The sequence below is a fragment of the Roseateles microcysteis genome, assembly GCF_036880965.1.
Taxonomy (GTDB): domain Bacteria; phylum Pseudomonadota; class Gammaproteobacteria; order Burkholderiales; family Burkholderiaceae_C; genus JAUASW01.
Genome location: NZ_JBAJMV010000006.1, coordinates 1 through 56,801, shown reverse-complemented (window position 1 = coordinate 56,801; position 56,801 = coordinate 1). Strand labels below are relative to the sequence as shown.

The following is a 56,801-nucleotide window of genomic DNA, read 5'->3' as shown; positions in this document are numbered from 1 at the left end:
GCGCGCGCCGCTGGGTGCCGCTAGGCCTGATGAACTTCCAGCCTTCCGAGCTGGCCAAGCTGGCCATCGCGATGTACGCGGCCAGCTACATGGTGCGCAAGATGGACGTAAAGGAGAACTTCGTCCAGGCTGTCTGGCCGATGATTGTCTCTCTCGGCGTGATCGGCGTGCTCCTGCTGGCCGAGCCCGACATGGGCGCCTTCATGGTGATCGCGGCCATCGCCATGGGCATCCTGTTCCTGGGCGGTGTCAACGGCCGCATGTTCTTCCTGGTGGTGGCGGTGCTGGTCGGTGCGTTCGTGCTAATGATCACCTTCAGCGAATTCCGTCGCGAGCGCATCTTTGCCTACCTGAACCCCTGGGACGAAAAGTACGCGCAGGGCAAGGCCTACCAGCTGACGCATTCGCTGATTGCCTTCGGCCGTGGCGAATGGTTCGGCCAGGGTTTGGGCTCCAGCGTCGAGAAGCTGCATTACCTGCCCGAGGCCCACACCGACTTCCTGCTCGCAGTGATCGGCGAGGAGCTGGGCTTTGTCGGCGTGGCCGTGGTAATCCTGGCCTTCTTCTGGCTGTCGCGCCGGCTCTTCCACATCGGCCGCCAGGCCGTGGCGCTGGACCGCGTGTTCGCCGGTCTCTATGCGCAAGGCATCGGCATCTGGATGGCGGGGCAGGGCTTCATCAACATGGGCGTGAACCTGGGGGCGCTGCCGACCAAGGGGCTGACGCTGCCGCTGCTGTCGTTTGGTGGTTCGGCGATCTTGATGAACTGCGTGGCGCTGGCGATCGTGGTGCGCATCGATCTTGAGAATCGCCAACTCATGCGCGGAGGTCGCGCATGACCAAGCATTTGGTGGTCATGGCGGCCGGCACCGGCGGTCACATCATCCCGGGCCTCGCTGTCGCCGAGGAAATGAAGCGCCGCGGCTGGAGCGTGTCCTGGATGGGCACCGAGCAGGGCATGGAAAACAAGCTCGTGCCGCCCACCAGCATCCCGCTAGATCGCCTGGCCTTTGCCGGCCTGCGCGGCAAGGGGCTGAAGCATTCGATCACCGGCCTGTTCAAGCTGGTGCAGGCCTTTGTGCAGAGCCGCCAGGTCTTCGTGACGCGCAGTGCCGATGCGGTGCTGGGCATGGGCGGCTATGTCTGCCTGCCTGGCGGGCTGATGGCCTGGTTGATGCGCAAGCCCTTGCTGCTCGTGAATGCCGATGCATCGCTGTTGCTGTCGAACAAGGGCCTGAAGCCGTTTGCCTCGCGCATCGCCTTCGGTTTCGACGGCAAGGCGGCGGCCGACACGAAGAATGCCATCGTCACCGGCAACCCGGTGCGTGCCGAGATCGAAGCGATTGCGCCGCCGGATGTCCGGTTTGCCGAGCGCACCGGCCCGCTGCGTCTGCTCGTCGTTGGTGGCTCGCTCGGTGCGAAAGCGATCAACGCTGCGCTGCCGCCAGCGCTGGCGCTGTGGCCGGCCGATGAGCGCCCCATCGTCACGCATCAGACCGGTCAGGCCAATCTGGTCGAGGTGCAGCAGGCCTATCGTGCCGCCGGTGTCGAGGCCGAGGTGCTGCCCTTCATCGACAACATGGCCGAGCGCCTGGCTGCCGCCGACCTGGCGATCTGCCGCGCGGGTGCCGTCACGGTCAGCGAGCTCTGCGCGGCTGGCGTGCCTTCCATCCTTGTGCCGCTGGTCGTTTCCACCACAGCGCATCAACGCGACAACGCGCAATTCATGACCCAACACGGCGCGGCCATTCATCTGCCGCAGCAGGAGCTGACGGCCGCAGGCCTGCACGAAATGATTCGGGGCCTGGACCGCGCACGCCTGCTCGAGATGGCCAGCAAGGCCCGCAATCTGTCTCGCCCGCGTGCAGCCGCCCGTGTGGCCGATGAACTCGAGGGCCTTGTCCTGTGAAACACGCCGTCAAGCACATCCATTTCGTCGGCATCGGCGGTGCCGGCATGAGCGGCATCGCCGAGATCCTGCACAACCTGGGCTATCTGGTCTCGGGCTCGGACCAGAGCGACAGCCCGACCTTGCAGCGGCTGGCAACGCTCGGCCTGCGCACGCATGTCGGCCACGCCGCCGGCAATATTGCTGGCGCGCAAGCTGTCGTGGTCTCCACCGCGATCCGCGCAGACAACCCCGAGTTGCTCGCCGCCCGTGCCGCTGCCATCCCCATGGTGCAGCGGGCCGTGATGCTGGCCGAGCTGATGCGCCTGCGCAAAGGCATAGCGATTGCGGGCACGCATGGCAAGACAACGACCACCTCGCTGGTGACCAGCGTGCTGGCCGAAGCCGGCGTGGACCCCACCTTCGTGATCGGCGGCAAGCTGAACGCCGCCGGCGCCAACTCGCGCCTGGGCCAGGGCGAGTACATCGTGGTCGAGGCGGACGAGAGCGACGCCTCCTTCCTGAACCTGCTGCCCATGATGGCCGTCGTCACCAATATCGACGCCGACCACATGGAGACCTATGGGCACGACTTCGAGCGCCTGAAGCAGGCCTTCGTCGACTTCCTGCACAAGATGCCCTTCTACGGCGCGGCCGTGGTCTGCGGTGACGATGCCGGCGTGCAGGCCATCCTGCCGATGCTGCAGCGCCCGGTGATCACTTACGGTTTCGGCGAACACAATGAAGTGCGCGCGGTCGATGTGCACGCGCTGCCCGGCGGTCAGATGAGCTTCACGGCGCAGCGTGCCGGCCAGGCCGACTTGAAAATCACTCTGAATCTTGCAGGCCGCCATAACGTCTTGAATGCGCTGGCCGCGATTGCGGTGGCGAGCGAAATCGAGCTGCCCGATGGCCCCATCGTGGCCGCACTGGAAAAGTTCGATGGCGTGGGCCGCCGCTTCCAGCGCCATGGCGAGCTGCGCGCCGCGGACGGTGGCCGCTTCACGCTGATCGACGATTACGGCCATCACCCAGTCGAGATGGCCGCTGTCCTGGCCGCGGCGCGCGGCGCGTTCCCGGGCCAGCGCCTGCTGCTGGCGTTCCAGCCGCACCGCTTCACCCGCACGCGCGACTGCTTCGAAGATTTTGTGCGCGTGCTGAAGCAGGCCGATTGTGTGCTGCTGGCTGATGTGTATTCGGCCGGCGAGGCAGCCATTGCCGGGGCCGATGCCGCGTCGCTCGCCGCGGCAAGTGATGCAACCCTGGTGGGTCAGGTGACCGCAATGCCGGCGGCCATTGCCGCCACGGCACGCGACGGTGATGTGGTGATCGTGATGGGCGCCGGATCCATCGGCGCCGTTCCTTCGCAGACGGTGGAGCTGCTGAAATGAAATTGAATCTGAACATTGACCCGAAGGCACTGGGCAAGACGGCCGTGCTGATGGGCGGCTCCTCGGCCGAACGCGAGGTCTCGCTGACCATGTCGGGCCCTGGCGTGCTGGCAGCCTTGCGCAGCCAGGGCGTGGACGCCCATGGATTCGACCCGTCCGAGCGCGGCCTGCATGAACTGAAGAGCGAAGGCTTCGCCCGCTGCTTTGTTGCGCTGCATGGTCGGCATGGCGAAGACGGCACGGTGCAGGGCGCGCTGGAGCTGCTGGGCATTCCCTACACCGGCTCCGGCGTGATGGCCTCCAGCATTGCCATGGACAAGATCATGACCAAGCGGCTGTGGCGTGCCGATGGCCTGTCCACGCCTCGCTGGCTGAGTCTCAAGAAGACCGAGCTGCAGCGCGAGCGCGTGATCAAGGTGCCCGACGAACTGGGCCTGCCGCTCTTCGTCAAGCCGCCGCACGAGGGCTCGAGCATCGGCATCAGCAAGGTCAATGGCTATTCGGAGATGCAGGCGGCCGTCGAGGCAGCCGCCAAGTACGACGACGAGGTGCTCTGCGAGGAATTCATCGCAGGCCCCGAGCTGACCTGCCCGGTGCTGGGGGAGGGCGCTTCGGCCTTCGCGCTGCCGGTGATCCAGATCGAAGCCGATCAGGGCAACTACGACTACCAGAACAAGTACTTCACGAACTCGACGCGCTACCTGATGGGCCATCTGGACGCTGCGCTGGAGCGCGAGATCCAGGCCCTGACGGTGGCCGCCTACCGCAGCCTGGGCTGCCGCGGCTGGGGTCGCGCCGACCTGATGCTGCGCAAGAGCGACGGCAAGCCCTTCCTGCTGGAGATGAACACTTCGCCCGGCATGACCTCGCATTCGCTGGTGCCCAAGTCGGCCGGCCATGCGGGCATCACCTACGAGCAGCTGTGTCTGTGGCTGCTGTCCCAGGCCCGACTCGACGCAGGCAGGGCCTGACCCCAAGCAAAGCCATGGCCGCCAACTCCGCCACCCTTCAACAGCAGTTGCCGCCGGACGTCCGCGTGATGAACGGCGTGGCGGCGCTGTTGCTGGTCGGCCTGGCGTTGACAATCCTTGCCTACGGCGCGAACTGGCTGGCCCGCCGGCCGGTGTTTGCGATCCGTGCGGTGCAGGTCGAGGGCGACGTGGATCGCAACAGCACCGCCACGCTGCGGGCGAATGCGCTGCCGCGCTTGAGTGGCACCTTTCTCACGATGAATCTGCAGCAGGCACGCCAGGCATTTGAAGGCGTGCCCTGGGTACGCAAGGCGACGGTGCAGCGCGTCTGGCCGGCCAGGCTCAAGGTGAAGCTGGAGGAGCATCAGCCTTCCGCGTATTGGGAACTAAAGGCCGAAGGCGCCGACGCGCAGAGCGATGCGGCGGTCGAGCGTCAGTTGGTCAACAGCTTCGGCGAAGTCTTCCAGGCCAATCTGGGCGATGTGGAAGACGAGAACCTGCCGACGCTCTCTGGTCCGGCGGGCAGCGCGGGTCACATGCTGATGTTGTGGAAGCAATTGCAGCCTTTGACTCAGACGCTGTCGGACAGCGCCGAGCGCCTGGACCTCTCGGGTCGCGGCTCCTGGCGCTTGAAGCTTGAGAAGGGCGCCGAGATCGAACTCGGCCGTGGCAGCGATGCCGAAGTGCTGGCTCGCTACCAGCAGTTTGTCTTGACGCTGACCCAGATGACTTCGCGCTACCAGTCTGAACTGCTGGCAGCCGACCTGCGCCACCGCGATGGCTATGCCTTGCGGCTGCGCGGCGTTTCGACGACGACGACTCCGGCCACCGGCCGGGGCAAGAACAAGTAAAGACCACAAGGAAAGAAGAGATGGCCAAGGAATACAAGGATCTCGTCGTGGGTCTGGACATCGGCACCGCCAAGATCATGGCGGTGGTGGCCGAGGTGATGGGCAATGGCGAGCTGCGCATTGCCGGTCTCGGCGTGGCGCCTTCGCATGGGCTCAAGCGTGGCGTGGTGGTGAACATCGACGCAACGGTGCAGTCGATCCAGCAGGCCTTGAAGGAGGCCGAGATGATGGCCGACTGCAAGATCAGCCGGGTCTTCACCGGCATCACCGGCAGCCACATCCGCGGCCAGAACTCCACCGGCATGGTGATCGTGCGCGACAAGGAAGTGACGCCGGTGGACGTAGCCCGCGTGGTCGAGACGGCCAAGGCGATCAACATCCCGAACGACCAGCGGCTGCTGCTGGTCGAGCCGCAGGAATTCGTGATCGACGGTCATGAAGTGAAAGAGCCGATCGGCATGAGCGGCGGCCGCCTCGAGGTCAAGGTCCACATCGTGACAGGCGCCCAAAGCGCGGCCGAGAACATCGTCAAGTGCGTGCGCCGCTGCGGGCTGGAAGTGGACCAGCTGGTGCTGAACCTCAGCGCCTCGAGCGCCGCCGCGCTGACCGCCGACGAGCGTGACCTGGGCGTGGCCTTGGTGGATATCGGCGCGGGCACGACCGACGTGGCGATCTTCACCGGCGGCTCGATCCGCCATACCGCGGTAATCCCGATTGCCGGGGATTTGATCACCAGCGATATCGCCATGGCCCTGCGCACCCCGACCAAGGATGCCGAGGAAATCAAGGTCGAACACGGGGTTGCCAAACAACTCCTGGCCGACCCGGCCGACCAGGTTGAGGTACCCGGATTGGGCGATCGGGCGCCGCGCATGCTTTCAAAACAAGCACTTGCCGGTGTTATCGAACCCAGAGTCGAGGAAATATTCTCGTTGGTGCACCAGGTGATTCGCGAGAGCGGGTATGAGGAATTGCTGTCCTCGGGGATTGTCCTGAGCGGCGGTTCGGCCGTCATGCCGGGCATGGTGGAACTCGCCGAGGACATTTTCCTGAAACCCGTTCGGCGCGGAAACCCGACCTACGACGGCGCGCTGTTCGACATGGTTGCCAACCCAAGGTCGGCCACTGTGATGGGTTTGCTGGAAGAAGCGCGCGTTTCGCGTACACGGGGTTTGAAGGCGGCGCAGCAGGCGGGGTCGATGAAAACCCTGTTCGGACGCGCCAAGGATTGGTTTTTGGGGAATTTCTGAGTACTGGGTAGCACCGGGCACGGGAATCTTTTCCTTGCCACCAAAGCGTATGTCGGGCCACAACGACAAGGGCAATAAAAGGGTTCTTCCCGGTATTTTTTTACGCATGGCAACTGCATAATTGCTGAAGGAGGTTTCTTATGGCGATCGAAATGATCGAAGAGTTTGACCAGGGCACCCAAATCAAGGTGATTGGTGTAGGTGGCGGCGGCGGCAACGCGGTCGAGCACATGATTGCCCAGGGCGTTCAGGGCGTGGAATTCATCTGCGCCAATACTGATGCCCAAGCACTGAATCGTTCCAAGGCCGACCAGCTGCTGCAGCTGGGTCAATCGGGCCTGGGCGCTGGTGCCAAACCCGAAATCGGCCGTCAGGCCGCCGAAGAGGCCGAAGCGCGTATTCGCGAATCGATCCAGGGCGCCAACATGCTGTTCATCACCGCCGGCATGGGCGGTGGTACCGGCACGGGTGCGGCCCCTGTGATCGCTCGCGTGGCCAAGGAGATGGGCATCCTCACCGTCGGTGTGGTGACCAAGCCCTTCGACTTCGAAGGCACGCGCCGCACCAAGGCCGCCGACTCCGGCCTCGCCGAGCTCGAAGCCAATGTCGACTCGCTGATCGTCGTGCTGAATGACAAGCTGCTCGACGTGCTGGGCGACGACGTGACGCAAGACCAGGCCTTCGCGCATGCCAATGACGTGCTGAAGAACGCTGTTGGCGGCATCTCCGACATCATTCACATCCCGGGCCTGGTGAACGTCGACTTCGAGGACGTCAAGACCGTGATGAGCGAGCCTGGCAAGGCCATGATGGGCACGGCGCAAGCCGGCGGCCCGGACCGCGCTGCCAAGGCTGCCGAAGCTGCTGTCGCCTGCCCGCTGCTCGAAGGCATCGATCTGTCCGGCGCGCGTGGCGTGCTGGTGCTGATCGCCGCCAGCCGCAGCAACTTCAAGCTGGCCGAGTCGCGCAATGCGATGAATACCATCCGTCGCTATGCGGCTGAAGACGCGCATGTCATCTACGGCACCGCTTATGACGAAACGCTGGGCGACCAGTTGCGCGTCACGGTGATCGCCACCGGCCTCAACCAGGGCAAGGCCAAGCAGCAGCAGCAACCGCCGCTGCAAGTGGTGCAGCCTGAAGTGATGCGCCGCACCGGTACCGACAACATGCCCGTGCTCACGCAGCCGGTGAACATGTCGGCCACGCTGGGTGCGCAGGGCGGCACGACGATGGGCGCTGGCGGCGATTTCTCCGGCATGACCGTGCCGAGCGTCTGGCGCCATGGCCGCACGGCCGCCGCGACCAAGGTCGAAGCCCTGTCCAGCAACGGCATGGACGAGATCGAGATCCCGGCCTTCCTGCGCAAGCAGGCTGACTGAGCTTCTTCGCTCCGAGCAAGACCCGGCACCCGCCGGGTCTTTTCATTTGGTACGACGCCACGCTCGGCATCACGGTGCTAGGCAGGCTGGGCATCTGAGGGCAGACTCCGGCTTCCGTTCTGCCATTCGCCCAGATCCGATTCGATGCGCGCCCTGTTCCTTGCCCTGATGTTCCTGTGCTGTTTGCCGGCATCGGCGCAGCGCATGCCGATTCCGGAATCGGTGCCGACCCATTCGGGTGAACGCGCGAGTACGGCGCAATTGGCCGTCTCGAGCTGGACCCGCGAGGAGCTGAAGGAGTGGTGGGCTGCCCTGCGTTCGCTGGATGGCACGCCAGGCCAGTTGCCCGCCCGCCTGCAGCCGCCCGCCGATCCTGCCGCGTGGCATCTGGTCACGCTGCCCGATGTACGCACCCGAAGCCCGGCGGCCGCCATGGCAGACACGGGCCCGCATTTCCAGATGCGCTGGTACCGCCTGCGCTATGCCGCGCCGCAAGGCCGCTGGCCCACCAGCGTGGCGCTCTACATGCCGCGCCTGGTGACATTGGCCGCAGCGGTGCTGGTGCGAACCGATGAAGGCTGGCGACCGGTGTTCGACAACCAGTCGGGCGCGCGCGAGCAATGGGTGCGGCCGCTATGGGCCGTGGTGCCGGCGGCGCTGACCGAGCACAGGCAGGACCAGATGATCGAGATGGTCGTCGCGGTGCCGGTACTGCGCGACAGCTTCTACTCCGTCTCCAGCGTCTGGCTCGGCGCGCGTGAAGACCTCGAGCCCCGCTACGAGGCGCGCTGGGCCTTGCAGATCGGCGTGCCGCAAGCCACCGGACTGACCCTCGTGGTCCTGGGCCTGTTTGCCATCTCGCTGTGGGTGCGCCGTCGCGAGGAGCCGGCCTATCTGCTGTTTGCCCTGGCCACGGTGGCCTGGCTGGTGCGCAACCTGCATTACCACCTCGACCTGCCGCGTACCCATGTCGGGCTCGAATGGTTCTGGTGGGCCACCCATGCCTCAATGTCGTGGGTGATGCTGCTGACCTTCCTGTTCGCACTGCGCTTTGCCAAGCAGCAATACCCGAAGTTCGAACGCACCGTGGGCGGCTTCGTGCTCGTCTCCAGCTTGCTGACCATGCCGTTCCTGTCGCTGTTCAGCGACCCGGTGGTGCTGCAACACATCGTCAACGCGGTGGTGGGCGGCCTGGGCACGCTCTTCGTTGGCGGCGTGGCCATGAAAGGCGGCAGCCGCGAATTGCGGCTGATCGCGCTTACGCTGCTGCTCGGCCTGATCCTCGGGCTGCATGACCTGGCCCTGCTGGCCGGCTGGGCCTGGCCCGAGCACATCTATCTGATGCCCTTTGCCACGCTGATCATCGTGGTCTGCTTCCTCTATGCAGTGCAGCGTCGCTACGTCAGCGCCTTGATGAAGGTCGAAGAGGTCAATGCCCAGCTGGGCCAGCGCCTGGCCGACCAAGGCGCCGAGCTGCAAGCCCAACATGGCCGTCTGCGCGAGGCGGAGCGTCAGCAGGCCTTGCTGGTCGAGCGCCAGCGTCTGATGCAGGACATGCACGATGGCCTGGGTTCGTCGCTGCTCTCGGCCATGGTGGCGGTGGAGCAGGGCAGCATGGACCAGGACAAGGTGGTCGAGGTGCTGCGCGAATGCGTGGACGACCTGCGCCTGGTGATCGATTCGCTGGAGCCGGTGGGGCACGACCTGGTCTCGCTGCTGGCCACCATGCGCTATCGCCTGGGCAAGCGCCTGCAGGCCGGCGGCCTGGTGATGGAATGGGACGTGCAAGACCTGCCTCCGCTCGAATGGCTGGAGCCGCCCGACGCGCTGCATGTGCTGCGCCTGATGCAGGAATCGCTGGCCAATGTGCTCAAGCATGCGCGGGCCACGCGGGTGCGCATCTCCACCCGCCACCTGGGCCATTCGGTCGAGATCCGCGTCGAGGACGACGGCGAGGGTTTCGATATCGAAACCGCCCGCCGCGGCCGCGGCCTGAAGAGCCAGCAGCGCCGCGCGCAGCGCCTGGGCGGCCGGGTCACTTTCGAGAGCAGCCTGGGCCACGGCACCCGCATGTGCCTGCGCCTGCCGGTGCAGCGCGTGGAGCCGGGCCCGAATCTCAACAACACGCAGGGTCAAGGCTGATCGCCGACAATGGCGACCATGCTGAAGCAACGCACCCTGAAGTCGCTGACCCGTGCCGTCGGCGTGGGCATCCACAGCGGCCAGAAGGTCGAAATGACATTGCGCCCGGCGGCGCCGGACACCGGCATCGTGTTCCGCCGCGTGGACCTGAGCCAGCCGGTCGACATCCCGGTCCGCTCTGACACCGTCTGCGACACCCGCATGGCCACCACGATCAGCCCCAACGGCGACCCGAACGGCCCCAAGGTCCAGACCATCGAGCACCTGCTGTCGGCTTGCGCGGGCCTGGGCCTGGACAACCTGTATGTGGACATCAATGCTGACGAAGTGCCAGTGCTCGACGGTTCGGCGGCCAGCTTCGTCTTTCTCTTGCAGAGTGCCGGCATCGAGCTGCAGAACGCGCCCAAGAAGTTCCTGAAGGTCAAGAAGCCGGTGGAAGTGCGGCAGGGCGAGGGCAAGCGCCTGATGTGGGCCAGGCTCGAGCCGCACCATGGCTACACCCTGAACTTCCAGATCGAGTTCGACAACCCGGCCGTCTCGGCCACGGGCCAGCAGTACACCTTCGACATGGGCTCGGGCCAGTACAAGCGCGAAATCGCGCGGGCGCGCACCTTCGGCATGACCAGCGACATCGAAGTGATGCGCAGCCGCGGCCTGACCCTGGGCGGCGCAATGGACAACGCCATCGTCGTGGACGACTACCGGGTGCTGAACACGGATGGCCTGCGCTATGACGACGAATTCGTCAAACACAAGATCCTCGACGCCATCGGCGACATGCAGGTGGCCGGCTATCCGCTGCTGGCCGCCTACACCTCGTTCAAGGGCGGTCACGCCCTGAACAACAAGTTGTTGCGCGCCTTGCTCGCCGACCAGGAAGCCTGGGAGTTGGTGAGCTTCGAGGACGAAAAGCAGGCGCCGGCAGGCTTTGCTGAGCTGGCGCCGGCCTGGTGATTACCCGTAACTGACCCATGGCCCTCGCCCGCCTCCTCATGGGCCTGCTGCTCGTTGCGGCGGTCCTCTGTTTCGCCCTGTTCATCGCCACCGGCCAGCGCCGCTGGCGTCAGCGCGGCATCGTGATCGTCAAGTGGACGGTGATTGCAGCCCTTGGCTTCTTTGCGGTGCTCATCCTCGAGCGTCTCGCCATCCTGCTTTGAGCCCGGCAGCCGCCGGCGCCTGCCGGTGGGGTGGGGGTGTCAGGTCTTGCGTGCGAAATTCGCACAATCTCTTGCTCCTGGTGCGAATTGCGCTGCACTCTGTATCAGGGACATGATCTGGCCGGCAAACGGCTGCCAACTCGTGAATTTGTGCGCGGTTTCACCCCCCTAAACTGGCCTTCCTTGATGAGGGATGACCTGACATGAACAAGCCGGGCGATGGGATGGGCCGTGAAACTGCAGTGGAGCGTTTGCCGTTCCAGGTGAGGATTGCCACGCGTGCAGAGCTGGAAGACGTGGTACGCCTTCGCTCCACGGCCTATGGCCGGCATCTGCCCGAAATGGGTCAGCGCCTGGCGCAACCGGAGGCCGCGGACTTTGAGCTTGGCTGCGAAGTCTTCGTCGCCGTCTCCAAGCTGGACGGCAGCCTGCTCGGCACGCTGCGCACCCATGCCAATGCCCTGGAACCGCTGCCGCTGGAAGCCTCACTGGCCCTGCCGGAGCGCTTCGCCAACCACCGCCTGGTCGAGGCCACGCGCCTGAGCATCCAGGCTGGCACCACGGCCTCGCTGGTGCGCAACGCCTTGTTCAAGGCCTTCTACCAGTACTGCGTGAGCCAGCACATCGACTGGATGGTGCTGACCGGCCGCCGCCCGATCGACCGCATCTATGACGGCCTGCTGTTCACCGATGTGGGCGAGACCGGTGCTTACCATCCGATGGCGCACATCGGTGGCGTGCCGCACCGCGTGATGAGCCTGAGCGTGTCCGAGGCCGACGCGATCTGGAGCAAGGCCCAGCATCCGCTTTACGAATTCACGGTCAAGACCTGGCACCCGGACATCGACCTGAGCGGCGCACGTGATCTCTCCAGCGCCTGGAGTGGCGAACATGCCACCCGGTCCAGCAGCAGCGTTGCTCGCCGCATGCAAGCCTTGCTGCCCCTGCAGTTCAAGGCTGCCTGAAGCCCGCGTGACCGTTCAGTGGAGCAGGCCCGCAAGCAGCGGGTCGCGCTCGCGCTCGGGGAAGAGCGGAATCGTCTGATGGTCCTTGGACTGCAGCTGGCGGACGAAGGCGTAGATCTCAGGGTCCTCGATGAAGTCCGCCGTGGAACGGGCTTCCAGGATGCGTTCCGGCGTCACCGGGCGGCTGATGCCGTAGCCCTGCGCGTAGTCCACGCCCGCAGCCACCAGCGCCTTCAGGATTGGCAGGTTCTCCGCATATTCGCCAATCGACTTCATGCCCAGGTTGCTGACCAGGCCGCCCAACGCGCCAAGAATGGCCATGCCGGAGGGGTTGTTTGCCGCGTCGCGAACCAGGGAGCCGTCGAGCTTGAGCGCATCGACGGAGAGGCCTTTCAAGTAGCCGAATGAGGAGTAGCCGGCGCCGAAGTCGTCCAGCGCCACCTTGACGCCAAGATCGCGGACGCGGTCGATGAAGCGCTGCATGTGCGCCATGTCGGTCAGCGCCACGGTCTCGGTCACTTCGATGCAGATGCGAGCCACGGCGGCCTTGTGGCGCTCGAACAGGCGGAACAGCTCTTCGACGAAGGCTTCGTCGTTCAGCGAGCTGCCAGACAGGTTCACGCCCACGAACTGCGTGTTGGCCAGCTGCGAGGCATGCGCCTCCAGCCAGGCGATGACGGTGGAAACCACCCAGTGGTCGATGATGGAACTCTTGCCGTGGGCCTCGGCCGCTTCGATGATCACCGGCGCCGGCACGATCTCGCCATTGGGCTTGCGCATGCGCAGCAGCACTTCGAAATTCAAGGAATCGAAAGGCCTTGAGAGCGACAGCTCCGGCTGCATCAGCAGGAACAGGCCTTCCGGTGTCTCGCCGCGCTCCAGGCAGCTGATCAGCGCCAGCTCGTCCTTGTGGTGCTTGAAGAAGGTGTCGCCGCCTTCCATGACCACGAGGCGTTCGGTCGGTTTCTTCTTGGCCATGCGGCACAGGGTGTCCGCCGCCGAGACCACTTCCTTGAGCGACGCTCCACCAAAGCTCTCTGCGGCCACCAGGCCGCCGGAAACACTGAGTGCAAAGCGCTGCACATCGATCTGGAAGGGCGCCGAGGAAATCAGCGCCAGGATGTTCTGGCAGCGCTGCGACGCCTCGCTCATCGAGGCTTCGGGGAAGGCCACCACGAACTCGTCGCCGCCAACGCGCGCCAGCAGGTCGTGCGGGCCCAGCTGGGTGCGAATGCGTTCGCAGACCTGCTTGAGCACGGCATCGCCGGCCGCATGACCATAGAGGTCGTTGATCAGCTTGAAGCGGTCGAGGTCGAAGTAGGCCAGGGTGCGCGGCGGCGCCTGCGCACGCTCGAACTTGCGCGACAGGCCGCGCAGATTGAGGCATTCGGTCAGCGGATCGTGGTTGACCAGGAACTCCAGCCGGTTGGTGGCGCGCACCCGTTCCGTGATGTCCTGCAGCGAGCCTTCGATGATGCGGCCGTCCGAGGTCGAGGCCTTGATGGCGCACCAGTACTCGCCGCCGCCGGGCTGGCACAGCCGTGCCTGCAGGTCGAACGAAGAAGCGTGGCCAGCGCTGTGCAGTGCGGCAAAGGCCAGCACCACCTCAGGTTCGAAGAGCTCGTTGAGCGTCAGCGCGCCGTCCAGTCCGACCGTGGCCAGCATGGCCTTGAAAGCCGGGTTGGAACTGGCGATCACCTGGCCTTCGTGCACCGTGAACAGGCCGATGGGCGAGTCGTTGTAAGCGGCTTTCAGCGTCTGTTGAGCCAGCTCGCGCTTGCGCCGGTCCGAGCGCATGTGCTCGGCCACGGCCGCCGAGGCCAGCAAGGCAGAAGCGAGTGCGGCGGTCACGCTGTTCAGGCCGCCCATCAGCATCTTCTGGTCCATCGCGGCCGCCAGGATTTCGCTGAGCGTGGCCAGCAGCGCCACGGCCAGCGAGGAGGCGTACCACATGGCCGCCCGCGAGCGGGTGCGCTTGACGATCAGGACGATGCAGGGCAGGGCGATGGCGAATTGCAGGCCCGAGGCCGCCCACAGGATCGGCAGCATCTGCTCATAGCTGAGCACCAGGCACAGGCCCATGATCACCAGCGTGCTGATCTGCTGGCCGAGCAGGAGGCCCTGGGCGCCAATCTGCTGCAAGGACTTCTTGAACAGCTGGCCGTAGACGGCCACCGTGGTCACGTAATAGAGGCACAGCGTCCACTGGCGGATCGGTGTCAGCCATTCGGGCCGCAGGGGCAGGCCGAAGAAGCTGAAATCGGCGCCGGCCGAGAGCAGGGCCATGCGCAGGCTCACGGCCAGCCAGGCCACGAAAGCCCAGTAGAGCTTGCTGCTGTTGATGGCGGCTGCCAGGGCCATCGACACGGCGAGCAGGCCGAGGCCGGCCTCGATCATCGTGGCGGTCTTCTGATGCTGGGCGTGGGCCGCTTGCAGGTCTTGTGCAAGCCAGGCCGTGGCGGTGATCTTGGCCGGGCCGCGGAACGAAGCGCGGCACAGCAGCTGCGCGCTGGCGCGCTCGGGGCCCAGCGCCAGGGCAAAGCCGCCTCGCACCGATTCCAACTGGCCAGTGTTCATGCTTCGGTTGGCCTCGCCCATCAACTGGCCGCTCTGCTCATCCCAGCAGCGCATCTCCATCGCATGGCGTGAAGGGAATTCGACCGCCCAGGCCTTGCCGCGCGCGGGAGCGTTGCTGCTGACGCTGACCCAGAAGGGCTGGATCGAGCGATGCACGTCCGTGGAGGTCACGGCCTGCCGCTCGGCCAGGCGCTCGCGCACATAGGGCAGGTCCTGCTCCAGCTGTCGGCGCAGTTCGCTCGGCTCTTCCCAAGCCGTCATGGGCAAGGCTTGACCACCGGCCGGCTCCGGCCGGCTCAGGTGCCAGAGACCGGTTAGCGAGGCAAGGACGAGCACCACCACCGGGAACAACCGGGAGGTGACTGAATTGAGCAAGCCTTCGATGAAGTCGCGGAACATATGAGGCACGTCGGGCGAGTCAAACCGACCCGCCTTTTTGCGTGAGTTCGCACCTTATCGGTCATGTGCTGCGCCTGATGCAGGCCCTGGGGAAAGTTCGGCAGGCAAGCGTGACAAGCTTCACCGAAACGACTGGCGTTGTGCGCAAAGCGCCCGAACATTTGCGCCGAGCAGACGCTCTACTCTTCGAGCGCCTGCAGTGCCACCAGGCGCTGATAGATGCCGCCCTCATGCGCCAGCAGCTGCTGGTGCGTGCCTTGCTCGGCCAGTCGGCCGTGGTTCAAGACGATGATCTGGTCGGCTTCGCGGATCGTGGACAGCCGGTGCGCGATGGCCACGATGGTGACCCGTCCGCGCAGGGCCTGCAGCGCCTCGCCCACCAGGGCTTCGGTGGCGCTGTCGATATTGGAGGTGGCCTCATCCAGGAACAGCAGCGTGGGCGCGCCGGCCAGGGCGCGAGCCATGGCAATCAGCTGCTTCTGGCCGGTCGAGACGCGCGCGCCGCCTTCACCCAGGGGCGTGTCCCAGCCCTGCGGCAAGCTGTTGATGAAACCTTCAACGCGCGCCGCCCGGGCCGCGGCTGTGAGGGCTTCATCACTGATGTCGCGACCCATGGCAATGTTCTCGCGCACGCTGGCCGCCAGCAGGTAGGGCTCTTGCGGCACCAGGCCCACAGCCGCCCGGAAGGCAGCGTCCGGCACCGCGCCGAGGGCCTGACCATCGATCCTGATGCTGCCCTCCTGGGCTTCATAGAAGCGCAGCAGCAGCGAAAGAAGCGTTGATTTGCCGCTGCCGGTGTGGCCGACGATGCCGACAAAACTGCCCGGTTCGATGGCGAGGGTCAGGTCATGCAGCACGGCATGCGCGGGGTCGTAGCCGAAGCGCAGATGGTCGATGGCGATGCCGCCGCGTGTGATCTGGCCGCCTTCGGTGCCGAGCTTCTTGGCTTCGGCTTCGCGCAAGAGCGTGCGCACGCGCGAGGCGGCGATCATCGACTGCTGCAATTGGCCGAACTGCAGGGTGATCTGGATCAGCGGGTCGACCACGCGCGAGATGTAGCTGAGGAATGCATAGAGCAGGCCGACCTCGATACCCGAGAGATCACGCTGGCCGAAACCATAGATCACGGTCACCAGCAGCAGCACGTTCAAGAGGTCCAGCGCCGGCCGCAGCAGCCAGGCATTGGCGCGCAGCTCGGCCACGCGCGCGCCCCAGTGGCGCTGGTTCAAGTCGGCAAAGCGGGCGGCAAAGCGCGGCGCGGCGCCGGCCGACTGCAAGACCGCCATGCCGGCCATGCTCTCGGCCATCTGGGCATTGATGTCGCTGCGCAGCGCGCGCTGCTGGGCCACGGCCGGTGCGCTCCAGCGCTGGTAGAACCAGATGATCAGGACGACCGAGGGCACGAGCGCCAGCACGATCAGCATCAGCCGCCAATCCAGCCAGGCCATCGCCGCGATGGAGCCGATGACCACGATGCCCGAGTCCAGCATCACGTAGAGCACCTGGCGGTAGAGCTGGTTGACCGCTTCGCTGTCGTTGGTGACGCGGCTGACCAAGGCGCCGGTGATGGCCTTGTCGAAGAAGGCCATCGGCAGGGCCAGCACATGGGCAAAGACCTTTTCACGCAGCCGCAGGACCGAGCGCCGTGCCACACCGGCCATGCGCGCGAGCTGGCCGTAGCGTATCCAGCAGGCGGCCCAGCCGCTCAGGAGCACAGCGGCCAGCAGGCCGGCCATGGCCTCGATGTCGAAGTTGCCCGGCAGCAGGTAGGCGTCGATGTAGTGCTTGCCCAGCGCCGGGCCGGCAGCTTCCATGGCCGCGGCGGCGATCAACCAGAGCAACCCGCGTACGAGATGGGGCCGCTCGGGTTCGGCCGCTTCCAACAGCAGGCCCAGCGAGGCCCAGGGGCTCTCGGGCCTGGCGCCGGCCGCGACACCCGCCTCGACTTCAGGCTTCTGCGTCAAGGCTGGCCTCCAGTTGTTGATAGCGCCATTGCGCGGCATACCAGCCATGCTGCTCCAGCAGCTCGGCATGCGTGCCGCGCTCGGTGACGCGGCCGTGGCGCAGCACCACGATGCGGTCTGCATCCATCACAGCGCTGAGACGGTGGCTGACGATGATCACGCTTCGGCCTTGGCGCTGCTCACGCAGGTGCTCGAGGATCTGCGTCTCGGTGCCGGTGTCCACGGCCGACAGCGCATCGTCCAGCATCAGCAGCGGCGCCCGGGCCAGCAGCGCGCGGGCAATCGCCACGCGCTGGCGCTGGCCGCCCGAGAGCGTCACGCCGCGCTCGCCGACCAGGGTTTCATAGCCCTGCGGCAGCCGGGCAATATCGTCATGCACCGCAGCCAGACGGGCGGCTTCCTCGATCTCTTCGCGCGACGCATCAGGCCTTGCAAGGGCGATGTTCTCGGCAATGGTCGCCGAGAAAAGGATGGGCTCCTGCGGCACCCAGGCCAGGGTCTCACGCAGGGCTGCCAGTGTGAACTCAGGCAAGACCTGGCCCCCAAGCGAGATGCTGCCGCGTGCCGGTTCGAACTGGCGCAGCAGCAGGCGGATCAGCGTCGACTTGCCCGCGCCGGTCGGGCCGACCACGCCCAGCGTCTGGCCTGCCGGCAGCGTGATCGAGACGTCCTCGATGGCCGCGCGCTCGCTGCCGGGGTAGGTGAAATTCAGGTCGCGCAGGGTCAGGCGCATCTCGGCCGGACGGCCGGCCGTGCCGTGGTCGGCCAGGCTCAAGGGCTCGTCCAGCATCGGCGAGAGCCGGCCCCAGGCGGCGCGGCCCCGCTCGATCAGCGAGAGCACCCAGCCCGCCGCGAACATCGGCCAGATCAGCTGGCCCAGATACATGGTGAAGGCGGTGAGCTGGCCGATCGACAGCTCCTTGTGTGCCACCAGCCAGCCCCCCAGGCCCAGCGCGATGGCCAGCGCCGCGCTCAGCGTCATGCCCACGGCAGGCTCGTATGCCGCCTCCCAGCGCTGGGCGCGGAAGCCCGCCTCGCCGGCGCTGTCGGCCAGCTGCACGAACTGCTTTTCGCTGCGCTCGACCAGGCCCAGGGCGCGCACGGTGCGCACGCCGGCCAGGTTCTCCTGCACATGCTGGTTCAGCGCAGAGAAGCGTTCCAGCGACTGCTTCCAGGCCTGGTGCACATGCTCGGAGATGCGCCAGAACGCCAGCGCCATCAGCGGGAAGGGCAGCAGGGCTGCCAGGCCGAGGCGCCAGTCCACGCCCAGCGTCATCATCGCGATGACCAGCACCAGGGTCAGCGTGCCGTCGAAGGCCGCCAACATCGCTTCGCCTGCCGCCAGCTCGACGGCATCGACATCATTGGTGGCCAGCGCCATCAGGTCGCCGGTGCGCTTGCTCTGGAAGAAGGCCGGGCCTTGCAGGCTCAGGCGCTCGTACAGGCGGATGCGCAGCTCGCGGCCCAGCTTGTAGGCTGTGCTGAACAGCGCCAGCCGCCAGCCCACGCGCAGGCCATAGATGGCCGCACCGGCGGCCACCAGCTTGGCCAGTTCGATCAGCAGGGCCTGACCGGCGACTCTTCCCGCGATCATGCCGTCGACCACCTGGCCCACCTGACGCGGAATCCATACGGTCAGCACCGCAATCGTGGCCAGCATGGCTGCCGCGGCGAGGTACTTGGGCCAGTGCCGGCGTACGAAGCCGGCGAGCATCTTGGAAAGCGTCATGGAGGGTGGCGATTCTAGGAGCGACCCTCGAACGGTGCTCGCGAGGCTTGAGCCTTATTCGGTGACAGCCGTCTCGACCAGCTGGGCGAGCAGCGTCAGCGATTGCTGCCAGCCCATATAGCAGGCCTCGGGCGGGATCATCGAGGGAATGCCTTCCTGCACCACATGCATCTCGACGCCGCAGAAGACCTGACGCAGCGTGACCGTCGTCTGCATCGTGCCGGGCAGGTTGGGGTCATCGAACTGGGCGGTGTAGCGCAGCTTCTCGCCCGGTACCAGTTCCAGGTACTCGCCGCCGAAGGAATGGCTTTGCTGGTTGGCGTGGTTGGTGAAGCTCATCCGGTAATGGCCGCCGACCTTGGCATCCATCGCGTGGACCGTGCCGGTGAAACCATGCGGAGGCAGCCACTTGGCCATCGCCGCGGCGTCGAGGAAGGCGCGGTAGACGCTGTCCGGCGTGGCAGCGAGGATGCGGTGGAGGCGGATGGTATTGGTGCTGGACATGGTGCTGATCCCTTGTCGGCCGAGGAAGTCCCTCTGGATTCACGACGGGCGACGATACGTGATTTCGACATCGGCAGGCAGACACAGCCGGCGCGCCGGTGATAGCCTAGGTCTGTGCGGACACGCGCAGTCAGGAGTCGACATGAGCCAGGGATTCGGCATGGAAACCCCGTCCAAGCACCACCACACGGCGCTGCGCAAGGCGGCGCGCTACCTGGTGCTGATTGACTCCGGCGGCTATGCGGTGGCACGGCTTTTTCTCGAAAGCCGTGAGCAGGTCGCCGAGTTCGACGGTGCCACGGAAGAAACCAACTCGATGATCAGCGGCCTCACGGCCACGCATGGCGCGAGTGGCGCCGAGTGGGACCAGGCCCTGGCCGGGCACAGCGCCGAGGAACGCGCGGCGGCCGAGGTGTTCGAGCTGAAGGTCTAGCGGCTAGCGCTGCGGCGCCAGCACGCGCTCGGCCAGCAGGTTCTCGATCTGTTCGGTGCGCGCGCCGGCGCCGTTGGTGAGCACGATGATGGCCAGGCCGCTGTCCGGGTAGCGCGCATGCATGGAGCGGAAGCCCGCCAGCGAGCCGCCATGGGCCACGCGGCGCTGGCCCTGGAACTGGCTCAGTTGCCAGCCCAGGCCGTAGCCGCCACCTGACGTGCCAAAGGGCGCGAGCTTGCCGTCGGCCAGCAGGCCGGGCCGGGCCATCGCGGCCAGGTTTTCGGCCTTCAGGATCTTGTTGGCGTACAGGGCGGCTTCCCACTTCGCCATGTCATTCAGCGAAGACACAAAGGCGCCGCTGGGCCGCAATGCCGCCCATTCGGGCACGTTGAGCTGCTTGCCGTCCTTCAGCAGGTAGGAGCCGGCACGCTGCGGTATCAGGTCGGTGTTGGAGGTCGTGCGCGTCACCGTCATGCCGGCCGGCGCAAACACCTCGCGGGCCATGAAGCTGCGCCAGGGTTCGCCGCTTACCCGTGTGATCACCTCGGCCAGCGTGAAGTAGCAGACATTGCAGTACTGGCTCTTGCTGCCTGTCGGGAAGTCCAGCGGCGCAGCGAAGGTGGCGCTGATCAAGTCGATGTCGGGCCGCGCCTTGTCGCCGTCAAAGGCCGGCGACTCGCGCCGTATGCCCGAGGTGTGGTTCAGCAGGTGCCGCAGCGTGATGCCCTGCCAGCTGGCCGGCGTGCCGGGAATGTGCCGGGACACCGGGTCGTCCAGGCCGAGCTTGCCCCGCTCTGCCAGGAGGTTGATGCCCACCGAAAGCATGGGCTTGCTGATCGAGCCGATCATGAAGACGGTGTCCGGCGTCACCGGCAGGTTCCATTCGAGGTTCGCTTTGCCGAAGCCCTTGGCGTAGATCAGCTTGCCCTCGTGCAGCACGCCCACCGCCATGCCGGGGATGGACTGCTCGCGCATGACGGCGCTCACGACTTCCTGGATGCCGGCTTCGTTGATGGCCGGGGCCGGCGTGGCGGCCAGGGCCGAAGCCAGCAGGCATGGCATTGCGGCAGCGCCGAGCAGCAGGCGTTTCAGAGCGAGAGACATCACTTGTTCCTTCAGCAGTGAAGCCGCGAGGCTGCCAGCCCGGCCGCCTGTTGGCAAGGCCGGCGAAACGTGCAGGCTTGCGCTTGATCCACAATGCGCGCCAACAAGAATCAGTCTCGGGGAGCCCCATGATCAGACCAATCCACGCGGTGACGGTGACGGTGGCGCTGGCAACGAGCCTGTTTGCCTCGGTCAGTGCAGCGCAGGCTGTGGAAGCGGGCGCGAGTTCGACCAACCTCAATATCCAGAACTACGTAGCTGACCGGCACTATGAGGGCCCGCTTGTCGATGGGCTGCCGCACGGACGCGGCGTCATGCTGTGGGTGGACGGCATGCGCTACGAAGGTGACTTCGTGGCTGGGCGGCGTACCGGTCAAGGACTGCTCAAGATGGCCAATGGCACTGTGTACCAAGGTGCATTTGTCAATGGCGTCCGAACCGGCAAGGGCAGTCTCGACCTGCCCAGCGGCGAACGCTATCAGGGCGACTTTCTAGGTGGCCATGCGACAGGCCAAGGACGAATGCTCTGGAAGAACGGAGACAGCTACGAAGGCGCTTTCGTTGCGGGCCTCCGGCACGGCCATGGTCGACAGCGCTATGTGAGCAACGACGTCTACGAAGGTCCCTGGGTCAACGACAAGCGTGAGGGCGAGGGCACCATGACCTTCTTCGGCGGTGATCGCTTCGAGGGCCATTTCGACGCAGACCGTCCATCGGGCAGGGGCCGCTATCGCTGGCGCGACGGGTCGACCTATGAAGGCGGGTTCGTGCGTGGCGAACCAGCGGGCCATGGTCGGATCCAGTTGCCCACCGGCACCAGCTACGAGGGGGACTTTACGGAACGACATTGGTACGTTTCAGGAGTTGCCGTCTCGGCCACTGGCTGGCGCTACGAAGGCGAATTCCTGGCTGGCACGCCGACGGATCAGGGGCTCTACAGCGGGGCTGATGGCGCAGAGCTGGTCAAGCCGGTGGCGTTAGAGATCCGACGCGCTCTGAGCATCCATTTGCAGCCCATGTTGTTCTCACCGATTGCCAAGCAGCCTCGGACCATCTGCACTCGCATGGGCAAGCCTGAGGTGCCCCTTTTGAACGAAACCTGGACGGGCGAGGCGCTCTACAAAGTCGTGGTGTTCGTCGACGATGGTCGAGTCAAGGACGTGCGAGCGGTGGCGCTCAAGCATCCAGGCGACGACAAGGTGCATGCCGCAATGGTCAGCTCACTCAGGAAGGGCTTGATCAACAGCTACTACTGCCCGGGTCGGCATGTGTTCGAACAGGAATTTCAGTTCCGCTTCGATTGAACTGTGGGGACTTTGCGGCTGACCGCCATCAGCCCCGCAAACGTCAGCCCCGCATTCAGCACCAGCAATTCCAGCCCCAGCTCATAGCCGCCGAACAACGCCTTCTGCTGGCTGTCCACGATCCAGCACAGCAAGGGCGCGGCCAGCGCAACCACGGGCACCAACGGGTCCTTGACGCTGCGCCGCGTCAGCATGCCGAAGGCGAACAGGCCCAGCAGCGGTCCGTAGGTGTAGCCGGCGAGCTTGAGGATCAGGCCGATCATGCTCGGGTTGTCGACCCAGCGGAACACCAGCACCAGCACGAGGAAGAGCGCGGCAAAGCCCAGGTGCACGCGCTGACGCACCTGCTTCTTGCGGGCTTCGGTCCAGTCATCGCGGCGCTGCAGACCCAGGAGGTCGATGCAGAAGCTCGAGGTCAGGGCGGTGATGGCGCCGTCGGCGCTCGGGAACAGTGCCGAGATCAGCGCCACGATGAAGATCAGCTGCACCACGGCCGGCAGATGCTGCAGCACGACGGTGGGGAAGAGCGCGTCACCGCGGGCCATGATGCCGTGCTGCTGCGCATAGATCTGCAGGAGCCCGCCCAGCACCAGGAACAAGAGGACCACGCCCAGCATGATGATGCTCATCAATACGATGTTCTTCTGTGAATCCGCCAGGCGTTTCACCGAGATGTTCTTCTGCATCATCTCCTGGTCCATGCCGGTCATCGCGATGGCGATGCAGGCGCCGGCCAGCAACTGCTTGCCCCAGAAGAGGCGGCTGTCAGGCTCGGTGACGAAGACCTTGGAGAGCCCGTTGTCGGAGAGCGCCGTGGCCGCGCCGGAGAAATCCAGCCCCATCGATTGCATCAGCCACACCAGGCAGACCACGAGGCCTGTGAGCATGCCGGCGGTCTGCAAGGTGTCGGTCCAGACGATGGTTTTCACGCCGCCTTCGAAGGTGTAGAGCAGGATCATCACCAGCAGCACGGCCGTGGTGAGCCAGAAGGGCAGACCGAAGCTGTCAAGGATGGCGTCCTGCAGGATGCGCACCACGAGGTAGAGACGCGCCGTGGCGCCGAGCGTGCGCGAGATGATGAAGAAGCTGGCGCCGGTGCGGTAGCTGCGCGGGCCCAGGCGTTCACCGAGGTAGTGGTAGATCGAGGTCAGTCTCAGCCGGTAGTACAGCGGCAGCAGCACGAAGGCGATCACGGCGTAGCCGATCATCTGACCCAGGGCGATCTGGAAATAGCTGAACTGCGTCGCGCCCACGGCACCTGGCACGCTGATGAAGGTGACGCCCGACAGCGAGGTGCCGATCATGCCGAAGGCCACCAGCAGCCAGTTGCTGCTGCGGTTGCCGACGAAGAAGCTCTCGTTGTCGGCCCCGCGCGAGGCAAACCAGGCCACGCCCAGCAGCAAGGCGAAATAGACAAGCACGACACAAAGCAGCAGCGGAGCAGTCATCGGCGTGGGGGCATGGGAGTGGACGAGCCGGCCGATTATGGTCAGCGCCGACCATGCCTGCCCATTCCCGCGGCGCAGCGGGTCATAACCAGACCAGGCCAGGATCAGGCGCGAATCAGGCGCGAATCAGGCTTAAGGCTTGATCAGCTGCGCGTACACCAGGCCGCCGAGCTGGGCCAGGCGCTCCCTGGAGATCTGGCCGCTCAAGGCATAGCCCAGTCTGCCCTCCAGCCAGTAGAAGCTCTGCGTGCCGTTGCCCGGCAATTGCGAGACCGGGGCAAAGCGGAAGGCGGCCGGCGCTTCATCGCCGGGCTGGCGCACCGAGACATAGAGCGTCACCCGCTCGCCGGCCGTCGACTCGAACATGAAGAGCGCTCGTGCCAGCCCCGGCGTCGCTTGCGCGCCAAGCGCATCGGCCTGGCCCGCGGGCAACAACCTGCCACCCACCAGATTGAAGCCGGCGCTGGTGAGATCGGGCACGGCCAGCGGCGTGCCCAGGCGCTTGCTGAGCCACTGCACCAGATGCGCCTGCTCTGCCGCAGACACTTCGACCGGGTGGCGCTGCTCGGGCTGGTAGAGCACATGGGCGATGGCTGCATCTCGCACAAAGCTGGGCGCTGCGCTGGCCTGCATGGCCGAGGCTGGCGCGTTCAGGCTGCGGGCATTCCAGCCGGCCAGGCCACCGACGGCCAGCAGCACCGCTGCGGCCAGACCCTGGCGCAACCAGCGCGAGGCATTGGCCGCACTGCGCTGCCGCTTCAGCGGGCGCAGCAGTTCCTCCGGCAGGGGCTCGTCCAGCAATTCGGCATGCAGGCCTTGCAGCGCGCCGCGCTGGCTGCGCCAGTCGAGCACCGCCTGCGTTTCCTCGGGATGCTGGCGCAGCCAGTCGGCCACGGCTTCGGCGTCCAGCGGCGCCAGTTGGCCGTCCACATAGGCGTGCAGGCTGGCGCTGGTGATGTCGAATGGCGGGCGATCCTGGCGGCTCATGATGGCGTTCTCATCTTCATTTGACGACGCGCAGCGGCGGGTTGGCTGCGCGCTGACCCTCGGCGGCGCCACTGCTGCCCATCAACTGACGCATCCTTTCGCGTGCTCGTGAAAGGCGCGACATCACCGTGCCCACGGGCAGCTCCAGCACGCGGGCGGTCTCTTCATAGCTGAGCTCCTCGACGCAAACCAGCAGGAGCACCTCGCGCGCCGCGGCGGGCAGCGCCTCGAGGGCCCGCTCCAGGTCCATGCGCTGCTCCAGTGCGCGATGCGGCTCATGCCTGGGCGCGAGTGAATCACTGAATTCCTCGAAGCTGCCGATGTGCTCGTCACGGCGCTGGTTGAGGAAGAGCCGGTGCATCATCGTCAACAGCCAGGCGCGCAAGGAGGCGCTGCGGTCTTCATGCGCCGGGTCGGGCCGCCACAAAGAGGCCTTGCGGCTGGCCCGCTCGAGCACGTCCTGCAGCAGGTCGTCGGCGCGAGCGCTGTCACCAGTCAGGAGGCGGGCATAGCGCCGCAGCCTGGGCAGGTGGGGCAGCGCTTCGTCGAGCAGCATGGCCGTGGCGAGTCAATCTCAGGGCGTGGCGGTGTGCCAGACCTTGTTGAAGCCGTCGCCGGTGCGGTCGCCGGGCTTGGCATCCTTCACCCAGAAGTACAGCGGCTTGCCCTTGTAGGCCCATTGCTTGCTGCCGTCGTCGCGGGTGATGATGCTCCATTCGCCGCTTGCCGCGGCGTCGGCCGAGGCCATCAAGGGAGGCCAGTTCGTGGCGCAGGGGCCGTTGCACATGCTCTTGCCGCCGCCGTCCTTGTCAAAGGTGTAGAGCGTCATGGCATTGGCGCTGCCGACCAGGGCGCCGTCCATGCTCTTGGCAGGCGGTGGCGCCATCGAGGCGCAGGCAGCGAGAACGGCCAGAGTGCAGGTGGCGAGCAGGGTACGAAGTGACATCGAAGGCTCCTTCATGGGTTGGAGCTTGTCAAACACCTGGCGGCCGCGGTTTATTCCATCCGCCTGATCAATAAGTTCGGCTGCCCTTGAACTGGGCATGCTGGCGCCGCTGCAATGTGGTGCTGCGGCCCATGGCCTCGAAGGACACGCGGGCATGGGCATGCATGATGGCCAGGCCCAGCGCGTCGGCCGCATCGGTGCCGGGCAGGCCGGGCAGCGTGAGCAGGCGCTGCACCATCAATTGCACCTGCTCCTTCTTCGCATGCCCATGGCCGACGATGGCCTTCTTCATCTGCAGCGCGGTGTACTCCGAAACCGGCAGGTCCGAGGCGACCAGGCCGGTCAGCGCCGCGCCGCGGGCCTGGCCCAAGAGCAGGGTCGATTGCGGGTTCACGTTGACGAAGACGATTTCCACCGCGGCGCATTGCGGCTGGTAGCGCGACACCACTTCGCGCACGCCGTCGAAGATGATCTTCAGCCGCGCCGGCAACTCACCGGCCGCCACCGCATTGGTCTTGATCGTGCCGCTGGCGACATAGGACAGGCGCGGGCCATCGGCGTCGATCACTCCGAAGCCAGTGGTTTGCAGACCAGGATCAATGCCAAGAATGCGCATCAGAAATTTGCTTTGAAATACCAGCGGACGGAGTGGAAGAAAACGGGCGCCGCGAAGCACAGCACCGCGATCCGGTCCAGCAGGCCGATGGCGCCGGTGATCGAGCTGCTGTTGCCCCAGTAGACCACGCCGAAGTCCTTCTTGAGCGCCCGCATCACCAGGCCGCCCAGCGCCCCGGCGAGCGCCGCAATCACCGCCATCACCAGGGCCTGGCCGGCCTTGAAGGGTGTGATCCAGTAGAGCAGGGTGCCCGTCAATGCCGCAGCCAGTTGGCCCAGCCACAGCGCACGCCAGGAGAAGCTGCGGCTGATGCGCCTTGCCACCGGGCGGCGGCGCAGCGAGCGCGAGGCCACCTCCTGCACGATCTGGCTCACGCCCACGGCCATGACCATGAAGAAGAGCAGGAAGGGCCCGCGCCCCTCGTAGCCCTTGAACTCCAGCAGCAGCAGCGCTGGCCCATGCGAGAGCCCGTAGACACAGACCATGATGCCCCACTGGATCTTGGCATTGCGTTCCAGGAAGCGCGCCGGATCATCGGCAAAGGCGCTCACCACCGGTATCGCCAGGAAGCCATAGACCGGTATCAGCACGCTGAACAGGTCGAAGTGCCGCGTGGCCACCAGGATGTACTGCAGCGGCAGCAGGATGAAGAAGGACAGGATCAGGCTGCGGTGGTCGGCCCGCCGCGTGTGCATCAGGGTGATGAACTCGCGCAGCGCCAGGAACGAGAAGCAGCCGAACAGCAGCGTGGCGCCGATGGGCCCCGAGATCCAGGCCAGCCAGAACAGCACCGAGCCCACCCAGACGGCGTTGAGGTCGCGCTTGAACTGCAGCCAATTGCCCTCCGCCGCCGCGCTTCGCTTCTCAGGATCGCGCAGCGAATAGAGGAAGCCGCCGATGCTGATCAGGACCAGCGCGCCGAACAGCAGCAGGAAGAGCAGGGCGATCTGCTCGCTCGCCGTCATGTTGCGGAGATTGCGCCAGAAGATCATGGGGCCGCCCTCATTGCGCACGCTCCTGCACCGGCCGCTGCTTCATCACCGCGGCGCGCGCGCGCTCCAGGAAGGCGCGCTTGTCTTCGCCCGACTCGATCTGCATGGGCTCGCCAAACGTGACGGTGCACAGGATGGGCACCGGCACCACTTCGCCCTTGGGCATCACGCGCTGCACGTTGTCTATCCAGGTGGGTATCAGGCGCACATCGGGGAACTGCTCGGCCAGGTGATAGAGCCCGGCCTTGAAGGCCTGCGGGTCGCCCTTGTTGGAGCGCGTGCCCTCGGGAAAGATCACCAGCGAGTCGCCATTCGAGAGCGCCTCGACCAGGGGCTCCAGCGGATCTTCATCGGGGCTGCTGCGGGTGCGGCTCACATAGATGGCATTGAACACCTCGCTCGTGAGCCATTTCTTGAGCGGGCTGCTGGTCCAGTAGTCGCGGGCTGCGATGGGGCGGGTTTGTGCCCGCAGCTCCCGGGGCAGCGCCGCCCAGATCAGCACCCAGTCGAAATGACTCTGATGGTTGGCGAAGTAGATGCGCTGCTCGGCAGTAGGCGGGCAGCCCTTCCAGTGGCCTTGCGTGCCGGTGATCAGGCGCGCAAGAAAGGACAGGAAGAGGCCGGCGAAGTCGGCTGGAGACATGGGGCGATTATCTCCGCCCCTGCCTCGCAGTCTGCTCCTGCCCTACATGCCGCGCCTGGCCTGGGTCAGCAGGGTGCTCACCTCGGTGGAGATGCGAGCGAAGGCCGAACCGGCGCCGATCAGGCGCTCCGCCTGCTGGTACTGGCCGCCGTTGATGCTGCGGGCCACGCCCCCGGCGGTCTGGTGGAACTGCGCATGCTTTTCGACCAGGGACACGAAGGTCGGTCGCCCGCCCCAGCGCCTGCCGCCTTCGCCATGCAGCCAGCGACCCAGCGGGCATTGGTCATCCCGGCAGATGGTGTCGGCATCCAGCCGGCTGCGTTCGGCAATGGCCTGGCGCAGCTTGATCTTCCATTGCCGATGCGCATCGATCGCACCGTCGAAATCGAAGTCGGCCTGTTCGCCCGCCTCTTCCTCCTGCAGCGCCAGCCCATCGGGCAGCATGAAGCGGGCCACCTCGGCCGCGAGGCCCCCAGCCTGCTGCTTCATCGAGGCGGCGGCCGCTGCGGTTTCTTCGACCAGGGCTGCGTTCTGCTGCGTGGCACGATCGAGTTCCTGTACCGCCTGGCCGATCTGCGAGATGCCCAGGCTTTGCTCACGAGAGCCACCGGCAACCTCGCCCAGCAGCGTGTCGACGCGGCGGGAACCCTCGACGATGTTCTCGATGGTTTCACCGGCGCGGCGCACGATGGCCGTGCCTGCTTCCACCTGCTCGACGCTGCCGCTGATCAGCGTCTTGATCTCCTTGGCCGCGTCGGCGCTGCGCTGGGCCAGCATGCGCACCTCGCTGGCCACGACCGCGAACCCGCGTCCCTGCTCGCCTGCGCGAGCGGCTTCGACGGCGGCATTGAGCGCCAGGATGTTGGTCTGGAAGGCAATGCCGTCGATGGTGCCGATGATGTCGGAGATGCGTGCCGATGAGGTCCGGATGCCCTCCATGGTCTGCACGACCTCCTGCATGACGCGGCCGCCGTCGGACGCCGTCTCAGCGTTCTGGCGTGCCAGGGTCGATGCCTCGGCCGTGTGGTCTGCGCTGGTTCTGACCGTGGCCGAAATCTCTTCCATCGAGGACGCCGACTGCTCCAGATTCGCCGCTGCCTGCTCGGTGCGGGCCGACAGGTCCAGCGCGCCGCTGGCGATCTCGTCGCTGGAATGGACGATCTGGTCGCTGGAGTGGCGAACACGCAGCACCATCTGGCGCAGCGACTCCTGCATCTCTGCCAGGTTCCGCATCAGCTGGGCGGCCTCGTCGCGCCCCCATGGGGAGGGCGAGGTGGTCAGGTCGCCGTCGGTCATGGCGCGCAGGTGGCGGCGGGTTTCATTGATGCCGCCTTCCATCACGCGGTAGAAGCACAGGAACAGGTAGCCGGCCAGCAGCAGCGTGACCGCAACGACGCCGGCCACCTTGGTGATATGGGCCCGCTCCATGGCCTTGAGGTCGTCGATGTAGATGCCCGAGCCGATCACCCAGCCCCAGGGCTCGAAGCCCATCACATAGGAGATCTTCTCTACCGGGGTTTCGCTGCCTGGCTTGGGCCACTGGTAGGCAACGAAGCCCTTGCCGTTCTTGCGCACCTCGTCGACGAAGGCCTTGAACAAGTGCAGGCCATTGGGATCCTTGAGGTCGCTGACGTCCTTGCCGTCCAGTGCCGGCTTTATCGGATGCATGACCACGCGTGGCTGCATGTCGTTGATCCAGAAGTACTCCTGGCCCTCGTAGCGCAGCGCCGAGATGGCCTGGCGCGCCTGCGCCTGGGCTTGCTCGCGCGGCAGGCCGGCAGCTTCCAGCCCGTGCGCCCATTGCAGCACGCCGTGCGCTATCTCGACATGCTGGCGGGTCGAGGTCCGGCGGGCTTGCAGCAGTTCGCCGTCGTCGGTGACGACCAGCCAGCTCAGCAGGCCCAGCATGGGCAGCATGAAGGTCAGCGAGATGAGCAGGGCCTTGCTGCCAAAGCGCAGCTGGCGGAACAGGCGCACGCCCGGTGCCCAGATGCCGTGATAGGCGAAGAAGCCATGGTTGGCTGAGCTGCGGGCCCTGTCGGCCTGCCGCTGCGATTGCGAAGAGGTACTGCTCGACATCGATCTTGTCTCCTGGGTGACAACGCCTGGCCTCACCGGTGTCGGAGGTGGGCAGGTCAGTGGCCGGGAATCTAGTCGCGCGCACTGACGCCGGTCTTGCGGGTTGTCAAAACAGGGACAGCGGCGTGCGGTGGAGGCTGGAAAATGCGGCAATCTTCACGGGAGTTCGCCATGTCGCTCGACGCAACGCATTTCAATCAGTTCGGCGCCGGCAATCTGCCAGGGCATCTGGGCATCAGCATCCTGGCCGTGGCGCCGGGCGAGATCCGCGCGGAGATGGTGGTGCGCAAGGAGCTGATGGCGCCCAACGGATTCCTGCATGCCGGCTCGGTGGTGACGCTGGCCGACACGGCCTCGGGCTATGGCGTGATGGCCAACCTGCCCGAAGGCGCCCACAGCTTCACCACCATCGAGCTGAAGTCCAACTTCTTCAGCACGGCCCGCGAGGGCACGGTGGATTGCACGGCCACGGCCGTGCACCTGGGCAAAACCACGCAGGTGTGGGATGCCGTGGTCACCCATCGTGAAACGGGCCGCAGGATGGCCCTGTTCCGTTGCACGCAGATGCTGCTGTACCCTAAGGCCTAGGCGCTAGCGCCGCGAGCCCGGCAGCGGCGGCGAGCGTGGCGGAGAACGATCCGGTCCTGCGAGGGGAATGGATGAAGAGCAAGCATGGCAGCTACAGCCTGCACGGGCGCATCGATGTGCTGCACCTGACGATGGAAGGCAGCCTGACCCTGGATCTTGTGCAGGCCATGCGGCGTGAGATGGACCTGTACTGGCGGTCGCGCGACGGCCGCCCCTGGGCCTTGTATTCGGACTTGACGCGTTTTGAAGCCATGCCGCCCGAGGCGCTCGATGCCTTCTGGGCATTGATTGCCGAAGCGGTCGGGCAAGGCCTTGTGGCGGCGACCGACATCCGCCGCGCCGACCATTTTCGCGTGACGACCAGCGAGCGCTTGGAGCGCCACACGCGTCATATCAAGTTCCAGGTCAGCACTGACGAGCAGGAGGCCATGCGCTGGATTGCCGCCTGCGGCCTGCGCACCGACTGAATCATGCGAGCATCAGGCCAGCGCTTCGGCGGTGCCGCCTAGCCGCGTGATCAGGCCTTGCGCCAGCCGGTTGGCCAGTCCATAGACCGAGAGCTGCGGATTGGCGCCAATGCTGGTCGGGAACAGCGAACCGTCGTGCACCGAGAGATTGGCGATCTGCCAGTGCTGGCCGTCGGGCCGCACCACGCCGCGGGCCGCATCGGCGGCCATGGTGCAACCGCCCATCACGTGGGCGCTGCCCACCGTGGTGATGAAGGGTTTCAGGTCCAGCTTGGCGATGCCGGCCTTGGCCTCGGCCAGGGTCTTGTACTCGCCCGCCAGTTCATGCACCGGGCGCACGCTGCGCGCGCCGGCGGCGAACTGGATCTCGGCCATCGAGACATAGGCACGGCGCACACCATCGAACAGGTAGTCGTTGAGCTGGTAATCAAGCTGCGGCGTGCCATCGCTGCGCAGCTTGACCTGGCCGCCTGGCGACTGCGCGTGGAAGCCGTCGCGCAGCAAGGCAATCATCACCTGCGTGTTCGGGAACTGCTTCACTCGCTCGGCCATCGCCGGCCCGAAGCCGCCCAGGTTGGTCGCCGCAAAAGCCGGGTGCACCGGCGCCACTTCCAGCTTGTAGCCCATGGGCCCGTCGACCGGACCCTGATGCAGAAAGTGGTCGCTGAAGATCGACAGCGGCGCGCCCGCCCAGCCTTGCACCGGTTCGGGCATCACCGCACCGTTGGCGACGGTGGGATGCAGGAAGGTGCGCTTGCCCAGCAGGCTGTGCGGGTCGGCCGCCTTCGAGCGCAAGAGCAGGGCCGGCGAATTGATCGCGCCACCGGCGACGACATAGTGCTTGGCGCGGACGCGCATCAGCTCGCCGTTCACGCTGCCATCCAAGGAGATGGGCTGGCACAGCAGGGCTTCGACGCGACCGTCCTTGATCAGCAATTGCTCGGCACGCGTCTGCACGGCGAGCGTGGCACCGAGGTCCAGGGCTGCAGGAATCGTGGTCACCAGCATCGACTGCTTGGCATTCGTCGGGCAGCCCATGCCGCAGGAACCCAGGTTCCAGCAGCCCTTGACGTTGCGCTGGATCACATAGGTCGGAATCCCGAGCTTGTCGGCACCGCGCTTCAGGATGCCATTGTTCTGGTTCGGCTCGGCCGCCCAGGGCGAGATGTTCAGCCGGCGTTCGACCTGTTCGAACCAGGGTGCCATCTGCGATTCGGTGAAGTCGCTGAGGCCGAACTGGGAAGCCCAGGTCTCCAGCGCGTCCTTGGGCGTGCGGAAGGAACCGGTCCAGTTCACCGTAGTAGAGCCGCCGACGCAGCGGCCCTGAAGGATGTTCATCGCCTGGTCCAGCGTCTTGCGGCCGGCGCCTTCCTGGTAGAGGTTGGGGTAGGCATCGGCCTCGCGCTGGGCCTTGAAGTCGGAGCTGGAGCGCAGCGGGCCTTCTTCGATGATCAGCACCTTCATGCCGGCACGCGCCATCAGCTCGGCCGTGATGCCGGCGCCCGCGCCGCTGCCGACAATCGCGACGTCGCAGTCGAACGCTGCAGGCAGCGGCGCGCGGCCGCCGCCGATCACCTTCCAGCCGCGGGCCAGGCCTTCCTTGATGGGATCGTTCATGGGATTTCTCGGGGACCTGGGTAGCCGACCGCCGCCCAGTTGGCCGGGTCGGTGAAGAAGGCGACGCTGCACAGGTCGCGCAGCGCGTGATAGATCTGCTGGCGGGTGTTGCTGCCGGAAAGCCGCAGCGCGTCCAGCACGCCGGCCAGCTCGGCCGTGGGCACCGTGGCCCAATCGCTCTTCAGGCCGATCAGCGCGAAGCGGCCTGCGGCGGTGTCGAGCAGGCTCAGGACCTGCGACAACTCGTCGCGTACGGCGGCGGGAAACACGGCGATGTTCTGGTCCAGACGATCCAGCAGCGACTTCATGGCCGCCTCGTTCCTGGGGTCCAGCAGGCCGCCATCGAATACCGCGCGGGCGACAGCCGCGAAGATCTGGCGACCACCCGGTGAGAGCTTCTTGCCACCGTCCACCAGACCAGGCTTCAACATCGCCACGCCCGCGCCAGCCACGCCCAGCACCACGGCTGCGCCAAGGCCCAGCTTCAGGAGGCTGCGTCTTTTCATCATCGTCATCAGAGTTTCTTCAGGAGGCCCAGGAGGCGCTCGAAGGTGGCGCCATAGGGCGGCTGGAACAGCCTGGTGCCCGCAAAGCGCGACTGGATGAACAGCGGCTTCTCCTTGCTGAAGGTGCGGAAGCCCCATTCGCCGTGGTACGAGCCCATGCCGCTGGCGCCGACGCCACCGAAGGGCTGCTCTTCCTGGCCGAGGTGCCAGAGGCAGTCATTGATCGTCACGCCGCCGGCGTGGGTCTGGCGCATCACATGATCGCGGGCGGCGCTGTCCTGGCCGAACCAGTAAAGCGCCAGCGGACGCTCGCCGCGATTGATGTGGGCGATGGCGTCGTCCACGCGCTCGTAGCCGATCACCGGCAAGAGCGGGCCGAAGATCTCTTCCTGCATCACGGTCATCGACGGGTTCACGTCGAGCAGCAAGGCCGGCACCAGGCGCCGGTCCTGGGGTTGCTCCACATGGCTGCGCAGCACGCGGGCGCCCTTGGCCTCAGCGTCGTCCAGCAGCTGTTGCAGGCGCGCGTGATGGCGTGGCGTGGCGATGCTGGAGTAGTCGGGGTTGTTGGCGATCGCCGGATACATGCGGCGCATCTCCTCGAGGATCTTCTTAGCGAGCGGCTCCACCATCTCGCGCGGCACCAGGAGGTAGTCGGGCGCCACGCAGGTCTGGCCGGCGTTGAAAAGCTTGCCGAAGGCCAGGCGCGAGGCGGTGAGCTCCAGGTTGCAACTGCGGTCGACCAGTGCCGGCGACTTGCCGCCCAGTTCCAGCGTGACCGGCGTGAGGTTCTTGGCCGCCGCCTGCGCCACGTGGCGGCCCACGGCGGTGGAGCCGGTGAAGAACAGATGGTCGAAGGGGAGTTGCGTAAAGGCCTTGCCGACTTCCGCGTCGCCCGTGATGACTTGCATCTCCTCAGGCGCGAAATGCTCGGACACGATCCTGGCCATCAGGGCCGAGGTGGCTGGCGTCAGCTCGGAGGGCTTGATCAGCACGCGGTTGCCGGCCGCCAGTGCGGCGACCGCCGGTTCCATCGCCAGGTAGTAGGGGTAGTTCCAGGGCGCGACGACGCCGACCACGCCCAGCGGCTGGCGCATCAGGACGTTGCGGCCCGGCAGGAAGTGCAGAGGCGTGGCCACGCGGCGGGCCTTCATCCATTTCTTCAGCTGGCGGATCGCATGCCGCGCACCGGATTCGACGGTGAACACATCGGCCAGCAGCGACTCCTGCCGCGCGCGGTGGCCGAAGTCCTGCGACATCGCGGCTGCGAGTGCGTCGCCATGCTTGGCGGTCATGTCCAGCAGGCGCTGCAGCCGGTCGCGGCGCACGGCGTAGCTGGGCATGCGCTCGGCTTCGAAGGCGCGCCGCTGCTGCTCCAGCGCCAGGTGCAGCCGCTCGTGTAGGGACTGGTCCATCTTGTCTCCGGGTCCTGTTTGGACCAGAGGCTAACCGCAAGAAGGGGTCCGGCCAACCGGGCAGCCCCTTGGCTAGAGGATCGCGTCTAGTCGCGCTGGTGACAAAAGGGTTCATCGCCGAATTCCGGGGATGTCTCTTGGCGGCACGTAGCAGCCGTTCGCGTTGAAACTCGTTCGCGCTGCCGAGGCCATCGGGTGAGGGCTTGTGCTCCTGTCCCCCGGACCGGGCTTCGCCCGATCCTCCTCCTTTACCTCGCCCAAACCCTCACCCGACACCCTCGGCCGAACCTGCGCATGCCACCAGGCGAAGGCCACAGTGGTGCGTATCAGGACGGCAGTGGGTTTCCCGAAGCGAGGTAAAGGAGGAGGACCTGGCGCAGCCAGGTCCGGGGGACACGAGCGCAGGGGAACCCGCTGGCGGCCTGATCTTCGACCAACCGAGGAACAAGAAAACGAATGGCAGCAATGTGCCGGTTGGCGTCTTCCAGGCAGATCGGCGAAGAAGAAAAAAAGCCCGGCATGGCCGGGCTGTTCTATGCAAGCGCGAGGCTTCAGTGACGGAAGTGGCGAACGCCGGTCAGCACCATGGCGATGCCGCGTTCGTTGGCGGCGGCAATCACCTCGTCGTCGCGCATCGAGCCACCCGGCTGGATGACGCAGGAGGCGCCGGCATCGGCCAGCACATCCAGGCCGTCGCGGAACGGGAAGAAGGCGTCGGACGCGACGACCGAGCCCTTCAGGGACAGGCTGGCGTTCTCGGCCTTGATCGAGGCGATGCGGGCCGAGTCGATGCGGCTCATCTGGCCGGCACCGACACCCAGCGTCATGCCGCCACCGCAGAAGACGATGGCATTGCTCTTGACGTACTGGGCCACGGTCCAGGCGAACATCAGGTCGTTCAGTTGTTCTGCCGAGGGCTGCAGTTGGGTGACGATCTTCAGGTCTTCCTTCTTCAGGAAATGGTTGTCTGCCGATTGCAGCAAGATGCCGGAGCCGACGCGCTTGCTGTCGCCCAGGTTGCGGCCTTGCAGCCAGGCCGTGTCGCCACCGGGCGGCAGCTCGATCTGCATCAGGCGCACATTGACCTTGGACTTGAAGACTTCCAGCGCCTCGGCCGTGAAGCTCGGTGCCATCAGCACTTCAACGAATTGCTTGGAAACGAGCTGCGCCGCCGCGCCATCGACTTCGCGGTTGAAGGCGATGATGCCGCCGAATGCGCTCGTGGGGTCGGTCTTGAATGCCTTGCTGTAGGCCTCGGCCGCATTGGCCGCCACGGCCACGCCGCAGGGGTTGGCATGCTTGACGATGACGCAGGCCGGGGCGTCGAAGCTCTTCACGCATTCCCAGGCCGCATCGGCATCGGCGATGTTGTTGTACGAGAGCTCCTTGCCCTGCAACTGCTTGCCGGTGACCAGCGAGCCGGGCGCCGGGTGCAGGTCGCGGTAGAGCGCGGCGCTCTGGTGCGAGTTCTCGCCGTAGCGCAGGTCCTGCACCTTGATGAAGCTGCTGTTCATCTGGCCCGGGTAGGCGGACTGGGTGCCGTCTTCCTGGTAGGCCGAGAGGTAGTTGCTGATCGCGGCGTCGTACTGGGCGATGCGGTTGAAGGCGGCGACGGAGGCGGCGAAGCGGGTCTTGTCGCTGGTCTTGCCATCGGCCTTCAATTCGGCCAGCACTTGCGCGTACTGCGATGCATCGGTCAGGACGGTCACGTCCTGCCAGTTCTTGGCGGCGCTGCGCACCATGGCCGGGCCGCCGATGTCGATGTTCTCGATGGCGTCGGCCAGCGTGCAGCCAGGCTTTGCGACCGTGGATTCAAACGGGTACAGATTGACGGCCAGGATGTCGATCATGGTGATGCCGTGCTTCTCGGCGGCCGCCATGTGCTCGGGGAAGTCGCGACGTGCCAGCAGGCCGCCATGCACCATCGGGTGCAGCGTCTTGACGCGGCCGTCGAGCATCTCCGGGAAGCCGGTGTGATCGGCCACCTCGGTCACCGGCAGGCCGGCATCCGCCAGCAGCTTGGCGGTGCCGCCGGTGGACAGCAGGCGCACGTTGAGGGCGTGCAGGGCCGAAGCGAAATCGACGATGCCGGTCTTGTCGGAAACCGAGATCAGGGCGGTGAGTTGTCGTGCGGACATGGCGGAGCCTTCAAGTTTCAAAGAATTCTTCAGAGCAGCTGATGGTCAGCCAGCTTGCGGCGCAGGGTGTTGCGGTTGATGCCCAGCCATTCGGCAGCCTTGCTCTGGTTGCCGTGGGCCTGCGCCATCACGACCTCGAGCAGCGGGCGCTCCACGACCTTGATCAGCATCTCGTGCATGGAGTGCGGTTCTTCGCCGTCGAGATCGCGGAAATAGGCTTCCAGGTTCTCACGCACGCAGGCTTCGATGTGTTTTTGTTGGCTCATGCCTGTTGCTCTAGTTGTTCGTCGTTGGCCGCGATGTTGGTAGTGATGACAGCTGCGGTCGTGGGAAGGCGTTCATGTTCCTGGCCCAGCTCGGCAAACCAGCTCGAGAGCGCGCGCACCTGCTCGGCGCTGCTCTCCAGGAGGTTCATGCGCTGGCGGAAATCTTCGCCGCCGGGCAGGCCGCGCACGGCCCAGCCGATGTGCTTGCGCGCGCTGCGCATGCCGGTCAGTTCGCCGTAGAGGCCGTAGTGGTCGTGCAGATGCTCGATCAGCCAGCTGCTGGCTTCGCCAACGGTGGGGGCCGGCAGCGTCTCGCCGGTGGCGAGGTAATGCGCGATCTCGCGAAAGATCCAGGGCCTGCCTTGCGCTGCGCGGCCGATCATGATGGCGTCAGCGCCCGTGTGCTTGAGCACCTCGGCGGCCTTTTGCGGCGTGTCGATATCGCCGTTGGCGACCACCGGGATGCGCAGGGCGGCCTTGACCGCGGCAATGGTGTCGTACTCCGCGTTGCCACCGTAGCCCTGCTCGCGCGTGCGGCCGTGGATGGTCAGCATCGCGATGCCGGCTTCTTGCGCGGCCAACGCAATCGAGAGCGCGTTTTTCTCGGCCTGGCACCAGCCGGTGCGCATCTTCAGGGTGACGGGTACGCCGCTCGGCGCGCAGGCCTGCACCACGGCGGAGATGATTTCCAGCGCCAGCGGCTCGTCCTGCATCAGGGCCGAACCGGCCCATTTGGTGCAGACCTTCTTGGCCGGGCAGCCCATGTTGATGTCGATGATCTGGGCGCCGCGCTCGATGTTGTAGCGGGCGGCCTCGGCCATCATGGCCGCATCGGTGCCGGCGATCTGCACCGAGATCGGCGCGGCTTCGCCTTCGTGATTGGCGCGGCGAGAGGTCTTCAGGCTGTTCCAGAGGTCCCGGCGGGAGGTCACCATCTCGCTGACCGCATAGCCGGCGCCCAGTCGCTTGCACAGCATGCGGAAAGGCCGGTCCGTCACCCCGGCCATCGGCGCGACGAACAGATTGTTCGGCAGCGAATAGGGGCCGATCTGCATGGTGGAAGCGGGGGAGGTTCTTGCCTAAAAAAGAGGCAGGAGTATACCCCGCCACCCACGCCCAGGGCACCTACGCCCTGGTAGAACTTCACTGCTGGTTCTGCTTGCGCCAGAGCTGGATGTTCTTGTCGATCAGGCCCTGCATCACATTGGCACGGGTCATCTTGTAGATGGCCCGGGTGATGCGGCCGCGCAGCTCGGGCGTGTTGCAGGCTGACTTGTGCGAGAGCGTCAGATGCAGGTTTTCGTTGGCAACTGCCGGGCTCAGGGACTTGAGGTCCGTGATGTTCATCTTGGCCAGGAAGGCAGCGCCGGGGCTGTCTTCATAGACCAGGTAGTCGGCGCGCCCTTTTTGCAGCATCTGGATGGCCTGCTCCAGGCTTGCCACGGTGGACATCTTCAGGTTCTCGCGCGCATAGCGGTCGAAGTCTTCGCCGAAGCTGTTGTTGATCACTGTGACGCCCTGCAGCGAGCCTAGGTCGGCCCAGCGGCGGTAGTTCAGGCGCAGGTTGTCGCGGGTCCAGACCACCGAGCGCGTTTCCCGGAAGGCCGGGTGGAAGTAGTCCATGTACTCGGTGCGCGGCAGCGTGAAGAAGGCGCCGGCGATCAGGTCGATGCGGCCGGCCCGCGTTTCTTCCTGCACCCGGCCCCAGGGGCCGATGTAACGCACCTCGATCGGGATGCCGATTTCGCGCGCCAGCAACTGCATCAGGTCGGCATTCGCGCCGATGAGGCGGTTCTCGTCTTCGGGGTCGCGCCAGAGGTAGGGCGGGTATTGCGGGTTGCCCGAAGCCGTCAATTGCTTGCAGCTCTCGGTCGGCTGGGCCTGCGCGCTTTGCAGCGGCCAGCCCAGGGCCAGCGTGAAACCGAGCGCTGCGGCGAGGCTTTGGAAGAGCCCGGGCCCTCTGCGGGGCGCTCGTGCAGACTTCAGATCAGACATGGTGGTCCTTGATTCGATCCCGCGTTCTTGCCGTGTATCCGGCGCGGGTCTTGTCGATGCTCCCAACGCGCATCTAGGCTGTCGAGTGTGCAGCCTGCGCCGGAGGGGGGCAAGCCGGGTTCGTCCTGATAATGGGTGGCATGGAAGCCTGGTTGCAAGAACAGATCAACGCGGTGCTGCTGCTTTTTGCCTTGCCCACGGTGGGGCTGCCGGCGATCTTTGTCATTGCCCTGGTTTCAGCGACGCTCCTGCCCATGGGTTCGGAGCCGGCGGTCTATGGCCTGGTGCGGCTCTCGCCTGAGATGTTCTGGCCCGCCATCCTGGTTGCCACAGCAGGCAACACCCTGGGCGGCGCCATCACCTGGTGGATGGGCTACGGCGCTGAGCGGGCCGTAGAGCGCGCCACACACAAGCCGATGACCGAGGGCCGCGCCTTGCGCTGGTTGCAGCAGTTCGGCCCGCGGGCCTGTCTCCTGTCCTGGCTGCCCGGCGTGGGCGACCCGCTGTGCGCCGTGGCCGGCTGGCTGCGCATACCCTTCTGGCCCTGCCTGCTCTATATGGCGGTGGGCAAGTTCGGCCGCTATCTGTGCATGACCTGGGCCTTGCTGTACATCTGGCCCCCAAAATAGCGCGATGAGCACCATCAACACCGCCTACCAGGATCTGTGCAGCCGCCACCAGCGCCTGCATCGTCTCAACCATCTGCAGGCCATTGCCAGCTGGGACCAGAGCGCCAACATGCCGCCCAAGGGCAACGAAGCCCGCTCGCTGGCGCTGGCCGAGATGGGCGGCCTGCTGCATGAACTGTCCACCGACCCGGCCCTGGCCCAGTTGCTGGACGCGGCCGAGGCGGAAACGCTCGGCGACGTGGAGAAAGCCAATCTGCGCGAAATGCGTCGGGCCTGGCGCGACGCCAACGCCCTGCCGCAGGCGCTGGTCGAGGCCAAGTCATTGGCCAGCTCGCGCTGCGAACATGCCTGGCGCAGCCAGCGGCCGGCGAATGACTGGCCGGGGCATCTGGAGAACCTGCGCGAAGTGGTGCGTCTTGCGCGCGAAGAGGCCAGGCTGCTGGCCGAGAGCAGCGGCCTCTCGCTCTACGACGCCTTGCTGGACCGCTATGAGCCCGGCATGCGCAGCGCCGATGTCGACCGCGTGTTTGGCGACCTGCGCCAATGGCTGCCAGGCCTCATTCGCGCGGTGCAGGACAGGCAGGCGAGCGAAACCACCATCGAGCCGGTCGGCCCCTTCCCGCAGGCCGCGCAGCGCGCGCTGGGCCTGGATGCGATGAAGCTCCTTGGCTTTGATTTCGACGGTGGCCGCCTGGACGAAAGCGCCCACCCGTTCTGCGGCGGCGTGCCCGAAGACGTGCGCATGACCACGCGCTATCGCGAAGACACGTTCCTGCCCAGCCTGACGGGCACGATGCACGAGACCGGCCATGGCCGCTACGAGCAGGGCCTGCGTCGCGACTGGCTGGGCCAGCCGATTGCCAACGCGCGCTCCATGGGCCTGCATGAAAGCCAGAGCCTTTCGTTCGAGATGCAACTTGGCAGCCATCCGGCATTCGCGCAGCTGCTGAGCCCGCTGGTGATCAAGCATCTGGGCGACCAGCCGGCATTCACGCCCGGCAATCTGCAGCGCCTGATGACGCGCGTGGCGCCCGGCTTCATTCGCGTTGATGCAGACGAAGTGACCTATCCGGCTCATGTGATCCTGCGCTACGAGATCGAGCGGCCCCTGATCGAAGGCCAGATCGAGTGCGAAGACATCCCGGCCCTGTGGGATGCCAAGATGCAGGAGCTGCTGGGCATCGACACCCGCGGCAACTACCGCAACGGCTGCATGCAGGACGTGCACTGGAGCGCCGGTCTGTTCGGCTACTTCCCCTGCTACACGCTGGGCGCCATGTATGCCGCCCAGTTCTTCGCCGCGATGCGCCGCGAGACGCCGGAGCTGGATGCGCGCATTGCTGCCGGCGAGCTGAACCTGGTGTTCGACTGGCTGCGCGACCGTGTCTGGACCCAGGGCAGCCGCTGGACGACGCCCGAGCTGGTGCAGCGCGCCAGCGGCGAGCCGCTGAACCCGGCGCACTTCAAGGCGCATCTGCAGGCGCGCTATCTGGGTTGATTCAGGGCTGCCAAGAAGAAGCGTACATCGCCGATTTCCGGAGGTTTCTCTTGACGGCACTTTGCAGCCGTTCGCGTTGAAGCTCGTTCGCGCTGCCGAGGCCATCGGGTGAGGGCTTGTGCTCCTGTCCCCCGGACCGGGCTTCGCCCGATCCTCCTCCTTTACTTCGCCCAAACCCTCACCCGACACCCTCGGCCGAACCTGCGCATGCCACCAGGCGAAGGCCACAGTGGTGCGGATCAGGACGGCAGTGGGTTTCCCGAAGCGAGGTAAAGGAGGAGGACCTGGCGCAGCCAGGGCCGGGGGACACGAGCGCAGGGGAACCCGCTGGCGGCCTGATCTTCGACCAACCGAGGAACAAGAAAACGAATGGCAGCAATGTGCCGCTTGGCGTCTTCCCCGGAGATTGACTAAGGACCAAAAGAAAGGGCGCCCGGTGAGGGGCGCCCTAATGCGTTTCCAACATCTTCGTCTTCAGTCAATCATCAATGCGCTCACAAGGAAACGACGGGCAGTTCCCGAGTTTCCTCGACCCCCTCGGGGGGGCCTGCCGTGGAGCGGCAGGTTTGGGGGCCTCTGCCTCGCGCCGCGCTCTTTGTCTCTACCCGCCGAGCGCTGCGCTTCCAACGACGTCCAGCCTGTTCTCGCTGTCGTCATGGCTTTATTGTTGGCGATGGCCGATGGCTTTGCATCCCCGCGCTTGCTGGGTGCCGCCCGCCAGATCGTGATGCAGTTCACAAATGAACAAGGCCTCCCGCAGGAGGCCTTGGGCTTGTATCGGGGTGGCTCAGGCGCGACGGCGGCGGCTGACGAAGAGCATGCCAGCCAGGCCGGCGAGCATCAGGGCCAGGCTCTGCGGCTCCGGCACGGCAGTGCTTGCCGACGAGCCGCCGGGGGTGTTGAGAGAGACGTTGTCCAGCGAGCTGCCCAGGCTGTCGCTGGTGCCCGTGGCCCACAGGCTCAGGGTGCTGCTGGTGCCGGTGGCCTGCACCAGGATGCTGAAGTGGCTCCACTGGTTGCCGCTGCTGCCGTTGTAGGCCAGCACGGGCGCCAGGCCGCTCGCGCCGCCAAAGCTCCAGCCCAGGCCATTGCTGGACACAGCAACACCAGAGCGGTTGGAATAGTCGAAGCTCAGTTCATACCACTGACCCAGGAGGGTGCTGATGGTCTGGCTGATCAGGCTGTTGTTGTCGACATCCAGCTCCAGGTAGTTCACACCCTGGCTGGCCTTGCCGGCCACGTCGTTGCGCAGCTCGGCCTGGTTGGCGGCCACCACCCAGCCCGGCAGCGTGCTCTGGCGGCTCCAGGTGCCTGCGCCCTGCGGCGTGGCTTCGAAACTGCCGTTGCTCAAGAGATTGACCGGGCTGGCCAGGGCCAGCAGCGGGGCGGTCAGGAGGGCGGCGGCGAGGAGCTTCTTCATGGGGTTTGGGGTGAGTTGCAAGCGCCGGAGCGCGATGCAGCAATTGTCCCGAGCCCCCTCGCGGAAGCATCCCCCTCAAGCCAATGGCGCGTGAACTTGGGCCGTGAAGGGCTTCACGCCATTCGCGATTCGAGCCGGGTCAGGGCAGCGTCCAGCTGCTTCATGGCGTCCGCCGTGCGCTGCGCAGCCGTGCGCTCGGGCGGCTTGTCGGCCAGCAGCTGGCGGCTGGCATCGAACAGCACCGACTCGTCCAGCGTCAGGCCATGGCCGGCCAGGCGAGGCTGCAGGCTGGCGAACTGGCGGCGCAGGATGGCGCGAGTCTGCTGATAGGCATGCTCGGCCAGACGGCGGCGCTGCGAATAGCTGAAGGTGTTGGCCATGTAGAGCTCGGCATCGCGTGGATCGGGCTCGAAGAGCAGGATGTCGGTCTCTGGATGGCTGCGGGCATAGCCCTTCATTCCGAGCTCCAGCCGCGAATGGATCAGCGAGCGGAAGGTCTGCGACAGCACCACCGGCAGGCCGGCATCGACCAGCGGCGGAATCTCCTCGCCGACATCAGCGCGGTAAGGCACCAAGGGGTTCAGGCAGATCAGGAGCTCGGGCTTGTGGGCCAGCAGCACCGAGGCGTGCAGCGTCTTCTTGAGAGCGCCATCGACGTAGAAGCGGCCATCGATGCGCACCGGCGGGAACAAGCCCGGCAGCGCGGCGCTGGCCTGCACGGCGCGCGAGATCGGCACATGGTCGTGGCCGGGCATGCCGAAGGGCATGGCCTGCCCGCTGTCCAGGTCGGTGGCCACCAGCACGAGCCGGGACTTCAGCTGACGGAAATCGTCGGTCCGGCCGGGCAAGCTGAACTGGGCGCGCAATTGCTCGGCAATCGGCTCGCCAGACAGCAGGCCGGTAGGCAGGGCGGGCCCCAGGCGCTCCAGGGCACCCAGCGCAGAGCGACCTTCCACGGCGACCTGCCACAGGGCGCGGCCCAGCAAGCCCGGCAGCTTGGCCAGACGGCGGCGGTATTCGCCCCAGGCCGGGCGCAGGAGCAGGGCCGGGTCGAAGCGATCAGGGGCCGGGGCCGTGTTCTCGATGAAGGCTGCGCAGAGCTGGCGCGGGGACAGGCCGTTGGCCAGGCCGGCCGCAATGAAACCGCCGGCGCTGACGCCGATATAGCCCTGGCATTCAGTGAACTTGAAGCCGGGCAGCGCTTCTTCGAGCGCGCACAGGGCGCCGATCTCGTAGATCGCGCCCAGCGGGCCACCGCCGGCCAGCGCCAGCCCGACGCTGGCCTGGCGCGGGGAACTCTTGGACATCAATCAGCGCTCAGGCGGCCTTCTTGGCTGCCGGCTTCTTGGCTGCAGGTTTGGCGGCAGGTTTTGCAGCGGCCTTCTTTGCAGGTGCAGCAGGTGCTGCCGCAGCCTTCTTCGCTGCCACCTTCCTTGCCGCTGGCTTGGCAGCAAGCTTCTTGGCTGCGGGCTTGGTTGCGGCAGCCTTGGTCGGCACGCCAACAGCCTTGCTCAGCGCATCGATGCGCTCGATCAGCGCGTCGATGTCCTTGGCCATGGGCACGCCCAGGCGCTTCAACGCATTGGCCACGCGATCTTCAAAGATCGATTCCAGCTTGTCCCAATGCTGGCCGGCCTTGGCACCGACGTCGCCGGCCATGCCGGTGACCTTGCTGGTCATGCTTGACAGCTTCTGCTCGGCCGCAGATTGGGTTTTCTTTTGCAGCTTCATGCCTTCGCTCACCAGTGCTTCGAACACCTTGCCGCCTTCGCCCTGCGCCTTGGCGAACGCGCCGAGGCCAGCCGCCCAGATCTGCTGGGCCGAGTCCTTCACCGTCTGGCCGATCTGGCCTTCCAGCAGCCCGGCGGGCAGGGCGCCGAAGGCACCCGAGGACGACGCTTTCTGCTTCTCAGCCATTTTCTGCAGCTTCTTGACCATGATCAGGGAGTCCTTTTGGTTCGGGAAGGGGCCGCGCAAGCGCAGCGGACCGCACAACTATAGGGCGCTCGTGCCGCAGAAAGCATAGGCACAAGCTAGTGAGGGGCCTCTATCCGGGAAGCTCCGGGTAAGCGCTCAGCAAAGCGCCCTGAGACTTGGACAAGAATCATCCTCAAACACGCATGGAGACAACGATGCAGTATTTCGTCACCGGAGCCACCGGCTTCATCGGCAAGCGTCTGGTCAAGAAGCTGTTGGCGCGCCGCGGCAGCACCGTCTATTTCCTGCTGCGCGAGGAGAGCCGCGACAAGCTGCCCGAGCTGCTGGAGTACTGGGGCGCCAGCAAGACCCGCGCTATTCCCGTGTTTGGCGACCTCACCGGCAAGAAGCTGGGCGTGGCGGCCGACCAGATCAAGGCGCTCAAGGGCAACATCGCCCATGTCTACCACCTGGCCGCCGTCTATGACCTGAAGGCCGACGAGGAGTCGCAGGTCCGCACCAACATCGAAGGCACGCGCAGCATGGTCGAGTTCGCGCAGGCGATCGACGCGGGCCATGTGCACCATGTCTCGTCCATCGCTGCCGCCGGCCTCTACGAAGGCGTGTTCCGCGAGGACATGTTCGACGAGGCGGAAGGGCTGGACCATCCGTACTTCATGACCAAGCACGAGAGCGAGAAGATCGTGCGCAAGGAGTGCAAGAAGCCCTGGAGCGTCTACCGCCCGGCCATGGTGGTTGGCGACTCGCGCACCGGCGAGATGGACAAGGTCGACGGCCCCTACTACTTCTTCAAGCCGATCCAGCGCCTGCGCCAGATCCTGCCGCCCTGGATGCCCTCGATCGGCCTGGAAGGCGGCCGCGTCAACATCGTGCCGGTGGACTTCATCGTCGACGCGCTCGACCACATCAGCCACCAACAGCGCAAGAGCGGCGGCTGCTTCCACCTCGTGGACCCTGTGGGCTACCGCGTCGGCGACGTGCTGGACATCTTCAGCAAGGCCGCGCATGCGCCGAAGATGAGCCTCTTCGTCAACGCGGCGCTCTTGGGTTTCATTCCCAAGAGTGTCAAGAAGGGCCTGATGGCGCTGGCGCCGGTGCGTCGCATCCGCAATGCCGTCATGAAGGACCTGGGCCTGCCCGAAGACCTGTTCCATTTCATCAACTACCCGACGCGCTTCGACTGCCGCGAGACCACGGCCGCGCTGAAGGGCTCCGGCATCGAATGCCCAAACCTGCACGACTACGCCTGGAAGCTCTGGGACTACTGGGAGCGCCACCTCGATCCGGCGCTGCTGATCGACCGCAGCCTGAAGGGCACTTGCGGTGGCAAGGTGGTGCTGGTGACCGGCGGCTCTTCGGGCATTGGCCTCGCGGCGGCCATCAAGTTCGCCGAGGCTGGCGCGATCACGCTGATCTGCGCACGCGATGAAGTGAAGCTGGCCGAAGCGGTGAAAGAGATCAAGGCCGCAGCTGGCGCTGACGCGCAGATCCACAGCTACTCTGCCGACATCGCCAACGAGCAGAGTTGCGCGGAGATGATGGCCTGGATCAGCGAGAACTTCGGCGGGGTCGATTTCCTGATCAACAACGCGGGGCGCTCGATCCGCCGCGCGATCGAAGGCAGCTACGACCGCTTCCATGACTACGAGCGCACCATGCAGCTGAACTACTTCGGCTGCCTGCGCGTCACCATGGGCCTGCTGCCCGGCATGGTGGCCAAGAAGAAGGGCCACATCGTCAACATCAGCTCGATCGGCGTGCTGACCAATGCGCCGCGCTTCTCGGCCTATGTGGCCTCCAAGGCCGCGCTCGACGCCTGGACCCGCTGCGCATCGAGCGAGTACGCCGATCTCGGCATCACCTTCACTACCATCAACATGCCGCTGGTGCGCACGCCGATGATTGCGCCCACCAAGATCTACAACAACGTGCCGACGCTGGCGCCTGAAGAAGCGGCCGACATGATTGCGCAGGCCTGCATCAACAAGCCGGTGCGCATCGCCACGCGCCTGGGCATCACCGGCGAGCTGATGCACGCCCTGGTGCCGCGCGTGGCCCAGATCGTGATGAACACCAGCTTCCGCATGTTCCCGGACAGCGATGCCGCCAAGGGCGAGAAGGGCGGCAAGTCGCAGCTCTCGGCCGAGGCGATTGCCTTGCAGCAGATGATGAAGGGCATCCACTTCTGATGCCGGTGTCCTGATGCCAGGCCGCTCGGCATCGACGCGCGGCCTTGCGAACTGATCAGGGGCCCGTCAATTCGCGCAGCAGGCCGACCTGCAGGGCCGGCTCCGGTTCACGCAGCCAGGCCTTGAGCTCCGCCTCCGGCGGCGGCGTCTGCCCCTCGGCGGCCGCCAGCCCGACCCAGCGGTTGCGGCCAGCGCGCTTGGCGCGGTAGAGGCCCTGGTCGGCCAGTTCCACGACTTCCTCCCAGCTCAGCCGGCCTGGGGCTTTGGCGAAGAAGGGGAAGGCGGCAAAGCCGACCGAACAGGTCTTGTGCAGGCTCAGGCCTTGCTCGAGCACGAAGGGCTGGCTGGCAACAGCCGAGCGGATGCGCTCGGCAATCAGGCCGGCCTCATGGCGGCTGCTCAACCGCGCCACCATCAGGAATTCCTCACCGCCCCAGCGCACCAGATAGTCCGACTCGCGCGAGACCTCGCGCAGCCGCTCGCACACCTGGATCAGTACCTGGTCGCCAGCGGCATGGCCATGCTGATCGTTGACGGCCTTGAAATGATCGATGTCGACCATGAAGAAAACCAGGTCCGCTTCCTCGGGTGTCTCGCAGGGCCGCTGGCGCATGGCATCTTCGTAGCGGCGCAGGCTGATGCTGATGTCGGCGTCCAGATGCTGCATCAGGAAACGGCGGTTGCGCAGGCCGGTGAGCGGGTCGCTGAGGCTGGCTTCCTCGAGCCGCGCCTGCGTGGCTCGCAGGGTCTTCAGCGTGGCTTCGAGTTGGCGGTAGGTGTTGGCGTTGTCCAGCGCGATGGCGCCATAGGCGCACAGCGTGCGGAAGATCAGTTGCTCGCGCTCGCCATAGGCATGCTGGCGCGGCGACTGTATGGTCATCACGCCGAGCACGCGCTCATTGATCATCAGGGGCGCGTACATGCCGCTCAGCGAGAGCAGGGTGCCGGGCACATGGCTGGGGCTTTCTTCTTCCGGCGAACGGTCTATCGTGAACTCGTGCCGCTCGCGCGCGCAGCGCGCGGCCGAAGCAACCGGGTCGTCCACGCGCAGCGTGCGCATTGGCAGCCGCCGGCCGGCTTCGCTGACATAGATCGAGTTCAGCTGCTCGCCCTTCTCGTCCATCGCGAAGATGGCCAGCGCCGTCACATCGAGCAGCTCGTGCACATGCTCGTGCAAGGCCAGGCAGATCGACTCTGCATCGAGCTTGGCTGTGATGGCCTGGCCGATCACGCCCAGCCTTTCCAGCGTCTGGCCCTGCTCATGCAGCAGCACGGAGCGGCGGGCTTCGGCCGAGGCGAGCTGCTTGTGGTACTCGGCCTCGGCGCGCGCGCTTTCGGCGGCATAGCGCAGCTGCATGGCGATCAGCCGCTCTGCGGCCAGGCGGCTGTGCTGCTTCTCGCGGGCGGCGGACGCCTGCACCGCCATGCCATAGGCCTGCGGGAAACGCGCCATGCGGGCGTACTCACCCGCCAGGGCAGCCAGCAGCTCGGGGGGCGGTTGCAAGCCTTCGATGCTGCGGCTGATCTCCAGCGCCCGCTCCAGCAGGGCCAGCGGCAGGTCGTCGCGGCCGTGGCGCTCCGGGTCCATGCCGCCCCGGCTGCGGATCTGTGCCAGCACTTGCAGCGCCTCGATCTGGCGGTCTGGCATGCCAGCCGCGATGGCCGCCTGCAGGGAGGCTTCGGCCATGGTTTCGGCCTCGGGCCATTGACCCATCTGCGCCAGGGCCTTGGCCTTGCCGCGGTTTGCTTCCAGCAGGCCCACGTGGCCCGATTCACGCGCGGTCTCGGGCATCTCGTCGAACAGCCGCAGCGCGAGTTCGTTGTCGCCGCGGTCCAGGGCCAGCTCGGCCCGGCAGCTCAGCAGCATCGCGTAATTGCGCGAGCGGCCCAGGGGCGCCAGGATGGCCTGGGCCTCGTCCAGCGCGGCCTGCGCCTGCTCCAGGCGGCCGAGCCGGCGCAAGGCCTCGCCCATCTGCGTCAGGCAGGCGCCGAGGCCCTGCGGCCAGCCGCAGCCGCGCGCGAGCTCCAGGCCTCGCTGGACCCAGTCCAGCGAGGCCTCGTGGTCGTTCAGCTTGCCGAAGGAATGGCTGACATTGGCCGATGCGGTGATGGCACCGTACAACTGGCCGGTTTGCAGTGCGATCTGATGCACGCACATGAACATGCGGATGGCGCGGGCGAAGTCGCTGGCCAGGAAGGCGCGCGTGGCCTGGTAGAGATAGAGCGCGGCCTGAGCGCTGGCGGGCTGGCTTTCGATCTCGGCCGGGAAGTGCGCGGCCCAGCGCAGCTCGCTGGCCGGCCAGTCGCGGAAGGCATCAAAGCGTGCCTGCGTGGCCTCGAAGCAAAGCAGCCGGCCGGGCTCCTGCGCGGCGCGGGCCAGCGCAATCGCCTGCTCCAGGCAGCGGTCCCTTGTTTCGGCCTGACCCATGGCGCCGTGCAAGGCGCAAAGCAGCCACTGCGCATCGGCCTGGCCCAGGAGTTCGCCCTGGCGCTCGAAGGATTGCATGGCCTGTTCGGCCAGAGGCTGTGCGGCGGCCCAGTCAGCGTGCAGATAACGCTGCTCGGCGCGAACCAGATCCATGCGCGCCAGCAGTATGGCAGCCGACCCCGCGGGCCTTGCCTTCAGCTTGGCATTCAGCTCTGCAGTCAGCGCGTCGGCGTTGTCGAGCGAGCGCTTGGGGTCGCGTTCGCGCAGCAGCCAGGCCAGATGGGCCAGGCCCAGCAGTCTTTCAGGTCCCTGCAGCTCGGGCAGGGCGGCTTCCAGGCGGGCCAGCGCGTCGTCGGTGCCGAACAGCTGCAGCGGCGACTCCAGCGCGGCCGGCCCGGACGGCACGGTGCGGTCGGTGTCGGTTGCTTTCATCGGCGGGGCGTCACGCCGTTGCTAGATGTCGGCGCGGCCCTGAGTGTAGGCGCTAGCAGATGCATGAGCCCCCCGGGTTCACCGCAGCAGCGCCAATGGCGCCAGGGCCGGGCCGACAATGCAGGCCCGGCAAGGAGTCCCCATGCAGCAACGCCCTTTCGATCTCGTCCTGTTCGGTGCCAGCGGCTTCACCGGCCGCCTGGTGGCTGAGTACCTCTTGCAGCGCTATGGCCAGGACGGCGAACTGCGCTGGGCACTTGCCGGCCGCAACAGGGCCAAGCTGGCCGACTTGCGGCGCGAGCTGGGCGCGGGCGATTCACTGCCGCTCGTGCAGGCCGATGCCAGTGATCCTGCGGCGCTGGCCGCCCTGGTGGCGCAGGCCCGCGTCGTCATCACGACCGTCGGGCCCTATCAATTGCATGGTGAGGCGCTGGCGCGGGCTTGCGCACAAGCCGGGACGGACTACGTGGATCTGTGCGGTGAGCCGCTCTGGATGGCTCAGATGATCCCGCTCCTGCAGCCGCTGGCGGCCCGCAGTGGTGCGCGCATCGTGTTCTCCTGTGGCTTCGATTCCATCCCCTTCGATCTGGGTGTGGTCTATCTTCAGGAAGAGGCGAAGGCGCGCCTGGGCGCCGTCTGTTCCGAGGTGCATGGCCTGGTGCGTGTCATCAAGGGCACGGCCTCGGGCGGCACGCTGGCCAGCGGCATGGCCACGTTCAAGGCGATCAGCCGCGACCCGCAGCTGGCGCGCATCCAGGCCGACCCGTTTGCGCTGACGCCGGGCTTTCGCGGCCCGACGCAGCCTGAGGGCGAGCACGCCGCCTTTGACGAATTGGCACAGGCCTGGACCGGTCCCTTCGTGATGGCCGTGATCAACACCAAGAACGTGCACCGCAGCAATGCCTTGCGCGGCCATCCCTGGGGCCAGGACTTCATCTACAGCGAGCGGCTCTGGACCGGCCCGGGCGCAGCCGGCGAAAAGCGCGCCCGCCGCATGGCCCGCCAGTCGCGCCTGCAGAACGCCTTGCTCGGCTTTGCGCCGACGCGCGAATTCCTGCGGCGCTTCGTGCTGGCCAAGCCGGGCGAGGGGCCGAACGCCCAGGCGCGTGAGCGCGGTCGCTATGAGCTGCTCTTCATTGGCAGGACCGCGCAGGGCCAGGTCTTGCGCGCCGTGGTCAAGGGCGACCGTGACCCGGGCTATGGCTCGACCAGCAAGATGATCAGCGAGGCGGCCCTGAGCCTGCTGAAGATTGACCGCACGCAGACGCCCGGCGGCGTATGGACCGCAGGTGCGGCCATGGGCCTGGCCTTGCAGCGCCGGCTGCAGGAACGCGCCGGGCTGACGTTTGAAGTCGAGAGCGCATGAGAAGGCCTGAGGCTGATTGATGCGCCTTGATGCGCTTTGGCGAGCCCTGGGCCGGGCGCGCTGCGTTGCTCAGCTTTGCAGCGCCAGTCCGTAGCTCTCCTGCAGCTCGGCCAGCCGCTGGCGCAACGCATCGACCAAGGCGGGCGGACCCAGGGCCTGGACCTGCGGGCCCAGGCGCAGCAGCTCGCCCACGGCCCCCTCGATCGACTCGATGGGAATCTGCAGCCTTTGCCAGCCCTGCCTGTCCCGCGCGCCGGCTGAGGCCACCGCCGCGGCCATTCGCTGGCTCAGGCGCGCCAGCTCGCGCAGGGCCGCCGGCCTGGCACGCACACTGGCGCGGCCGGACTGCATGCGGGCTTCGTAGTCAGTGCAGAAATGCTGCCAGTAGCGCTGCAGATTGAAGCCTTCGGGAGGCACGGCTTGCTCGTCTTCGATGCGCAGCATCTCGATGGCAGCCACGCGATAGGTACGGGCCTGTTCGCCGTGGGCGGCCACGAGGTACCAGAACCCGCTCTTGAGCACCAGGCCGAGCGGCGCGACGCGGCGCTCCATCGCGCCTTTCCAGCTCTCATAGCGCAGTAGCAGCATTCGCCGCTGCCAGACTGCGGCCGCCAGCTCGGGCAGCAGGCCTTGCTGGTCCGGGCCCTGGAACCAGGCCACGGGGTCGAGATGGAAGCGCGCGGCCACACGCTCGGCCTCCTCGCGCGCCGCATCGGGCAGCGCGGCCAGCAGCTTGTAGCGGGTGTTGTCCAGCGCCGTTTTCATGCCCAGCTGCTCGGCCGCGAATGGCGCTCCGGCCAGAAACAGGCTTTGCGCTTCGGGGCGATCCAGCCCGGTGAGCCGCGTGCGGTAGCCGGCCAGCAGCGCAAAGCCACCTTGGCGCCCCTTCTCGGCATAGACCGGCACGCCGGCCGCGCTCAAGGCATCGATGTCGCGGTAGATGGTGCGTACCGAGACCTCGAGCATCTCGGCCAGCGCATGGGCGGTGACCTGGCCCTGCGCCTGCAGGCGCAACATGATGGAAAGCAGACGACTGGCTTGCATGCGCGCAGCTTGCCTGGGGCCTGCTGACAGCTTGTGTCAGCTGCCTGGATCACTGCGCAGGCAATGGCTGAGCCACCAGCCCAGGACGGCCAGCGAGCGGTTGGTTTGCTGTTCATCCATGATTCGATTCGGGTTGAAATGGAAGCATTGTTGGAAATCAACGAATTCCCTTGATCAACCTGCATGCCCCGCAGGCCGCGTTAGGATCTGGCGTCATCGCTTCGATCCGAATGAACGCAACCCTCTCGGGCAAGCCGCCGGCCTCCCTGGCAAGACAGCTTTCGCTGCAGATCAGCCTGCTGGTGGTCTTGATGGTGGGCGCCCTGGCGGCGATTGCCTTCTGGTCGGTGCAGCGTGAGATAGCGGCGGTGGTGCCCGGCACCATGCTCAGCACCGTGCAATTGCAGGCCGCGCAGCAAGGCCAGTCGTTCCAATTGGCCGATGCCAGCGTGCGACGCCTTGCCCGGGAGTGGCTGCAGCGTTCCGGGAAGCTGGGCGAAGCCGAGGCCGAGCGCCGCTTTGGCGAGTTGTTCGAGCGCTCGGCGGACGGCGTCTGGCGGCTCCGACCGGCGCTGGTGGACACGGAGCGCGCGCCGACCTTCTATCTGCAAGGCAGCAAGCCCCTGGATGCCGACGTGCGCCGCCGTGCCGTGCTGGGCTACGAACTCCTGCGCGAACAGGGGCCGGCGCTGGTGCCGCCGTTTTTCTCGGCCTATACCGATTTCGTCGAGAAGGGCCTGATGGTCTATTCGCGTGGCATCGACTGGGGCAAGGGCGCGACACCGGCGACCGACAACTTCAATTACCCGACGATGACCGGCGCCGACCCGCGCAACAACCCGAAGCGCGAGGTCTTCTGGACGCCGGTCTATTTCGATGAGGAAGCCAAGGCCTGGATGGTCTCGGTGATCCAGCCCCTGGACTTGCAGGGGCGCTGGGTGGGCACGGTGGGACACGACATCACCATCGACACGCTGCTGCAGCAGATCGGCCAGGCCGACGCCGAGCTGGGTGCATTGACCATGATCATCAGCCGTGACGGGCAGCTGATCGCCCATCCGGAGCTGCGCGAACGGATCGCCAAGGCCCAGGGCCAACTGGCGCTGGCCACGCTGGGTGACCCGGTGCTCAGTGCAGTGCATGCCCTGATTGCAAGTGGCGGCGACACGGCTCAGGCCGCGCGCACCCCCGACGGGCGCCATCTGGTGGCCTGGTCGCGCATTGCCGGGCCGGACTGGTGGGCGGTGCGGGTGGCGCCGCAAGCGCGCATCGACGAACTGCTGCATCGCGGCGTGCTATGGATGCTGGCGGTCGGGCTCGTGATGCTGCTGCTGACCTTGCTGCTCCTGCACCGCGTGATACGACAGCGTGTCAAGCAGCCGCTGAGCGACATCACCAGCTCGGTGGAGGCCCTGGCAGCACGGGTGCACCATGGTGAGGAGCCGCAGACGCTGCCGGCCCAGGGCTCGGCCGACCTGCAGCGGCTCTCGCAGGCCTTTGACGCGATGGCTCAGGACCTGGCCAGCCACCGACGCCAGGAACAGGCGGCGCAGGCCGCCTTGCAAAGCGAGGTGCATGAGCGCCGCCAGGCTGAGGAGGCTGTGCACCGGCTCAATCTCTCTCTCGAAGCGCGAGTGCGTGAGCGCGGCGAGGCCTTGCAGCAGGCTCAGCAGGAGCTGGTGCAACGCGAGACGCTGGCCAGCCTGGGCTCGCTCGTGGCGGGCGTTTCTCATGAGCTGAACACGCCCATCGGCAATGCCTTGATGGCGACCGACACCGCAGTGACTGCGCTCGCCGATCTGGAAGGGATGCTGGCCGGTGGTGTAGTCAGGCGAAGCGAGCTGAGCCGCGGCATGCAACTCGCGCGCGAATGCGTTGGCCTGGCGCTGGCCAATCTGAAGCGCTCGGCCAGCCTGGTGCAGGATTTCAAGCAGGTGGCGGTGGACCGTGCCAGTCTGCAGCGCCGGGCATTCAATCTGCGCCGCGTCAGCGAGGAGGTGGTGCATCTGCTGCAGGTCTCTCTGAAGTCACCCGGCTGCACTGTCGAGATGGACCTGCCCATCGAGCTGGTGCTGGACAGCTTTCCCGGCGCCTTTGGTCAGGTGCTGACCAATCTGGTCGAGAACGCCGTGGTCCATGCGTTCAACGGGCGCAGCGATGGACGCATCCTCATCAGCCTTGTGCGCAGCGATGAGCGGGAAGTGGTGCTGACTGTCAGCGACAACGGCTGCGGCATCGCGCCGGAACATCAGGGCGAGGTGTTCAAGCCTTTCTTCACCACGCGCCTGGGCCAGGGCGGCAGCGGCCTGGGCCTGCACCTGGTCTACAGCATCGTGTGCAATGTGCTGGGCGGCGAGATCGAACTGGACAGCGAGCCCGGCGAAGGCACGCGCTTCACCTTGACATTGCCGCGCCGCGCGCCGGACTGAACGCTTCAGCTGGCTTGCTGCATGCGCAGCCGCCGGGCCGCTTCCTCGGCGCGTGCATCGTCGATCTCGCGCAGCACGCCACCCAGGTCAACGGCAGCTTGCGGTCTCTCGAAGCGGCCACTGAGTGCCGAGTCCTCGCGCAGCAGGCCCCGCTGGTAGAGGTCCCAGATCTCATGGCCGTAGTCGGTCTTCAAGAGCTCGGGTGCAAAACGGCCGAAGAAATTGCGCAGGTTCTCCACGTCGCGCAGAAGCATGCGCTGGGCATGGTTGTTGCCGGCCGCGTCCACTGCCTGGGGCAGGTCAATGATGACCGGCCCATCGGCGGCCAGCAGGATGTTGAACTCCGACAGGTCGCCATGCACGACGCCAGCGCCGAGCATGCGCAAGACCTCGGACAAGAGGCTGGCGTGATGGGCGCGGGCATCCTCGGCGCTGAACTCGCAATCATTGAGGCGCGGCGCGGCGTCGCCTTCAGCATCGGCCACCAGCTCCATCAGGAGCACGCCTTCGAAGAAGTTGTAGGGCCTGGGCACGCGCACGCCGGCGGCGGCGAGGCGGTAAAGCGCATCGACTTCGGCGCTCTGCCAGGCGGCCTCGCTCGCCTCGCGGCCAAAGCGGGTGCCCTTGGCCATGGCGCGGGCCTGGCGGCTGTTCTTGACCCGCCGATTCTCGGTGTAGTCCACCGCCTGGCGAAAGCTCCGCTCGGTGGCGGCCTTGTAGACCTTGGCGCAGCGGGTTTCGTCGCCGCAGCGAACCACATAGACGCTGGCTTCCTTGCCGCTCATCAGCTGGCGCGACACGCTGTCGATCAGGCCTTCATCCATCAATGCCTGCAGGCGTGCGGGTGCTTTCATCGGGCTATTGTCCATGCGCTGCCGTGATAGCCTCGATCCAGCGTCTTGCACTGGAGGAAAATGAGGTCATGAGGGCTCTGCTGCTGGGCTTGTTGCTGCTGCTCGTCGCGCCGGCGCGGGGTGCCGAGGTGCGCATGGCCTTTGGTGAGCGCATTCCGCCGTTCTGCTTCCCGCAGACCAACTCGGGCATCGAGCTCGAGGTGATAGGCGAGGCACTGGCCTGGCGTGGCCACAAGCTGCGGCCTCAGTACTTTCCGTTTGCCCGTGTGCCTGTGGCATTCAAGGACGGCACGGTCGATGCCGCGATGACCGACCTTGGCGAGGACCTCACCAGTGCCGGCGGCCACTACGGTGAGCCGGCGGTGCTGTACGACAACGTGTTCATTTCCCTCAAGGAGCGACGCCTGAGCATCCGCAGGCCCGAGGACCTCAAGGGCCTGTCCGTGATTTCCTTCGTGGGCGCTGCGCGGCGCTATCCGCAATGGCTGGAGGCAGTCAAGGCCGCCGGCCGCTACACGGAGCAGAACGACCAGGCCGTGCAGGTGCGTACGCTGATGCGCGGCCGCTACGACCTGGTGCTCAGTGATCGCAGCATCTTCAAGTATTTCGCCCTGCAGTTCCGCCGGGAGGGTGGCGAGTTGCTGCCGGTCGATGAACATGCATTCACCGCGGTCAACCCACAGGACTACCGGCCGGTCTTTCGCAGCAAGCAGGTGCGCGACGATTTCAATGCCGGGCTCAAGCACCTGAAGGACACGGGGCGATTTCAAGCCATCTACGACCGCTACCTGAAAGAGTAGGTGGCGGGGAGGGGCGCTCAGTCGCTGGTTCGCATCAGCTCGACGACATGGGCGGAGGGAATGGCGTAGCTGATGCCGGTCGGGTTGCTCAAGGCCGATTCCTTGCTGCCCCGAGCCAGCACCATATTGATCACACCAATCACCTGGCCGCTCGTGGTGGAGAACACCGGCCCGCCGCTATTGCCCGGGTAGGCGACGGCGTCGAGCTGGTAGAGATTGAACTTCTCCTCGCGTGCCTGGCGTATCGCGCGCCCGGTGAGGGCGCCTGGCCCGGGCATGGGCTGGAACACCGGCGTCAGCGCCGAAATGATGCCAGCATGGGTGACGGTCGAGAAACCCAGGGCGCCCGCTATCGGAAAACCCATGATGGCGATCGATTCGCCCTCGCGTGCCGCCAGTTCGGCCAGCTGCAGCGGCGGCCCGGGCTCGCCTTCGAAAGTCAGCAGTGCGAGGTCCATGGCTGCATTGACGCGCGTTCTGGACACCTGGCGCATGACCCACTTGCCAGCGGCGTCGCGCACCTGGATGACCAGCTTGCGCTCGGTGGAGAACTGCTCTGGCCCTGGCAGCACATGGGCGTTGGTGACAGCCTGCCGGCCATTTCCGACGATGAAACCGCTGCCGCGGAAGCCGAAGCGCGGGCTGTCGGTGGCGGAATAGGTGCCCACCATCAGCACCGAGGGCTTGGCGCGCTCGATCAGGTCGGGCAGGCTTTCGGCCTGGCAGGCGATGCCGCCAAGGCTCATGACGAGGAGCAGGAAGAGGTTTCGGCAGGTTCGGCGCGGCATGGCAGGAGGCGGCAATGGACCAGGCCAGTATCGCCGCACGTGTTTGCGGCTGTGAAAAATAGGTTCATCGCCGAATCTTTGGGATGTCTCTTGCCGGCACTTTGCAGCCGTTCGCTTCGCGTTTGCAGAGGTCGGGCGGTAGGCACAGACTGGCCCCGCCACCGGGCTCATGGTGCGCGGGTTGGCCTCTCGGCCAACTCCCCTCGGTGCTCGCATCACGGGCCGGCGGCGCGCAACTCGCTCCACTCACTTCGTTCGTGCCGCTCAGACAG

The 56,801-nt window shown here is 66.2% G+C and carries 48 protein-coding genes (1 of these 48 running past the window's edge); 21 read left to right on the top strand and 27 right to left on the bottom strand.

What is annotated here, in order from left to right; translation table 11 throughout:
- From ftsW to V3596_RS16900, 11 genes are all read left to right on the top strand, one after another.
- A protein-coding gene (gene ftsW, locus V3596_RS16950) for a putative lipid II flippase FtsW (RefSeq protein ID WP_395384245.1) crosses the window boundary here: on the top strand, window positions 1–839 show its 3' portion. Its footprint begins 421 nt before the window's first position; the window shows 839 of its 1,260 coding nt (coding positions 422–1,260); the start codon falls outside the window, past its left edge; its stop codon occupies window positions 837–839.
- Window positions 836–1,909 carry an undecaprenyldiphospho-muramoylpentapeptide beta-N-acetylglucosaminyltransferase gene (gene murG, locus V3596_RS16945; protein ID WP_334278985.1) on the top strand — a complete coding sequence of 358 codons (1,074 nt, stop codon included), beginning with the start codon at window positions 836–838 and terminating at the stop codon, window positions 1,907–1,909. Before ftsW ends, murG begins: the two co-directional genes overlap by 4 nt.
- Complete coding sequence (gene murC / locus V3596_RS16940) at window positions 1,906–3,279, top strand: UDP-N-acetylmuramate--L-alanine ligase (RefSeq protein WP_334278984.1); 1,374 nt, start codon at window positions 1,906–1,908, stop codon at window positions 3,277–3,279. The genes murG and murC overlap by 4 nt, the downstream gene beginning before the upstream one ends.
- Window positions 3,276–4,250, top strand: a complete 975-nt coding sequence (locus V3596_RS16935; protein WP_416383990.1) for a D-alanine--D-alanine ligase — start codon at window positions 3,276–3,278, stop codon at window positions 4,248–4,250. The genes murC and V3596_RS16935 overlap by 4 nt, the downstream gene beginning before the upstream one ends.
- 14 nt (window positions 4,251–4,264) lie before the next feature.
- Window positions 4,265–5,101 (top strand): cell division protein FtsQ/DivIB, encoded by an 837-nt coding sequence (locus V3596_RS16930; protein WP_334278983.1) that lies wholly within the window; start codon window positions 4,265–4,267, stop codon window positions 5,099–5,101.
- 20 nt (window positions 5,102–5,121) lie between these two features.
- On the top strand, window positions 5,122–6,351 hold the full coding sequence (ftsA, locus tag V3596_RS16925; protein WP_334278982.1) for a cell division protein FtsA: 1,230 nt from the start codon (window positions 5,122–5,124) through the stop codon (window positions 6,349–6,351).
- Between the two features lie 140 nt (window positions 6,352–6,491).
- Window positions 6,492–7,733 (top strand): cell division protein FtsZ, encoded by a 1,242-nt coding sequence (gene ftsZ, locus V3596_RS16920; protein WP_334278981.1) that lies wholly within the window; start codon window positions 6,492–6,494, stop codon window positions 7,731–7,733.
- Between the two features lie 144 nt (window positions 7,734–7,877).
- Window positions 7,878–9,875: a sensor histidine kinase gene (locus V3596_RS16915; protein WP_334278980.1), complete on the top strand. Its 1,998-nt coding sequence runs from the start codon at window positions 7,878–7,880 to the stop codon at window positions 9,873–9,875.
- An 18-nt stretch (window positions 9,876–9,893) separates the two neighbouring features.
- Window positions 9,894–10,829, top strand: a complete 936-nt coding sequence (gene lpxC / locus V3596_RS16910) for a UDP-3-O-acyl-N-acetylglucosamine deacetylase (protein WP_334278979.1) — start codon at window positions 9,894–9,896, stop codon at window positions 10,827–10,829.
- Window positions 10,830–10,846: 17 nt separating this feature from the next.
- Window positions 10,847–11,032: a hypothetical protein gene (locus V3596_RS16905; protein WP_334278978.1), complete on the top strand. Its 186-nt coding sequence runs from the start codon at window positions 10,847–10,849 to the stop codon at window positions 11,030–11,032.
- A 203-nt stretch (window positions 11,033–11,235) separates the two neighbouring features.
- Entirely contained in the window at window positions 11,236–11,997 is a 762-nt protein-coding gene (locus V3596_RS16900; RefSeq protein WP_334278977.1) for an N-acyl amino acid synthase FeeM domain-containing protein, read from the top strand.
- Between the two features lie 15 nt (window positions 11,998–12,012).
- Here the strand turns inward: V3596_RS16900 and V3596_RS16895 are convergent, their stop codons facing one another.
- The 4 genes from V3596_RS16895 to V3596_RS16880 all read right to left on the bottom strand — a co-directional run bounded on the left by V3596_RS16895 (window position 12,013) and on the right by V3596_RS16880 (window position 19,170).
- Window positions 12,013–14,973 carry a putative bifunctional diguanylate cyclase/phosphodiesterase gene (locus V3596_RS16895; RefSeq protein WP_334279331.1) on the bottom strand — a complete coding sequence of 987 codons (2,961 nt, stop codon included), beginning with the start codon at window positions 14,971–14,973 and terminating at the stop codon, window positions 12,013–12,015.
- A 179-nt stretch (window positions 14,974–15,152) separates the two neighbouring features.
- Window positions 15,153–16,937: an ABC transporter ATP-binding protein gene (locus tag V3596_RS16890; RefSeq protein ID WP_334278976.1), complete on the bottom strand. Its 1,785-nt coding sequence runs from the start codon at window positions 16,935–16,937 to the stop codon at window positions 15,153–15,155.
- Window positions 16,921–18,666 (bottom strand): ABC transporter ATP-binding protein, encoded by a 1,746-nt coding sequence (locus tag V3596_RS16885; RefSeq protein ID WP_334278975.1) that lies wholly within the window; start codon window positions 18,664–18,666, stop codon window positions 16,921–16,923. Before V3596_RS16885 ends, V3596_RS16890 begins: the two co-directional genes overlap by 17 nt.
- Window positions 18,667–18,720: 54 nt before the next feature.
- On the bottom strand, window positions 18,721–19,170 hold the full coding sequence (locus V3596_RS16880; protein WP_334278974.1) for an SRPBCC family protein: 450 nt from the start codon (window positions 19,168–19,170) through the stop codon (window positions 18,721–18,723).
- A 142-nt stretch (window positions 19,171–19,312) separates the two neighbouring features.
- On the opposite strand from V3596_RS16880, the gene V3596_RS16875 reads away from it, so the two are divergent.
- Window positions 19,313–19,603 carry a hypothetical protein gene (locus tag V3596_RS16875; protein ID WP_334278973.1) on the top strand — a complete coding sequence of 97 codons (291 nt, stop codon included), beginning with the start codon at window positions 19,313–19,315 and terminating at the stop codon, window positions 19,601–19,603.
- 3 nt (window positions 19,604–19,606) lie between these two features.
- Here the strand turns inward: V3596_RS16875 and V3596_RS16870 are convergent, their stop codons facing one another.
- Window positions 19,607–20,707 carry a serine hydrolase domain-containing protein gene (locus V3596_RS16870; RefSeq protein WP_334278972.1) on the bottom strand — a complete coding sequence of 367 codons (1,101 nt, stop codon included), beginning with the start codon at window positions 20,705–20,707 and terminating at the stop codon, window positions 19,607–19,609.
- Window positions 20,708–20,856: 149 nt separating this feature from the next.
- Between V3596_RS16870 and V3596_RS16865 the strand changes: the two genes are divergently transcribed.
- Window positions 20,857–22,011, top strand: coding sequence for an MORN repeat-containing protein (locus tag V3596_RS16865; protein ID WP_334278971.1), 1,155 nt, complete (start codon window positions 20,857–20,859; stop codon window positions 22,009–22,011).
- Here the strand turns inward: V3596_RS16865 and V3596_RS16860 are convergent.
- The 8 genes from V3596_RS16860 to V3596_RS16825 form a co-directional block, all read right to left on the bottom strand.
- Window positions 21,993–23,459 carry a sodium:solute symporter gene (locus tag V3596_RS16860; protein ID WP_334278970.1) on the bottom strand — a complete coding sequence of 489 codons (1,467 nt, stop codon included), beginning with the start codon at window positions 23,457–23,459 and terminating at the stop codon, window positions 21,993–21,995. The two genes, V3596_RS16865 and V3596_RS16860, sit on opposite strands and share 19 nt — an antisense overlap.
- 132 nt (window positions 23,460–23,591) lie before the next feature.
- Window positions 23,592–24,446, bottom strand: coding sequence for an anti-sigma factor family protein (locus V3596_RS16855; RefSeq protein WP_334278969.1), 855 nt, complete (start codon window positions 24,444–24,446; stop codon window positions 23,592–23,594).
- A 16-nt stretch (window positions 24,447–24,462) separates the two neighbouring features.
- Window positions 24,463–25,002 carry an RNA polymerase sigma factor gene (locus V3596_RS16850; protein ID WP_334278968.1) on the bottom strand — a complete coding sequence of 180 codons (540 nt, stop codon included), beginning with the start codon at window positions 25,000–25,002 and terminating at the stop codon, window positions 24,463–24,465.
- 18 nt (window positions 25,003–25,020) lie between these two features.
- Window positions 25,021–25,392, bottom strand: a complete 372-nt coding sequence (locus tag V3596_RS16845; RefSeq protein ID WP_334278967.1) for a COG4315 family predicted lipoprotein — start codon at window positions 25,390–25,392, stop codon at window positions 25,021–25,023.
- Between the two features lie 67 nt (window positions 25,393–25,459).
- Complete coding sequence (ruvC, locus tag V3596_RS16840) at window positions 25,460–26,008, bottom strand: crossover junction endodeoxyribonuclease RuvC (RefSeq protein WP_334278966.1); 549 nt, start codon at window positions 26,006–26,008, stop codon at window positions 25,460–25,462.
- Window positions 26,008–27,000, bottom strand: coding sequence for a phosphatidate cytidylyltransferase (locus V3596_RS16835; protein WP_334278965.1), 993 nt, complete (start codon window positions 26,998–27,000; stop codon window positions 26,008–26,010). Before V3596_RS16835 ends, ruvC begins: the two co-directional genes overlap by 1 nt.
- 10 nt (window positions 27,001–27,010) lie before the next feature.
- On the bottom strand, window positions 27,011–27,643 hold the full coding sequence (locus V3596_RS16830) for a lysophospholipid acyltransferase family protein (RefSeq protein WP_334278964.1): 633 nt from the start codon (window positions 27,641–27,643) through the stop codon (window positions 27,011–27,013).
- 42 nt (window positions 27,644–27,685) lie between these two features.
- Window positions 27,686–29,722: a methyl-accepting chemotaxis protein gene (locus V3596_RS16825; protein ID WP_334278963.1), complete on the bottom strand. Its 2,037-nt coding sequence runs from the start codon at window positions 29,720–29,722 to the stop codon at window positions 27,686–27,688.
- A 171-nt stretch (window positions 29,723–29,893) separates the two neighbouring features.
- On the opposite strand from V3596_RS16825, the gene V3596_RS16820 reads away from it, so the two are divergent.
- Window positions 29,894–30,310 carry a PaaI family thioesterase gene (locus V3596_RS16820; RefSeq protein ID WP_334278962.1) on the top strand — a complete coding sequence of 139 codons (417 nt, stop codon included), beginning with the start codon at window positions 29,894–29,896 and terminating at the stop codon, window positions 30,308–30,310.
- A gap of 71 nt (window positions 30,311–30,381) precedes the next feature.
- Window positions 30,382–30,777, top strand: a complete 396-nt coding sequence (locus tag V3596_RS16815) for a hypothetical protein (protein ID WP_334278961.1) — start codon at window positions 30,382–30,384, stop codon at window positions 30,775–30,777.
- Between the two features lie 12 nt (window positions 30,778–30,789).
- Here V3596_RS16815 and V3596_RS16810 read toward each other — a convergent pair whose 3' ends face one another.
- The 7 genes from V3596_RS16810 to V3596_RS16780 form a co-directional block, all read right to left on the bottom strand.
- Entirely contained in the window at window positions 30,790–32,394 is a 1,605-nt protein-coding gene (locus V3596_RS16810; RefSeq protein WP_334278960.1) for a GMC family oxidoreductase, read from the bottom strand.
- Window positions 32,391–32,909, bottom strand: a complete 519-nt coding sequence (locus V3596_RS16805) for a hypothetical protein (protein ID WP_334278959.1) — start codon at window positions 32,907–32,909, stop codon at window positions 32,391–32,393. Before V3596_RS16805 ends, V3596_RS16810 begins: the two co-directional genes overlap by 4 nt.
- A complete protein-coding gene (locus tag V3596_RS16800; RefSeq protein ID WP_334278958.1) occupies window positions 32,909–34,315 on the bottom strand; it encodes a coniferyl aldehyde dehydrogenase in 1,407 nt (468 codons plus the stop codon). Before V3596_RS16800 ends, V3596_RS16805 begins: the two co-directional genes overlap by 1 nt.
- Before the next feature lie 551 nt (window positions 34,316–34,866).
- On the bottom strand, window positions 34,867–36,453 hold the full coding sequence (purH, locus tag V3596_RS16795; RefSeq protein ID WP_334278957.1) for a bifunctional phosphoribosylaminoimidazolecarboxamide formyltransferase/IMP cyclohydrolase: 1,587 nt from the start codon (window positions 36,451–36,453) through the stop codon (window positions 34,867–34,869).
- A gap of 29 nt (window positions 36,454–36,482) precedes the next feature.
- Complete coding sequence (locus tag V3596_RS16790; protein ID WP_334278956.1) at window positions 36,483–36,719, bottom strand: Fis family transcriptional regulator; 237 nt, start codon at window positions 36,717–36,719, stop codon at window positions 36,483–36,485.
- On the bottom strand, window positions 36,716–37,774 hold the full coding sequence (dusB, locus tag V3596_RS16785; protein ID WP_334278955.1) for a tRNA dihydrouridine synthase DusB: 1,059 nt from the start codon (window positions 37,772–37,774) through the stop codon (window positions 36,716–36,718). The genes V3596_RS16790 and dusB overlap by 4 nt, the downstream gene beginning before the upstream one ends.
- A gap of 88 nt (window positions 37,775–37,862) precedes the next feature.
- Complete coding sequence (locus V3596_RS16780; protein WP_334278954.1) at window positions 37,863–38,714, bottom strand: substrate-binding periplasmic protein; 852 nt, start codon at window positions 38,712–38,714, stop codon at window positions 37,863–37,865.
- A 140-nt stretch (window positions 38,715–38,854) separates the two neighbouring features.
- On the opposite strand from V3596_RS16780, the gene V3596_RS16775 reads away from it, so the two are divergent.
- On the top strand, window positions 38,855–39,343 hold the full coding sequence (locus V3596_RS16775) for a YqaA family protein (protein WP_334278953.1): 489 nt from the start codon (window positions 38,855–38,857) through the stop codon (window positions 39,341–39,343).
- A 4-nt stretch (window positions 39,344–39,347) separates the two neighbouring features.
- Window positions 39,348–40,841, top strand: coding sequence for a carboxypeptidase M32 (locus V3596_RS16770; RefSeq protein WP_334278952.1), 1,494 nt, complete (start codon window positions 39,348–39,350; stop codon window positions 40,839–40,841).
- 787 nt (window positions 40,842–41,628) lie between these two features.
- Here the strand turns inward: V3596_RS16770 and V3596_RS16765 are convergent.
- The 3 genes from V3596_RS16765 to V3596_RS16755 all read right to left on the bottom strand — a co-directional run bounded on the left by V3596_RS16765 (window position 41,629) and on the right by V3596_RS16755 (window position 44,199).
- Entirely contained in the window at window positions 41,629–42,261 is a 633-nt protein-coding gene (locus tag V3596_RS16765) for a DUF642 domain-containing protein (RefSeq protein ID WP_334278951.1), read from the bottom strand.
- Window positions 42,262–42,374: 113 nt separating this feature from the next.
- Window positions 42,375–43,568, bottom strand: a complete 1,194-nt coding sequence (locus tag V3596_RS16760; protein ID WP_334278950.1) for a patatin-like phospholipase family protein — start codon at window positions 43,566–43,568, stop codon at window positions 42,375–42,377.
- Between the two features lie 10 nt (window positions 43,569–43,578).
- Complete coding sequence (locus tag V3596_RS16755; RefSeq protein WP_334278949.1) at window positions 43,579–44,199, bottom strand: phasin family protein; 621 nt, start codon at window positions 44,197–44,199, stop codon at window positions 43,579–43,581.
- Window positions 44,200–44,393: 194 nt separating this feature from the next.
- Between V3596_RS16755 and V3596_RS16750 the strand changes: the two genes are divergently transcribed.
- Complete coding sequence (locus V3596_RS16750) at window positions 44,394–46,388, top strand: SDR family oxidoreductase (protein ID WP_334278948.1); 1,995 nt, start codon at window positions 44,394–44,396, stop codon at window positions 46,386–46,388.
- A gap of 55 nt (window positions 46,389–46,443) precedes the next feature.
- On the opposite strand, the gene V3596_RS16745 is transcribed toward V3596_RS16750, so the two are convergent.
- Window positions 46,444–49,248: a sensor domain-containing diguanylate cyclase gene (locus tag V3596_RS16745; RefSeq protein ID WP_334278947.1), complete on the bottom strand. Its 2,805-nt coding sequence runs from the start codon at window positions 49,246–49,248 to the stop codon at window positions 46,444–46,446.
- Window positions 49,249–49,390: 142 nt separating this feature from the next.
- On the opposite strand from V3596_RS16745, the gene V3596_RS16740 reads away from it, so the two are divergent.
- The gene (locus V3596_RS16740; RefSeq protein ID WP_334278946.1) at window positions 49,391–50,614 is read left to right on the top strand and encodes a saccharopine dehydrogenase family protein; all 1,224 of its coding nucleotides are present in this window, start codon (window positions 49,391–49,393) and stop codon (window positions 50,612–50,614) included.
- Window positions 50,615–50,683: 69 nt separating this feature from the next.
- On the opposite strand, the gene V3596_RS16735 is transcribed toward V3596_RS16740, so the two are convergent.
- Window positions 50,684–51,658: a helix-turn-helix transcriptional regulator gene (locus tag V3596_RS16735; protein ID WP_334278945.1), complete on the bottom strand. Its 975-nt coding sequence runs from the start codon at window positions 51,656–51,658 to the stop codon at window positions 50,684–50,686.
- A gap of 230 nt (window positions 51,659–51,888) precedes the next feature.
- Between V3596_RS16735 and V3596_RS16730 the strand changes: the two genes are divergently transcribed.
- Entirely contained in the window at window positions 51,889–54,087 is a 2,199-nt protein-coding gene (locus V3596_RS16730) for a sensor histidine kinase (RefSeq protein WP_334278944.1), read from the top strand.
- Between the two features lie 5 nt (window positions 54,088–54,092).
- Here the strand turns inward: V3596_RS16730 and V3596_RS16725 are convergent, their stop codons facing one another.
- Complete coding sequence (locus V3596_RS16725; RefSeq protein ID WP_334278943.1) at window positions 54,093–54,941, bottom strand: PA4780 family RIO1-like protein kinase; 849 nt, start codon at window positions 54,939–54,941, stop codon at window positions 54,093–54,095.
- 68 nt (window positions 54,942–55,009) lie between these two features.
- Between V3596_RS16725 and V3596_RS16720 the strand changes: the two genes are divergently transcribed.
- A complete protein-coding gene (locus V3596_RS16720; protein WP_334278942.1) occupies window positions 55,010–55,741 on the top strand; it encodes a substrate-binding periplasmic protein in 732 nt (243 codons plus the stop codon).
- A 17-nt stretch (window positions 55,742–55,758) separates the two neighbouring features.
- On the opposite strand, the gene V3596_RS16715 is transcribed toward V3596_RS16720, so the two are convergent.
- Window positions 55,759–56,529, bottom strand: coding sequence for a S1C family serine protease (locus V3596_RS16715; protein WP_334278941.1), 771 nt, complete (start codon window positions 56,527–56,529; stop codon window positions 55,759–55,761).
- Window positions 56,530–56,801: the final 272 nt, after the last annotated feature.

Coding starts and splice junctions, on each gene's coding strand:
- murG (WP_334278985.1), top strand. CDS start 836: ATGACCAAGCATTTGGTGGTCATGGCGGCCGGCACCGGCGGTCACATC.
- V3596_RS16935 (WP_416383990.1), top strand. CDS start 3,276: ATGAAATTGAATCTGAACATTGACCCGAAGGCACTGGGCAAGACGGCC.
- V3596_RS16930 (WP_334278983.1), top strand. CDS start 4,265: ATGGCCGCCAACTCCGCCACCCTTCAACAGCAGTTGCCGCCGGACGTC.
- ftsA (WP_334278982.1), top strand. CDS start 5,122: ATGGCCAAGGAATACAAGGATCTCGTCGTGGGTCTGGACATCGGCACC.
- ftsZ (WP_334278981.1), top strand. CDS start 6,492: ATGGCGATCGAAATGATCGAAGAGTTTGACCAGGGCACCCAAATCAAG.
- V3596_RS16915 (WP_334278980.1), top strand. CDS start 7,878: ATGCGCGCCCTGTTCCTTGCCCTGATGTTCCTGTGCTGTTTGCCGGCA.
- lpxC (WP_334278979.1), top strand. CDS start 9,894: ATGCTGAAGCAACGCACCCTGAAGTCGCTGACCCGTGCCGTCGGCGTG.
- V3596_RS16905 (WP_334278978.1), top strand. CDS start 10,847: ATGGCCCTCGCCCGCCTCCTCATGGGCCTGCTGCTCGTTGCGGCGGTC.
- V3596_RS16900 (WP_334278977.1), top strand. CDS start 11,236: ATGAACAAGCCGGGCGATGGGATGGGCCGTGAAACTGCAGTGGAGCGT.
- V3596_RS16895 (WP_334279331.1), bottom strand. CDS start 14,973: ATGTTCCGCGACTTCATCGAAGGCTTGCTCAATTCAGTCACCTCCCGG.
- V3596_RS16885 (WP_334278975.1), bottom strand. CDS start 18,666: ATGACGCTTTCCAAGATGCTCGCCGGCTTCGTACGCCGGCACTGGCCC.
- V3596_RS16880 (WP_334278974.1), bottom strand. CDS start 19,170: ATGTCCAGCACCAATACCATCCGCCTCCACCGCATCCTCGCTGCCACG.
- V3596_RS16875 (WP_334278973.1), top strand. CDS start 19,313: ATGAGCCAGGGATTCGGCATGGAAACCCCGTCCAAGCACCACCACACG.
- V3596_RS16870 (WP_334278972.1), bottom strand. CDS start 20,707: ATGTCTCTCGCTCTGAAACGCCTGCTGCTCGGCGCTGCCGCAATGCCA.
- V3596_RS16860 (WP_334278970.1), bottom strand. CDS start 23,459: ATGACTGCTCCGCTGCTGCTTTGTGTCGTGCTTGTCTATTTCGCCTTG.
- V3596_RS16855 (WP_334278969.1), bottom strand. CDS start 24,446: ATGAGCCGCCAGGATCGCCCGCCATTCGACATCACCAGCGCCAGCCTG.
- V3596_RS16850 (WP_334278968.1), bottom strand. CDS start 25,002: ATGCTGCTCGACGAAGCGCTGCCCCACCTGCCCAGGCTGCGGCGCTAT.
- V3596_RS16845 (WP_334278967.1), bottom strand. CDS start 25,392: ATGTCACTTCGTACCCTGCTCGCCACCTGCACTCTGGCCGTTCTCGCT.
- ruvC (WP_334278966.1), bottom strand. CDS start 26,008: ATGCGCATTCTTGGCATTGATCCTGGTCTGCAAACCACTGGCTTCGGA.
- V3596_RS16835 (WP_334278965.1), bottom strand. CDS start 27,000: ATGATCTTCTGGCGCAATCTCCGCAACATGACGGCGAGCGAGCAGATC.
- V3596_RS16830 (WP_334278964.1), bottom strand. CDS start 27,643: ATGTCTCCAGCCGACTTCGCCGGCCTCTTCCTGTCCTTTCTTGCGCGC.
- V3596_RS16825 (WP_334278963.1), bottom strand. CDS start 29,722: ATGTCGAGCAGTACCTCTTCGCAATCGCAGCGGCAGGCCGACAGGGCC.
- V3596_RS16820 (WP_334278962.1), top strand. CDS start 29,894: ATGTCGCTCGACGCAACGCATTTCAATCAGTTCGGCGCCGGCAATCTG.
- V3596_RS16815 (WP_334278961.1), top strand. CDS start 30,382: ATGAAGAGCAAGCATGGCAGCTACAGCCTGCACGGGCGCATCGATGTG.
- V3596_RS16810 (WP_334278960.1), bottom strand. CDS start 32,394: ATGAACGATCCCATCAAGGAAGGCCTGGCCCGCGGCTGGAAGGTGATC.
- V3596_RS16805 (WP_334278959.1), bottom strand. CDS start 32,909: ATGACGATGATGAAAAGACGCAGCCTCCTGAAGCTGGGCCTTGGCGCA.
- V3596_RS16800 (WP_334278958.1), bottom strand. CDS start 34,315: ATGGACCAGTCCCTACACGAGCGGCTGCACCTGGCGCTGGAGCAGCAG.
- purH (WP_334278957.1), bottom strand. CDS start 36,453: ATGTCCGCACGACAACTCACCGCCCTGATCTCGGTTTCCGACAAGACC.
- V3596_RS16790 (WP_334278956.1), bottom strand. CDS start 36,719: ATGAGCCAACAAAAACACATCGAAGCCTGCGTGCGTGAGAACCTGGAA.
- dusB (WP_334278955.1), bottom strand. CDS start 37,774: ATGCAGATCGGCCCCTATTCGCTGCCGAACAATCTGTTCGTCGCGCCG.
- V3596_RS16780 (WP_334278954.1), bottom strand. CDS start 38,714: ATGTCTGATCTGAAGTCTGCACGAGCGCCCCGCAGAGGGCCCGGGCTC.
- V3596_RS16775 (WP_334278953.1), top strand. CDS start 38,855: ATGGAAGCCTGGTTGCAAGAACAGATCAACGCGGTGCTGCTGCTTTTT.
- V3596_RS16770 (WP_334278952.1), top strand. CDS start 39,348: ATGAGCACCATCAACACCGCCTACCAGGATCTGTGCAGCCGCCACCAG.
- V3596_RS16765 (WP_334278951.1), bottom strand. CDS start 42,261: ATGAAGAAGCTCCTCGCCGCCGCCCTCCTGACCGCCCCGCTGCTGGCC.
- V3596_RS16760 (WP_334278950.1), bottom strand. CDS start 43,568: ATGTCCAAGAGTTCCCCGCGCCAGGCCAGCGTCGGGCTGGCGCTGGCC.
- V3596_RS16755 (WP_334278949.1), bottom strand. CDS start 44,199: ATGGTCAAGAAGCTGCAGAAAATGGCTGAGAAGCAGAAAGCGTCGTCC.
- V3596_RS16750 (WP_334278948.1), top strand. CDS start 44,394: ATGCAGTATTTCGTCACCGGAGCCACCGGCTTCATCGGCAAGCGTCTG.
- V3596_RS16745 (WP_334278947.1), bottom strand. CDS start 49,248: ATGAAAGCAACCGACACCGACCGCACCGTGCCGTCCGGGCCGGCCGCG.
- V3596_RS16740 (WP_334278946.1), top strand. CDS start 49,391: ATGCAGCAACGCCCTTTCGATCTCGTCCTGTTCGGTGCCAGCGGCTTC.
- V3596_RS16735 (WP_334278945.1), bottom strand. CDS start 51,658: ATGCAAGCCAGTCGTCTGCTTTCCATCATGTTGCGCCTGCAGGCGCAG.
- V3596_RS16730 (WP_334278944.1), top strand. CDS start 51,889: ATGAACGCAACCCTCTCGGGCAAGCCGCCGGCCTCCCTGGCAAGACAG.
- V3596_RS16725 (WP_334278943.1), bottom strand. CDS start 54,941: ATGAAAGCACCCGCACGCCTGCAGGCATTGATGGATGAAGGCCTGATC.
- V3596_RS16720 (WP_334278942.1), top strand. CDS start 55,010: ATGAGGGCTCTGCTGCTGGGCTTGTTGCTGCTGCTCGTCGCGCCGGCG.
- V3596_RS16715 (WP_334278941.1), bottom strand. CDS start 56,529: ATGCCGCGCCGAACCTGCCGAAACCTCTTCCTGCTCCTCGTCATGAGC.